The sequence below is a fragment of the Bradyrhizobium oligotrophicum genome (genome assembly GCF_051168495.1).
In the GTDB taxonomy this organism is placed as follows: domain Bacteria; phylum Pseudomonadota; class Alphaproteobacteria; order Rhizobiales; family Xanthobacteraceae; genus Bradyrhizobium; species Bradyrhizobium oligotrophicum_A.
On the sequence record NZ_JBNPVB010000017.1, the window covers coordinates 1 to 57,671 of the forward strand.

48 protein-coding genes and 1 tRNA gene (1 of these 49 running past the window's edge) are annotated in these 57,671 nt (G+C 64.4%); 15 read left to right on the forward strand and 34 right to left on the reverse strand.

Features of this window, described 5'->3' with window-relative positions:
- The first annotated feature begins 153 nt into the window (after nucleotides 1-153).
- Nucleotides 154-2,034, forward strand: a complete 1,881-nt coding sequence (locus ACQR1B_RS26995) for a S8 family peptidase (protein ID WP_434835420.1) — start codon at nucleotides 154-156, stop codon at nucleotides 2,032-2,034.
- Nucleotides 2,035-2,080: 46 nt separating this feature from the next.
- Nucleotides 2,081-2,602 (forward strand): hypothetical protein, encoded by a 522-nt coding sequence (locus tag ACQR1B_RS27000; RefSeq protein ID WP_434835421.1) that lies wholly within the window; start codon nucleotides 2,081-2,083, stop codon nucleotides 2,600-2,602.
- A gap of 251 nt (nucleotides 2,603-2,853) precedes the next feature.
- On the opposite strand, the gene ACQR1B_RS27005 is transcribed toward ACQR1B_RS27000, so the two are convergent.
- The 17 genes from ACQR1B_RS27005 to ACQR1B_RS27085 form a co-directional block, all read right to left on the reverse strand.
- Nucleotides 2,854-4,311: a hypothetical protein gene (locus ACQR1B_RS27005; RefSeq protein ID WP_434835422.1), complete on the reverse strand. Its 1,458-nt coding sequence runs from the start codon at nucleotides 4,309-4,311 to the stop codon at nucleotides 2,854-2,856.
- Between the two features lie 190 nt (nucleotides 4,312-4,501).
- Nucleotides 4,502-5,005, reverse strand: coding sequence for a hypothetical protein (locus ACQR1B_RS27010; protein ID WP_434835423.1), 504 nt, complete (start codon nucleotides 5,003-5,005; stop codon nucleotides 4,502-4,504).
- A 238-nt stretch (nucleotides 5,006-5,243) separates the two neighbouring features.
- Nucleotides 5,244-6,350, reverse strand: a complete 1,107-nt coding sequence (locus tag ACQR1B_RS27015; RefSeq protein ID WP_434835424.1) for a hypothetical protein — start codon at nucleotides 6,348-6,350, stop codon at nucleotides 5,244-5,246.
- Between the two features lie 74 nt (nucleotides 6,351-6,424).
- Nucleotides 6,425-6,793 carry a hypothetical protein gene (locus ACQR1B_RS27020; protein WP_434835425.1) on the reverse strand — a complete coding sequence of 123 codons (369 nt, stop codon included), beginning with the start codon at nucleotides 6,791-6,793 and terminating at the stop codon, nucleotides 6,425-6,427.
- Nucleotides 6,790-7,092 (reverse strand): hypothetical protein, encoded by a 303-nt coding sequence (locus tag ACQR1B_RS27025; RefSeq protein WP_434835426.1) that lies wholly within the window; start codon nucleotides 7,090-7,092, stop codon nucleotides 6,790-6,792. Before ACQR1B_RS27025 ends, ACQR1B_RS27020 begins: the two co-directional genes overlap by 4 nt.
- A gap of 110 nt (nucleotides 7,093-7,202) precedes the next feature.
- Nucleotides 7,203-7,655 (reverse strand): hypothetical protein, encoded by a 453-nt coding sequence (locus tag ACQR1B_RS27030; protein WP_434835427.1) that lies wholly within the window; start codon nucleotides 7,653-7,655, stop codon nucleotides 7,203-7,205.
- Nucleotides 7,652-7,909, reverse strand: a complete 258-nt coding sequence (locus ACQR1B_RS27035; protein WP_434835428.1) for a DUF6074 family protein — start codon at nucleotides 7,907-7,909, stop codon at nucleotides 7,652-7,654. Before ACQR1B_RS27035 ends, ACQR1B_RS27030 begins: the two co-directional genes overlap by 4 nt.
- Nucleotides 7,906-8,538 (reverse strand): hypothetical protein, encoded by a 633-nt coding sequence (locus ACQR1B_RS27040; protein ID WP_434835429.1) that lies wholly within the window; start codon nucleotides 8,536-8,538, stop codon nucleotides 7,906-7,908. Before ACQR1B_RS27040 ends, ACQR1B_RS27035 begins: the two co-directional genes overlap by 4 nt.
- A gap of 51 nt (nucleotides 8,539-8,589) precedes the next feature.
- Nucleotides 8,590-8,811 carry a helix-turn-helix transcriptional regulator gene (locus tag ACQR1B_RS27045; protein WP_434835430.1) on the reverse strand — a complete coding sequence of 74 codons (222 nt, stop codon included), beginning with the start codon at nucleotides 8,809-8,811 and terminating at the stop codon, nucleotides 8,590-8,592.
- Nucleotides 8,812-8,906: 95 nt separating this feature from the next.
- Nucleotides 8,907-9,662, reverse strand: a complete 756-nt coding sequence (locus tag ACQR1B_RS27050; RefSeq protein WP_434835431.1) for a hypothetical protein — start codon at nucleotides 9,660-9,662, stop codon at nucleotides 8,907-8,909.
- Nucleotides 9,659-10,894: a tyrosine-type recombinase/integrase gene (locus ACQR1B_RS27055; protein ID WP_434835432.1), complete on the reverse strand. Its 1,236-nt coding sequence runs from the start codon at nucleotides 10,892-10,894 to the stop codon at nucleotides 9,659-9,661. The genes ACQR1B_RS27050 and ACQR1B_RS27055 overlap by 4 nt, the downstream gene beginning before the upstream one ends.
- 234 nt (nucleotides 10,895-11,128) lie before the next feature.
- Entirely contained in the window at nucleotides 11,129-11,302 is a 174-nt protein-coding gene (locus ACQR1B_RS27060) for a hypothetical protein (RefSeq protein WP_434835433.1), read from the reverse strand.
- Between the two features lie 50 nt (nucleotides 11,303-11,352).
- Nucleotides 11,353-12,096: a tRNA-uridine aminocarboxypropyltransferase gene (locus tag ACQR1B_RS27065; protein WP_434835434.1), complete on the reverse strand. Its 744-nt coding sequence runs from the start codon at nucleotides 12,094-12,096 to the stop codon at nucleotides 11,353-11,355.
- 39 nt (nucleotides 12,097-12,135) lie between these two features.
- Complete coding sequence (locus ACQR1B_RS27070; protein WP_434835435.1) at nucleotides 12,136-15,240, reverse strand: efflux RND transporter permease subunit; 3,105 nt, start codon at nucleotides 15,238-15,240, stop codon at nucleotides 12,136-12,138.
- Entirely contained in the window at nucleotides 15,240-18,368 is a 3,129-nt protein-coding gene (locus ACQR1B_RS27075; RefSeq protein ID WP_434835436.1) for an efflux RND transporter permease subunit, read from the reverse strand. The genes ACQR1B_RS27070 and ACQR1B_RS27075 overlap by 1 nt, the downstream gene beginning before the upstream one ends.
- A gap of 30 nt (nucleotides 18,369-18,398) precedes the next feature.
- On the reverse strand, nucleotides 18,399-19,829 hold the full coding sequence (locus ACQR1B_RS27080; RefSeq protein ID WP_434835437.1) for an efflux RND transporter periplasmic adaptor subunit: 1,431 nt from the start codon (nucleotides 19,827-19,829) through the stop codon (nucleotides 18,399-18,401).
- Nucleotides 19,819-21,342, reverse strand: coding sequence for an efflux transporter outer membrane subunit (locus ACQR1B_RS27085; protein WP_434835438.1), 1,524 nt, complete (start codon nucleotides 21,340-21,342; stop codon nucleotides 19,819-19,821). The genes ACQR1B_RS27080 and ACQR1B_RS27085 overlap by 11 nt, the downstream gene beginning before the upstream one ends.
- Nucleotides 21,343-21,638: 296 nt before the next feature.
- Between ACQR1B_RS27085 and ACQR1B_RS27090 the strand changes: the two genes are divergently transcribed.
- The 4 genes from ACQR1B_RS27090 to ACQR1B_RS27105 all read left to right on the forward strand — a co-directional run bounded on the left by ACQR1B_RS27090 (nucleotide 21,639) and on the right by ACQR1B_RS27105 (nucleotide 26,281).
- On the forward strand, nucleotides 21,639-22,952 hold the full coding sequence (locus ACQR1B_RS27090) for an NAD(P)/FAD-dependent oxidoreductase (protein WP_434835439.1): 1,314 nt from the start codon (nucleotides 21,639-21,641) through the stop codon (nucleotides 22,950-22,952).
- Nucleotides 22,953-22,959: 7 nt separating this feature from the next.
- A complete protein-coding gene (locus ACQR1B_RS27095) occupies nucleotides 22,960-23,805 on the forward strand; it encodes a DUF1365 domain-containing protein (RefSeq protein WP_434835440.1) in 846 nt (281 codons plus the stop codon).
- A 110-nt stretch (nucleotides 23,806-23,915) separates the two neighbouring features.
- Nucleotides 23,916-25,148, forward strand: a complete 1,233-nt coding sequence (locus ACQR1B_RS27100; RefSeq protein WP_434835441.1) for a class I SAM-dependent methyltransferase — start codon at nucleotides 23,916-23,918, stop codon at nucleotides 25,146-25,148.
- Between the two features lie 98 nt (nucleotides 25,149-25,246).
- Nucleotides 25,247-26,281 carry a cysteine synthase A gene (locus tag ACQR1B_RS27105; protein WP_434835442.1) on the forward strand — a complete coding sequence of 345 codons (1,035 nt, stop codon included), beginning with the start codon at nucleotides 25,247-25,249 and terminating at the stop codon, nucleotides 26,279-26,281.
- 90 nt (nucleotides 26,282-26,371) lie between these two features.
- Here ACQR1B_RS27105 and ACQR1B_RS27110 read toward each other — a convergent pair whose 3' ends face one another.
- From ACQR1B_RS27110 to ACQR1B_RS27125, 4 genes are read right to left on the reverse strand one after another with little or no spacing between them, the layout of a single operon-like run.
- Entirely contained in the window at nucleotides 26,372-27,115 is a 744-nt protein-coding gene (locus tag ACQR1B_RS27110; protein ID WP_434835443.1) for an amino acid ABC transporter ATP-binding protein, read from the reverse strand.
- 22 nt (nucleotides 27,116-27,137) lie between these two features.
- Nucleotides 27,138-28,658, reverse strand: a complete 1,521-nt coding sequence (locus ACQR1B_RS27115; protein WP_434835444.1) for an amino acid ABC transporter permease — start codon at nucleotides 28,656-28,658, stop codon at nucleotides 27,138-27,140.
- Entirely contained in the window at nucleotides 28,655-29,860 is a 1,206-nt protein-coding gene (locus ACQR1B_RS27120) for an amino acid ABC transporter permease (RefSeq protein WP_434835445.1), read from the reverse strand. Before ACQR1B_RS27120 ends, ACQR1B_RS27115 begins: the two co-directional genes overlap by 4 nt.
- Nucleotides 29,861-29,887: 27 nt before the next feature.
- Nucleotides 29,888-30,904, reverse strand: coding sequence for an amino acid ABC transporter substrate-binding protein (locus ACQR1B_RS27125; RefSeq protein ID WP_434835446.1), 1,017 nt, complete (start codon nucleotides 30,902-30,904; stop codon nucleotides 29,888-29,890).
- Between the two features lie 313 nt (nucleotides 30,905-31,217).
- Here ACQR1B_RS27125 and metC point away from each other — a divergent pair, with 313 nt between their 5' ends.
- Together metC and ACQR1B_RS27135 are read left to right on the forward strand one after the other, a co-directional pair.
- The gene (gene metC, locus ACQR1B_RS27130) at nucleotides 31,218-32,411 is read left to right on the forward strand and encodes a cystathionine beta-lyase (protein ID WP_434835447.1); all 1,194 of its coding nucleotides are present in this window, start codon (nucleotides 31,218-31,220) and stop codon (nucleotides 32,409-32,411) included.
- A 123-nt stretch (nucleotides 32,412-32,534) separates the two neighbouring features.
- Nucleotides 32,535-34,226, forward strand: a complete 1,692-nt coding sequence (locus ACQR1B_RS27135; RefSeq protein WP_434835448.1) for a Na/Pi cotransporter family protein — start codon at nucleotides 32,535-32,537, stop codon at nucleotides 34,224-34,226.
- Nucleotides 34,227-34,241: 15 nt separating this feature from the next.
- On the opposite strand, the gene ACQR1B_RS27140 is transcribed toward ACQR1B_RS27135, so the two are convergent.
- From ACQR1B_RS27140 to ACQR1B_RS27165, 6 genes are all read right to left on the reverse strand, one after another.
- Nucleotides 34,242-34,580: a lipid-A-disaccharide synthase N-terminal domain-containing protein gene (locus ACQR1B_RS27140; RefSeq protein ID WP_434835449.1), complete on the reverse strand. Its 339-nt coding sequence runs from the start codon at nucleotides 34,578-34,580 to the stop codon at nucleotides 34,242-34,244.
- Nucleotides 34,580-35,317, reverse strand: coding sequence for a glycosyltransferase family 2 protein (locus tag ACQR1B_RS27145; protein WP_434835450.1), 738 nt, complete (start codon nucleotides 35,315-35,317; stop codon nucleotides 34,580-34,582). The genes ACQR1B_RS27140 and ACQR1B_RS27145 overlap by 1 nt, the downstream gene beginning before the upstream one ends.
- 94 nt (nucleotides 35,318-35,411) lie before the next feature.
- Nucleotides 35,412-36,203 carry a phosphatase PAP2 family protein gene (locus ACQR1B_RS27150; RefSeq protein ID WP_434835451.1) on the reverse strand — a complete coding sequence of 264 codons (792 nt, stop codon included), beginning with the start codon at nucleotides 36,201-36,203 and terminating at the stop codon, nucleotides 35,412-35,414.
- A complete protein-coding gene (locus tag ACQR1B_RS27155) occupies nucleotides 36,204-37,946 on the reverse strand; it encodes an ArnT family glycosyltransferase (protein WP_434835452.1) in 1,743 nt (580 codons plus the stop codon).
- A gap of 51 nt (nucleotides 37,947-37,997) precedes the next feature.
- Entirely contained in the window at nucleotides 37,998-40,259 is a 2,262-nt protein-coding gene (pbpC, locus tag ACQR1B_RS27160; protein WP_434835453.1) for a penicillin-binding protein 1C, read from the reverse strand.
- A complete protein-coding gene (locus ACQR1B_RS27165) occupies nucleotides 40,256-45,487 on the reverse strand; it encodes an alpha-2-macroglobulin family protein (RefSeq protein ID WP_434835454.1) in 5,232 nt (1,743 codons plus the stop codon). The genes pbpC and ACQR1B_RS27165 overlap by 4 nt, the downstream gene beginning before the upstream one ends.
- Before the next feature lie 459 nt (nucleotides 45,488-45,946).
- On the opposite strand from ACQR1B_RS27165, the gene ACQR1B_RS27170 reads away from it, so the two are divergent.
- Nucleotides 45,947-46,023, forward strand: a tRNA-Arg gene (locus tag ACQR1B_RS27170).
- Between the two features lie 164 nt (nucleotides 46,024-46,187).
- Nucleotides 46,188-46,925 (forward strand): FkbM family methyltransferase, encoded by a 738-nt coding sequence (locus ACQR1B_RS27175; RefSeq protein ID WP_434835455.1) that lies wholly within the window; start codon nucleotides 46,188-46,190, stop codon nucleotides 46,923-46,925.
- 38 nt (nucleotides 46,926-46,963) lie between these two features.
- Here the strand turns inward: ACQR1B_RS27175 and ACQR1B_RS27180 are convergent, their stop codons facing one another.
- The 4 genes from ACQR1B_RS27180 to ACQR1B_RS27195 all read right to left on the reverse strand — a co-directional run bounded on the left by ACQR1B_RS27180 (nucleotide 46,964) and on the right by ACQR1B_RS27195 (nucleotide 48,719).
- Nucleotides 46,964-47,377, reverse strand: a complete 414-nt coding sequence (locus tag ACQR1B_RS27180) for a hypothetical protein (protein WP_434835456.1) — start codon at nucleotides 47,375-47,377, stop codon at nucleotides 46,964-46,966.
- Between the two features lie 142 nt (nucleotides 47,378-47,519).
- Nucleotides 47,520-47,657: a hypothetical protein gene (locus tag ACQR1B_RS27185; protein ID WP_434835457.1), complete on the reverse strand. Its 138-nt coding sequence runs from the start codon at nucleotides 47,655-47,657 to the stop codon at nucleotides 47,520-47,522.
- A 189-nt stretch (nucleotides 47,658-47,846) separates the two neighbouring features.
- Nucleotides 47,847-48,059, reverse strand: a complete 213-nt coding sequence (locus tag ACQR1B_RS27190) for a hypothetical protein (RefSeq protein ID WP_434835458.1) — start codon at nucleotides 48,057-48,059, stop codon at nucleotides 47,847-47,849.
- Between the two features lie 186 nt (nucleotides 48,060-48,245).
- Nucleotides 48,246-48,719 (reverse strand): hypothetical protein, encoded by a 474-nt coding sequence (locus ACQR1B_RS27195; protein ID WP_434835459.1) that lies wholly within the window; start codon nucleotides 48,717-48,719, stop codon nucleotides 48,246-48,248.
- Between the two features lie 333 nt (nucleotides 48,720-49,052).
- Between ACQR1B_RS27195 and ACQR1B_RS27200 the strand changes: the two genes are divergently transcribed.
- The 3 genes from ACQR1B_RS27200 (at nucleotide 49,053) to ACQR1B_RS27210 (ending at nucleotide 50,357) form a co-directional block, all read left to right on the forward strand.
- Complete coding sequence (locus tag ACQR1B_RS27200) at nucleotides 49,053-49,223, forward strand: hypothetical protein (protein ID WP_434835460.1); 171 nt, start codon at nucleotides 49,053-49,055, stop codon at nucleotides 49,221-49,223.
- A 408-nt stretch (nucleotides 49,224-49,631) separates the two neighbouring features.
- The gene (locus ACQR1B_RS27205) at nucleotides 49,632-49,787 is read left to right on the forward strand and encodes a hypothetical protein (protein WP_434835461.1); all 156 of its coding nucleotides are present in this window, start codon (nucleotides 49,632-49,634) and stop codon (nucleotides 49,785-49,787) included.
- Nucleotides 49,788-50,081: 294 nt separating this feature from the next.
- On the forward strand, nucleotides 50,082-50,357 hold the full coding sequence (locus tag ACQR1B_RS27210; RefSeq protein WP_434835462.1) for a hypothetical protein: 276 nt from the start codon (nucleotides 50,082-50,084) through the stop codon (nucleotides 50,355-50,357).
- 67 nt (nucleotides 50,358-50,424) lie between these two features.
- Here the strand turns inward: ACQR1B_RS27210 and ACQR1B_RS27215 are convergent, their stop codons facing one another.
- Nucleotides 50,425-50,787, reverse strand: a complete 363-nt coding sequence (locus ACQR1B_RS27215) for a PRC-barrel domain-containing protein (protein ID WP_434835463.1) — start codon at nucleotides 50,785-50,787, stop codon at nucleotides 50,425-50,427.
- 437 nt (nucleotides 50,788-51,224) lie between these two features.
- On the opposite strand from ACQR1B_RS27215, the gene ACQR1B_RS27220 reads away from it, so the two are divergent.
- Nucleotides 51,225-52,238, forward strand: coding sequence for an SDR family oxidoreductase (locus ACQR1B_RS27220; RefSeq protein ID WP_434835559.1), 1,014 nt, complete (start codon nucleotides 51,225-51,227; stop codon nucleotides 52,236-52,238).
- Nucleotides 52,239-52,251: 13 nt separating this feature from the next.
- Here ACQR1B_RS27220 and ACQR1B_RS27225 read toward each other — a convergent pair whose 3' ends face one another.
- Together ACQR1B_RS27225 and ACQR1B_RS27230 are read right to left on the reverse strand one after the other, a co-directional pair.
- The gene (locus ACQR1B_RS27225; RefSeq protein ID WP_434835464.1) at nucleotides 52,252-52,383 is read right to left on the reverse strand and encodes a hypothetical protein; all 132 of its coding nucleotides are present in this window, start codon (nucleotides 52,381-52,383) and stop codon (nucleotides 52,252-52,254) included.
- A 33-nt stretch (nucleotides 52,384-52,416) separates the two neighbouring features.
- Nucleotides 52,417-52,599 carry a hypothetical protein gene (locus ACQR1B_RS27230; RefSeq protein WP_434835560.1) on the reverse strand — a complete coding sequence of 61 codons (183 nt, stop codon included), beginning with the start codon at nucleotides 52,597-52,599 and terminating at the stop codon, nucleotides 52,417-52,419.
- 539 nt (nucleotides 52,600-53,138) lie between these two features.
- Between ACQR1B_RS27230 and ACQR1B_RS27235 the strand changes: the two genes are divergently transcribed.
- Nucleotides 53,139-57,671, forward strand: partial view of a HAMP domain-containing protein gene (locus tag ACQR1B_RS27235; RefSeq protein WP_434835465.1) — the 5' portion only. It continues 1,689 nt past the right edge of the window; only the first 4,533 of its 6,222 coding nucleotides appear in the window; the start codon lies at nucleotides 53,139-53,141; its stop codon lies beyond the right edge, outside the window.

Consider the following 57,671-nt stretch of genomic DNA (forward strand, 5'->3'; position numbering starts at 1 on the left):
CAGCTCGCTTCGACTCAGCCGCCGAACACTCGCTCATCACCCCGCCGTCTTGAAGGTGGGGTCTAACGGTCGCTTACACTCGAACTCGTATTTCGATCATCTGACGAACATGCCGCTGCGGCCGAACTCCTGGTTACTGAAGAAATCGCGGCGTTGGGCGGCGAATTGGTTTCCAGAAGTCGAATTGCAGACATCGCGTATCATGCGCTGTTAGCTCGATTGCCGGTACCTGCGGTCCGACAGATCGTGGAACGTTCCGATCAAGGTATCAGCGGCTTGGATGCCGTTATGCACATTCGACCTCAGAGCGTCGCTCCTCCGGAAACATCCCAAGATGCAGTGAAGCCGCCGGTCGAACAAGAGGTCCCGCCCGCCAATGGCGAGCCGATCTTGGCCATACTCGATGGCGTGCCGGTATCTCAGCATCCCCTCCTACGCGATCGATTGAACGTCGACGACCTCTTCGGGCTGGAGCCCACGGCGCTTGTGGCGGAAAGAATTCACGGCACCGCCATGGCATCACTGATCTCGCACGGAGACCGGAACGCTCCCGAGCTGCCATTGCCCCGCCGCATCCACTTTGTGCCTGTGCTCGGTGCAGATGATCAATTCCCTAGAGATCGACTAGTTGTCGACTTAATCTATCAAGCCGTTGTGAGTATGCGTCGCGACAACGATCCGACCGCCGCATCGGTCCTGATTATCAATCTTTCACTCGGTAACGTCAGGAAGACGTTCCAAGGTAGGCTATCGGCTTGGGCCCGCCTCATTGACCGGCTCGCTCATAAGTATGGGATCCTGTTCTGTGTCAGCGCGGGCAATCACGCCGAGCGATTTGATGTGCCGCCCTATTCAAGAATGATACAGTACGAGGCAACCGTTCAGCCGGAGCGTAGGACGCAGACGCTCGCCGCACTTTCGCAATTAATAGGATATCGCCGTCTCCTTTCTCCATCCGAAACAGTCAACGGGATCACAGTTGGTTCAGCAAATCTTGACGCTGTCAGCGATGCCGAGCGGCGCGGCGCCGTCGGCCGAGTTGATCCGTTTCAATTAACCGTGACCGCCAATCCTTCCAGCGCCCTGGGGCCCGGCTTCGCGAACAGCGTGAAACCCGACATCTTGATGCCGGGTGCTCGCGAGCACCTGATGATGGTCGCCAGTGGGGCAGTGCTCGCTGTGCGGCCGACTGGAGGGGCCCGGCCGCATGGCTTGAAAGTTGCGGCACCACCGCGGGACGGAACGAGCAATTGGGAACACTATACTTGCGGCACCAGCGCAGCAACAGCTCTGGCTTCGCGAACGGCCCATAGAATTCACGACGCGTTGGAGGTCGCTTACGGCGAAACGTTTATCTCGTTGCCGCACGGTCAGCGCGCCGTCATTCTAAAGGCGCTATTGGTCCACACCGCATCGTGGCCTCTGGAAAGCGCAGAACTCATAAAGAGCGTATTGGGTCCTGACGACCCAAAGCAGCATGTACGGCAGAAGGACAATATACGACGCTTTCTAGGGTATGGGATTGTCGACGCCGAAGATGCGGTCTATTGCGCCGCTGATCGGGCAACCTTCTGGTCTGTGGGTACTTTAGAAGGTGAACAAAGACGGTCGATCTCCGTGCCGCTTCCCGCCTGCATGAGCGGCAAGGCTCTTCCTCACACTGTTCGAGCAACACTTGCGTGGTTCTCGCCCGTTCTTCCAGGTAGACAGTCTTATCGCTCGGTCAAGCTCTCGCTTCTAGCGCCTGATGAACTGGGAGGCTTTCGCGTTGTGCCAAACAAGAGCCAGCCAGATATCAATCAAGCGAGTAAGGGAACGGTCTTTTCTCGGCATTGGGACGGCGGTAGAGCGCCGGCCTTGGCTGCAAATTCAGCTATTGAGTTCGTCGTTCAACGAGAGCCTGATCGTGGAACGAAGATAGATGAACAAATACCATTCGGACTGGCCGTAACGATCGCGATGCCCGGTGTTGTCGAGCTCTATGATCAAGCAAGATCTCGGATTGCACCGGTTGTGGCGGTGCGGTCACGATAAAATGAAAATGTACTTTTCCAGTACCCGAACGTGACGGGAGAGAAGCGTGCAACCGACCAGCGATGATTACTTCAACGCACTTGGAAAATTGGCTTTCGCAGCAAGCCATCTCGAAGAGGCGATGGTGGTTTTTACTGCGGCCCTGACGGAAACCACAAATCCGGAAGAGTTGGATGCTGAGTTGCGTAGTGATACTTGGGCCAAGAACACGAAGAAGCTCCGAAATCTGTTAAGCGAACGCGTTGGTGACTATTACCGGCCGAGGCTCGTTGCACTGCTGGACCAATCCGACACACTCAGGAGGCTGAGGAACGAGAATGTTCATGCACTTTGGCAGGTGATGGAGAACGCAGACACCGGCGAGTTTTCTCATGTTCTGCGCGCGCGTGTAACGGTCGATCGAAGGAGCAGAACCACATCGACTGAAGTTGGCCCAGCCGATCTATCAGAGATCGAAAATCTGGCACGGAATATGGCAGATCTTTCACGTAAGCTGCAAACAGAGTTCAAGCACGTTTGGGATATGGATGAGACGCTCCGCACATGGCGAGAAACTCAAGGTCTTTGATTGCCAACTTCCGCTCGCAAGGGTCAACGTGGCCGCGCAGCCCGCTTGATCCCGGCCTCACCGCGTAAGATATGCGCCCCGCACAATCATCCGTCCTCGGCGCGCGGCGCTCCGATATTGTGGCGGCGGCGCTAGAGGCATCTTCTCAGCGAGCGCCACGAATGTGCGAGTATGTGAGCGTCGCGGTCTAGCACCCGTGCAATCCTACCAGCACGTCCATCTCTCAAGAATAGGTGCGATGGCCCAGCTTGTTACTGCGACAAATCGACGAGCGGCTTACACGCTAGCCAGGCCGCCGCGATCAGGTCCAGCGAGTTGACGCTTCTTAATTCGGAACAGCGGTCATAGCGGAACACCACACCCATCTGCATCTGATAATTGGACCCTTCCTTATGCACGAATGAACTGTAGGCGGCCGAGAGCCATCGAGGTTGCACTTTCGGTAAGCCGCTTTCGGGAACAGCCGTCCGCAGGTCGAATTCAATTCGCGCATCGACAAAGGGAACCGCACGCTGGGACGGATAGCGTCGCTGTATACCTCGACACCAAGGAGTGGCACCCGGATAACTGCGCAGCAGCGGCTTCAAATTTTCCAGAACCCGAAGTGCTAGTTGCTGAAAGCCGTCCTCGCCCAGCCCGATGAGCTTGCGGCGCATGGTGCTGTTCACAGCGTTAGGAACCGTCACCAGTGCCTCCACTGCCTGAGCAATCACACCGAGCGTGAGATGCGGGTACTTTGTGAAATTCTCAATCTCACCCGCCGGAGCGAGCGACAAGAAATCCCATACCGCGTCCCCCTGACGTCCCGTTATTGCAGGGCGGCCTGGTGCTTTGGGGTTCATCGCGAGTTGTTTGCACAGATCGCGGCGCCCTCTTAGCTCTCCCAGCGCCAGCGCAAGCACGCGCTTGCCTTCCAGGTATGTGAAGGGATGGTCGTGGCCGAACGGGAACCCGGAAAACGTCGTCAATGTGCCCTCTACAAACTTCTCATCCTCGACCAGCTTTGCTTCCGCGATCTCAAGGTATTGCGCTGCGCGCAATGCCCACGCGCTGGTAGCGGCGTGTCGGCACAGCCATGCATATACATTCCGCCATTCGATAACCGCAGTTTCAGACGGCCGAATTGCAGGCGCGTTGGCAATAATAGCCACTGCGGTGATCTCGTTAAAGCCACGCCGCTCCGCAGTACGGCGATGCCTCCTGATCTGGTCCGCCTCGAACTTTGAAAGGACCTTACTTTCGATGAAGACACACCACCCTTCATTGTCAAAGATCCATCCATCAGGAATACCGCGGCGCTCCGCCTCTTCTTCGCTCGGTTGCTCCTCTCCTGGATACTGCTGTTCGAGCACGTTGAGCTTATTCGGCTCGCATGGCGGCTTAATGCCGATAATCTCGCGCAAGAACAGCCCGAGTAGCTTGCGATCTTCTTGAAGCGCGCTCATCAGAGCGTGCGTGATGCGGTTTTCTGGCTGCGAGTACTGATCAAAGATATTGCGCAAAATCAGCTCTTCCGGACGGTAGACTGACGCGTTAAGCGCTGTGCGTTCATTGAGAAGCCGGCCGCGCGCACATCGGCGGCAGTCATATACGGTTTCTTCGACCTGTAGCAGCGCGCAGGCGCCCTGACCATGGACAACTGTCATCGGCGGCGCGGTTTGAAGCCTTCCCGCGGCACGACTTCGGTGCCCTTCAGAACCCTCCTTCACTCAGCGTGTCCACGGGCCCGGCGAAGATGCGAAGCCGCCCAAACACCACCTCGTTAGCCAGCTCTAGGATGCAGCAGTTTCGGCTCCCAAAGCGCTGCTGCATCCGGATGTATGGCCCACCAGGGCAGGATGCTCCGACAATGCCCTTCGGGTGACGGCGGCGAATGCTTCAATCTGCCTGATGGTCTTTTCAGCCATCATCATCTTTACCCTCATCTGCTTCAGCTCCGCTGCTCCCATGTTCGCGTTTGTGCTCGCGCGTCTTCTCGGCGGCTTTCTGAGCGATCTCCTGACGGATTTCGGTGATTCCCGCCTCGATTGCGCGGCGCGTGCCCACATCACGCGTGCAGCGAGCCGGGAGGCTGCTGAGGCCGGTTAGCATGATGCCGACGATCTCGTCGACGCCGGCGATGTGATCGTCGACTTCCATTAGCCGACCTTCTAGGCGAGCGTTCTCAAGCTCAAGGCGCCGTGCCTTAGCCTGTTGATACTTGGCATGCGCCTCCGTTGCCGGGGAGCTTCTACGCATCTCGCGGAGCTTGCGGATGTAACGAAGCCGAGTTTCGTCAAGGGAGAACTTGCCACTCTCGTCCTTCGCGATCGTGCCATCGGCGACAAGGCGGTCTAGATAAGGGCGCGACAAGCCAAGGTGTGCCGCCATCACGGTCGCCGAGACCTTTTTGGGTGCCTTCATTGCAACTGCAACCTTGAAATTGAAACCTCAGAATATGCGGAGGGGAAGCGGTCGCGCGTCCCCCTCATCGGTTCCGGCCTCCAAAGGACCCGTAAAGGCCCGAGGGGGCCTCCTACAGGCCCGTTCTCCTCTGCCCCTCCATCCCTGCCTGGGACGGCCATCGCGCCACGGGCTGCCGTATCCAATCCTGTGTCATGTCTGACGAAGAAGGCTCTGGACCAGGCTGGCCGCCGAGCCGTCAACGCGTCTCGATGACTTGCACCGCCTTGGCGGCCATGCCGAGCGGCTTGCTGCCTTCCGGTTTTGCGATGACCTGCAGCTCGACGCCGAGCACGGCGCGCGGGTCGGCGTCGGTGCGGTGCTCGACCGGCAGGCCGTCACGTTGCAGGGACCAGACCAATGAAGCTTCGGAGCGCTCGATCGCCAGCTTGTCTTGCGCGATCTCGGAGAGCTTTCGTTCGCGATCCTGCGGCGACAGCGCGGCAACGTCATCGGTGATGGCATCAATCTCCCGTTCGAGGCGTGCGACCAAGGCGTCTCGATGCAGCCAAACGAACAGCGCCGCCGTATCGATGACCTCGCCCATAGCGTTGCCAACAATCTGATCCCCGGTTTTCCCCACGATGGCGGCCAGCCCCAACCGCTGCATGGTCAGCGGCCAGCCGATGGCGTGTCCTGCTTCGACCAGCGCGGAAACGTCCGGCGTACCGCGCTCGGCCAGTTGCTCGATAGCCGCGCGCGCCTGAGCCTTGGCGTATGCGGCCGGTATGGGCGCGGATTTGACGCGGTGCTCGTCGGCGTCCAGCTCGCGGAGGCGACGACGAATGCGATCGAGCGCCGCCGCGACAGTCTCGCCCTTCTTCAGAACCGAGGCGACGTCGATATCGTCGGCAGGGACGATCGCGGTGCCGCCCGGCCGGCCTGTCCGAAGCCAGCCTTCCAAATTTGTCACCGATGCTCCGGCATTGCGCGAGCGGGCCTGCCTGGTCTCGAGCAGTTCGTTCAGCCGGGTCATCTCGGCATCGACGGCGGCGAGCTTGCGCGCGGCGTCGATCACACTGACGTCGTCGTCATCCAGACCCGGACCGCCCTGGCCGCGCGGTGTCTTCAGGTGGGCGATCCGCGCGTTGAGCCGGTGCTTGTCAGCGCGTGCCTCGCCAAGCTGGTCAAACAGCGGCCGTTGCAGGTTCATCGCATCTTCGGCGCGTTGGCGCAGCGAAAGCAGAAGCGGTTGCCGCGACGCCGGCAGCAGTTCGACGACGTCGAGCGGCGGCGGGAAGCCGGGTGAGAAGCCTGGAACGATGTTTGTAGCGTCCCACGGTGCCTGTTCAAACGATCTTGCCATGGCTGTCCTCCTACTTGTTGACCACCACCATGGCGGCAGGCGTTGGCCACGAATAGCCCGCGTGTGCGCTTTTATTAGTCGCCATTGCCGCCGAGTGCGCGGCGGATCGTGCGTGCTGCAATCGGCGCATCGCGCGTCTGTAGGATGCACCAGCAGACCTCGCGCAACGAGCCGCGATGACGCTGCGGACATGACGTCTCAGTACAATCCCGTCGCCATGCCGTGCCCCGATAGTCTGCCAAGGCGCGCGCCAGCTTCGTCGCAGCGCCGTTCACGGACAAGCCTTCACAAAATCGCGTCGCGGCCTCGCGCAACAGCCGGTCGCGCTCGCGAAGCGCCCGCACTGTCGCAGGGAGCCGATGCCCTGGCCCGCGCGGCATCATGACGGCATCGTCGTTGATCAGCTCGGCGCTCGCGACCTCGATCGCGCGCAATGGCTTCATGGCAGCACCGCGCGCGGATCGAGAAAGCATCCGCCTGGCACAACCTGCTGGAGCACGCGTGCTGCGGCTTCATCAATCGCGGTCGGGTCGTCGCCCCTCCAACAATCGCAGCAGAGGCCTGCAACAGCCGCCTGCTTCGGCGCTTCGCCGGACCAAGCGAACAGATGCGCGGCGGGATGCAGCGATACGGCATCGCAGAGGAAGCAGGTCGCCGATGAACCGCTCATTCGCCAATGCGTGGCCGCGCGACATAGAAGGTCGCCGCGCGGGTGCAAGCTGATCTCTTCTACGGCCAGCAACGCAGTTTCCAACGTTCGGCGACCGCGTGCGAAGCGAGACACGCGAGAACGCCGAGCACGACGCTGCGCACGGTTGCCCGCATCATCCGTGCGCTGTTCTGGCGTTGCCGTCATGACGCGGCTTCCCACGGCATCCTCGGGTACACGCTGCGCCGAATGCCTTCCGGCAGGCGAGCCGTGATCTCGTTCACTGCCGGGATCACCGTCGGAGCCGCGGCGGCAGGACGTCGGCGTGCTGGCCGCTGTGCTGCCGCTTTGCCCTCCGCGAGCCGGCGCCCAGCCTCGGCTCTGTCGACGATTGTGGTCCAGCCGTCCGACGATGCGAACTCCCTGGTCGCGGTCCCCTTGCCAGTGACCTTGACGAAACCCAACGCGGCTAAGTCGGGAACACCGCTCGTTACAGCGGTGGAAGACAGCCCCGCCTGGAGAAGAAAAAGCGTACTCAACTGCGCAGCCCCACCGGGAGCGTCGATCTCCTCCAAAATCACACGCAGCACAGACCTCGCGGACCCGCCCAACGCGGCATAAGCCGGTGATCGCAACATTTCATCCGACGGCTTCATCGCGCAGCACCTCCAAACAGAACCAACTTCCAGAGTTCAGCGCGGATCGCGGCTTCGAGTGCGTGGACCTCGCGAACAACTAACGCCTCGGAGACACCGCGTCGTCGTAATGCGTCGGCGCGTATGATTAGTTGGCGCTTGATGTAGGCCTCGCCGGATCGCGGGTTATAGGACGCCGCGACTTCTGCCTGCCGTCTGGCGAAGCCGTGACGCCTCGTGATCGGAAAGGGAAGCACAACGCCGCCGCCGCTCATGTCGCCCTCCTGCTTCGCTTCGTAGCCGGCACAACCTCGGACGCCGCCGCGTCGGTGCTTGTGGGAAGAAGCTGTGCCCGCCCCCTCCCCGAAATATCGATAGTAGTCGGGGAAAACCGACTATGCCCTGTAGTCGGGGTTTCCCCGACTGGGGATTTCTGTTTTCGATCGGGGTTTCCCCGACCGAATTTTGCGGTTTCCCCCGACTGGAGTTTTGAATTTCGTGCGCCCTTGGCGATCGCGAGCGCCTCGTCAACGCTGGCGATTTTTCGCCATTCGTTGGTGCCGTGACCGGGGAGGCCTTTGGCCGGTTTATAGGTCAACCGGAATTTGTTAGGTGTCCTGAATTCAGCGTTGCCGGCCCTGCCGCGCTCCGTGACCTCGACGAAGCCGAGCGCGACCAACTCGCGGATCGCAGGTGCGATAGCATCGCGATCTATTCCGAAGCGACGAAAGTCGTCAAAAGTGACTGGAAGCCTGCCGTTGTCAGTGCCGCCATGGTGAGCCAGCTCAATTTCGATGCGGTCCAGCGCGCGCCTTGCAGACAAGCTCATGACGCGATTTGCCGGGCTTTCCAGCATTTCGATCAACCGTGCAGCGAATTGCCCGCCAATCTGTGTACGCCTCATCTCGACCCCAGACGTTGGTCACGCTCACTTCCGCCAGAGAGCCGGCTTCTTTCAGGATGATTGCGCGGCTGTGGCGTTCGCGCGGACAGGCTCACGCCGCTGCGCGCCGAGCCAGGCTTCGATGTCGGCTTTGCGGTAGAACACGCGCTTGCCGACCTTCACGAAGATCGGGCCTTTGCCGAGCGTCCGCCAGGCGGTCAATGTCTGTGGCCGCAGGTTAAGCGCTTCGGCAACCTTCTCAGGGTTGATCAACTCGTCGGTTGAAATCTGCATCGGTGCGGCTCTCCATCAAAGGTGATGGCGCATCATGCTGTGAGAGCGTTTCGCCGGCCATAGGGTCGTAGGACAATGGCCCGTTGTATCGGAAATCAACGTCGCCGCGCGGAAAGACGGCGAAAGCGTCTGCCGTCGCCCTTGAACAAGTCCGTGCCGAACGTCCTATCGATCTCGCGGCCCAGCTCAAATAATCTTCCATCCAGCTTTCCAAGACGACTGATAACGCGCCCACCCTTATGGCCGGTAATGGCGGAATACGCATCGCAAACCGCATCTAGCGCGTCATCCTCGTCACTATCACCGCATCGCTCCTTAGATTTCGGTGCCGCCTTCATGGCAGAGAGTTCGGCCTCCAGCATCGGTAGCACGATCTCCGGCTTCGGCGAGATCATGGAGTATCCTGGAGCATCAAACCCGAGGCTCACCGTTCTTCTGTCTATCGAACGGCACTTGTGGAGAACGTGAGTGCAGTCCGGGTCAATCCCGAGGTACTCAAAAAATGCTGGCATCCAGATGGCTTTGATGCGGGCCGGCTGCGCGCCCCAGATCGTGGCCCATTCTTCAGGGCCGATCTTTCCGTGACGCGCCCTACGAGCCTTCGGCAACAACTCTTCCAGTTCTCGTCTGAGGCCGAGCGGCTTTGTTACCCGCGGCCGCGCAAACGGCTTGCCACTATCGCTACCAATATCGTAGCCGCGCGCTTGTTTCGATGCCAGCAGGCTTAGAAACTTTCCCGTGATGTTGAGTGCGTGCCGCTCGATCAGCGCTAGATCGGCATCATGGCAAAGCGCCCTCAGCGCAACTAACACATTCTCAAGCCGCGGCGGGTGAGGCGCAGCATCTGTCATGTCTGTGACGTGCTTTGCTTGCGCGTCTTTTTGAATTTGATGACGTTGTCCGCTTCGTGCGCCGGTTTCTTTGCAAGTGCGGCTTGCATCGCGGCGCCGAGATCATCGTTGACGGAAGCAACGATGTCCCGCGCCAGATGTGCGTATCGCTTTGTTGACGCGATTGCGCGATGGCCTAACAACGCGCCGATGGTTTGCAGTGACACGCCCCGACCAGCGGCAAGCGAGGCGTAGCTGTGGCGGAGATCGTGCAAGCGCACGTCATCGAGCCCGCCGTAGGCGCGAGCAATGATCCAGGCCCGAGAAAGATTTTTATAAGGCTCACCCGCGTTCGCACCGGCAATGATGTAGGGCTCGATGCGCGGAATGCCCCGCAAGACTTCGATTGCGGCGTCGCTCAGATGAATGGTACGCGCTTCGTTGTTCTTGCTATCAGGCAATCTAATGACCCGTCGCGACCATACGACGTGGCTCCATTGGGCGGCGGTGATCTCGCCACTCCGCGCGCCGGTGAAGAGAGCGAGACGCAATCCGGCCGCGGCGTGTGGGCCGATCACGCCTTTGCCTTCTGCCGTCTCGATAGCGGAGCCGGCCTTTGCAATTTCCGCTTCACTGAGGAAGCGCTCTCGCTGCCGCTCTCGATAAAACTCGATCCCCTTACAGGGGTTCGAGTGCGGCGGTCTGATCTTCATCAGTTCGGCGTAGTTGAGCAGAGCGCGCAAGGTGCTCACGCTATAGTTCGCGCGCCGCGGTGTCCGCGCCATCTTGGCATGAAGGGCTTCCACGTCTGCGAACGCTAGCGCCTGCACGGGCAGATGGCCGACCGCCGGATTGATGTGCTGCTCGAACAACTTTTGATAATCGTCGAGCGTGCGCGGCTTGAGTTTGCTGCGGCGGTTCTCGATCCACTGAGCGGCCAGCTCCTCGACGGTGATTGCGCCATCCGCAATCGCCTTCTGCCGAGCCGCCTTTTCTAGCGCTGGATCGCGACCTTGCCGGAGAGCGTCGAGCGCAGGGCGAGCCTCGCGCTGTGCCGCCGACAGGCTCATCTGCGGGAAGGTGCCCAGCGTCGCCCTATGGAGCTTGCCGTTGACCCGGGCCTCGACCCGGAAGAGCTTCGTGCCGGCCGGCGTCACCCGAAGGACCAGCCCGGCGACCTTGGTGTCGCTGAAGGTCTGATCCTTGCCGTTCGCAGCAATCGCCTCGATAAAATCCGCCGTGAGTTTTGGCATAGACAGTCTACGTGAAAAGTCTCCCTGGGGAGACTTTTTCCATAAACTTACGTCAATGTAAACGGACTTCCATGAATGATTGTTGCGCTATTTCAATGGGCCTAGTCTCCCCGCAACCCGCGCCTACACCACCCGACGAGCCTGCAAAACCGTTTACACCAGTTCAATTCTGGTCGTGGCCTCCACTCAATCAAATCAAGCGGTTGGACCACCCCGTTGCGCCGGAGACCGGCGCTAGACGGGCAGGTCGTCGATGCCGCCGGGATAGCTGACCCGCGCGCGCGGCCAAGTCAGGACGGCGCCCCGTTCACCGGCCGAAACACTGGCCCGTTCGGAAACCGCTTTGCCGGCCAGCCGGGGCGCATAGTCCCGGAACTGCACCACGTTCGACTTCTCTGCTTCGGGCATGGCTCTGATCCTCGTTCCATGCTGCAATGCAAGAAGCGTACCCTCGTTCCTTAAAACCGGCGTATTCGGGCCCGCCGATCCGGCTTGGCACGGGGCCTGGGACGCGGTGTCAGTTCGGGCTGGGCCTTTTCCACCTCCCGATACCGCGCCAACATCCGCTCGAAGCTGGCATCGAGGGCCTCTGCGATCTCGGGCCGGCGTTCCAGCGCCGCCATCAGCAGGCCCGCAGCCTCGATGGTCGATAGCCCGTCGCGGCGCGGCTCCCGCCGCAGCCGGCCGTAGCGCGACGGCTGGCGCGGTCCGAGGATGACCCGCTGGCACTTGAGCATCCAGGGATTGCGCCACCACAGCGCCTTGGCCTGGCTCCAGGTGCCGTCGAGAAGGACCACGCCCTCGATCGCTTTGAGGATAGCGCGCTGATTCTCGGCCACCTCGCCCTTGCGGGTCAGCGCCAAGACCTCGCTTTCGGGATCGAGATCGGCCGCCTTGGCGGAGCCGAGATAGAGGATCGCCCAGCGCGCGGGATCGGCGACCGGCCGTCCCAGCGCCTTGGCGAGGCTCGGCCAGGACAGCCCGACCTTGACCACCGCGGTCTTGAAATGCTGCGCGGCGAGCCGCGCGGTGCCGAGCGCGCGGTCCTGCTCCTGCGGATGTTGCAGGATCAGCAGCGACAGCCGGCTGGCGATCGGCGTGACGCTGTCGCAGATGCACAGCGGCAGCGGCTTCTGGCAACGCGGGCAGTCGGGCGGCGCCTCGGTCGAGAGCGGCGGGTGGTCATGTGACGGGTCGGACATGGCGCGGCTATACGCGCAGCGGCGACCTGCGACAACGCTTCATTCGGCCGGCGCTGCCAGCGGCTCCGGCGCGGGCCGGCGGCGCAGCCGATCGACCAGCAGATAGATCACCGGCGTCGTGTACAGCGTCAGGATCTGCGACACCAGGAGGCCGCCGATGATGGTGATGCCGAGCGGCCGGCGCAGCTCGGTGCCGGGCCCGGTCGCGATCACCAGCGGCAGCCCGGCGAACAGCGCGGCGAGCGTCGTCATCAGGATCGGACGAAAGCGCACCCGGCAGGCCTCGAAGATCGCATCGGCCGACGACATGCCACGCTGGCGCTCGGCTTCCAGCGCGAAGTCCACCAGCATGATGCCGTTCTTCTTGACGATGCCGATCAGCAGGATGATGCCGACGAAGGCGATCACGGTCAGCGGCGTGTTGGTCACCTGCAACGCGAGCAGCGCCCCGAGCCCGGCCGACGGCAGGGTCGAGATGATGGTCAGCGGATGGGCGAGACTCTCATAGAGCACGCCGAGCACGATATACATCGCCACCAGCGCGAACAGGATCAGCAGCGGCTGGCGGCCGCTGCTCTTGTTGAAGTCGCCCGCATTGCCGTCGAAGCCGCCGCGGATGCCCTCGGGCATGTGCAGCTCGTCGACGGCGCGCTGGATGTTGGCGGTGGCGGCCTGCAGCGGCACGTCGGGCAGCAGGTTGAAGGAGACGGTGGTCGAGGGAAACGACTGCGAATGGAAGACGGCGAGCGGCGACAGGCCGCGTTCGGCCTTCACCAGCGCCGACAGCGGGATCTGCGCATCCCCTGCCCCCGCCACATAGATGCGCTCGAGGTTCGACGGATCGGTCTGGAATTTCGGATCGATTTCCAGCACCACCATGTACTGGTTGCGCTGGCTGTAAACGATCGAGATCTGCCGCTGCGCGAACGCGTTGTTGAGCGCGTTGTCGATGTCCTGCACGCGTACGCCGAGGCTCGCCGCCTTCTGCCGGTCAATCCTGAGCGCGAGTTGCAATCCGCCGGGATCGCGGTCGCTCGACACGTCGGTGATGCCCTCGACTGTCTCCAGACGCTTGGCGACGATCGGCGCCCATTGCTGCAGAAGGTCGAGATCGGGGCTGCTCAGCGTGTATTGATAGTCGGAATCGCTCTGGCGGCCGCCGGCGCGGACATCCTGCGCGGCGAACATGAAGAGGCGGATGCCCGGCACCATGGCGAGGTTGCGCCGGAGACGGTCGATCACGGCCTGGGTCGAGACGCCCTCGCGCTCCGCCGGCGGCTTCAGATTGATGAACATGGTGCCGCGGTTCGACGTCGCCCCGCCCGGTCCGCCGCCACCGCCGATGGTCGAGCCGATGCCGGCCACGGCGGGATCAGCCATCACGATGTCGGCGAGCCGCTGCTGCAGGCCCAGCATCGCCTGGAACGAGATGTCGGCGGAAGCGCGCGTCGCACCGATGACGAAGCCGGAATCGTCGGTCGGGAAATAGCCCTTGGGGACCTTGATGTAGAGCGTGACGGTGAGCGCGATGGTGGCGAAGAACACGATCAAGGTCAGGACCGGATAGACGAGCACGCCCCGCAGCGTCCAGGCGTAGAAGCGGACCATGCCCGACAGCGTGCCCTCGACGATCCGGTCGAACCAGGTGGCACGCTCGGAGAGCGTCTCCTTGATGTAGTGCGCGCAGATCATCGGCGTCACCGTCAGCGACACCACGGTCGACACCACGATCGCAAAGGTCAGCGTCAGCGAGAACTCGCGCAGCAGCCGTCCAACGACGCCGTCCATGAAGATCAGCGGCACGAAGGCCGCGATCAAGGACAGGCTGATCGACAGCACGGTGAAGCCGATCTGGCGCGCGCCGTCGAGCGCGGCCCGCATTGGCGAAAGCCCGTGTTCGAGATTGCGGTACATGTTCTCGATCATCACGATGGCGTCGTCGACGACGAAGCCGACGGAGATCGCGAGCGCCATCAGCGACAGATTGTCGATCGAGAAGCCGGCGAGCCACATCGCAGCACAGGTGCCGGCCAGCGCCAGCGGCACCGAGACGCCGGCCGCGACGGTCGGGACCAGCCGGCGCAGGAAAAGGAATACGACCACCATCACCAGCACGGCGGTTGCGAGCAAGGTCCACTGCATGTCCTCGACCGAGGCACGGATGGTCCCGGTCCGATCGACCAGCGTCGAGATCTCGATGCCCGCCGGCATCCACTGCTTGAGCTCCGGGATCAGCGCCTTCACACGGTCCACGGTCTCGATCACGTTGGCGTCGCCCTGCTTGGCGATCTGCAGGATCACGGCCGGCTGCTTGTTGAACCATGCGATCGAGCGCACGTTGCGCACGGAATCTTCGACGTCGGCGACATCCGACAACCTGACGAAGCTGCCATTGCTGCTCTTGATCAGGATGTCGCGGAATTCGGCTGCGGTCCGCATCTGCCGGTTGATGGCGATGGTCTCGCTCTGCCGCCCGCCCTCGAAGATGCCGACCGGGCCGATCGGATTGGCGTTGACGATCGCGGTCCTGACATCGTCGGTCGCGATCCCGGCATTCGCGAGCGAAACGGGATTGAGCGCAATCCGCACCGCGGGCTGATCGGCGCCGCTGACGGTGACGTTGCCGACGCCTGGGACCTGGAACAGGCGTTGCGCCAGCACCGTGTCGGCGACGTCGTACATCGCGCTCGGCGTCATCGTTTTCGAGGTCAGCGCCAGCACGAACACCGGAGCGGCCGCCGTGTTGGCCTTGCGGAAGCGCGGCAGCGACGGCAGGTCGCTCGGCAGATCGGACAGCGAGGCGTTGATGGCGGCCTGGACGTCGCGTGCGGCCTTGTCGATGTCACGGCCGATCGCGAACTGAATCTGGATGTTGGTGGTGCCGAGCGAACTGGTCGAGGTGATCTGGTCGACGCCGGCAATTTCACCAAGCCGCCGCTCCAGCGGCGCGGCCACCGTGCCCGCCATCACCGAGGGATCGGCGCCGGGCCGCGACGCAGAAACGAAGATCGACGGGAAATCGACGTTCGGCACCGGCGCCACGGGGAGGAAGACGTAGGCGACGATCCCGAGCAGGAACAGGCCGATCGAGAGCAGCGTGGTGCCGACCGGCCTGCGAATGAACGGCTCGGAGATCGAGGCCATCACTGGATGCCTTCGGTGGCACCCGCGATCGGCGGCGACGGCAAATCGGGCGCCGGCGGCAGCGCGCGCTCCATGCGGCGGTTGATGCGATCGAGCGCGAGATAGATCACCGGCGTCGTGTACAGCGTCAGGAGCTGGCTGAGCAGCAGGCCGCCGATGATGGAGATGCCGAGCGGGAAACGCAGCTCCGAGCCGGTGCCACTCTCGATCGCCAGCGGCAGCGCGCCGAACAGCGCGGCCAAAGTGGTCATCATGATCGGACGGAAACGCAGGAGACACGCCTGCACGATCGCATCATAGGGCGTGCGGTTCTCGTGCCGCTCGGCTTCGAGCGCGAAGTCGATCATCATGATCGCGTTCTTCTTGACGATGCCCATCAGGAGGATGATGCCGATCAGCCCGATCACGGACAGATCCTCGCCGAACAGCATCAGCGCCAGAATGGCGCCGACACCGGCCGACGGCAGCGTGGAGAGAATCGTGATCGGATGGATGTAGCTCTCATAGAGCACCCCGAGCACGATGTAGATCGTGACGATGGCCGCCAGGATCAGCCAGGGCTGGCCGGCCAGCGACTTGGCGAACTCGGCGGCGTCGCCGGAATAGACCCCGAGGATGCTGCCCGGCATGCCGATGCGATTTTCGGTGGCGCGCAGCGCGTCGACCGCCTCGCTCAACGCGGCACCCGGCGCCAGGTTGAAGCTCAGCGAGATCGCCGGGAATTGCGCCTGATGCGAGATCGAAAGCGGCGTCGTGATGCGCTTCAGCGTCGCCACCGCCGACAGCGGCACCTGCCCGCCGGCGCCCGGCAGATAGAGCTTCGACAGGATCGAGGGATCGCGCTGATACATCGGCAGCGCCTCCAGCACCACGCGGTACTGGTTGGCCTGACCGTAGATCGTCGAGATCTGCCGCTGGGCGAAGGCGTCGTTCAGCGTATCGGTGACGCCCTGCAGGCTGACACCGAGTTGGCCGGCGCGCTGGCGGTCGATGGTCAGTTCGGCGCGCAGACCGCCCTCCTGCGCCTCCGAGGAGACGTCGCGAAACAGCGGATCGCGCCGCATCTCATCGACCAGCTGGCGCGCCCATTTCGAGACTTCGCCGGCATCGGCGCCGGTCAGCGTGTACTGATATTGCGAGCGGCTCGCCTGGGTCGAGATCTGAACGTCCTGGACCGGCTGGAAGTAGACGGTCATGCCGGGCACGCCCGACACCTTCTGCTTCATGCGGTCGATGACCTCGGCGACGCCGGTCTTGCGTTCGCCGAGCGGCTTCAGGGTCAGAACGAGCCGGCCGACATTAGTGGTAGGATTGACCGATCCGGCGCCGATCACAGAGACCACGCCGACGACGTCGGGATCGGCCTGAATGGCGGCGGCGACCTCGGCTTGGCGTTTCTTCATTTCGGCGAACGACACATCCGGGCCAGCCTCGGTCACCGCCGTGATCGAGCCGGTGTCCTGCAGCGGCAGAAATCCCTTCGGGGCGACGACGTAGAGCGCCAAGGTCGCCGCCAGGGTCGCGAAGGTCACGACCAGCGTTTCGGTCTGGCGGTCCAGCACCCAGAGCAGGCTGCGGTGATAGACGGCCACCGTGCGGTCGATGAAGCGGCTGATCGCGTTCAGCCCCGGCAGCACCCATTCCTCGCTGGCATGCTTCAGGAGCCGCGAGCACATCATCGGCGTCAAGGTCAGCGACACCACGGCCGACGTCACCACCGCGATCGTCAGCGTCAGCGCAAACTCGCGGAACATGCGGCCGACCAACCCGGACATGAACAGCAGCGGAATGAACACCGCGATCAGCGATACCGTCAGCGAGATCACGGTGAAACCGATCTCGCGCGCGCCGCGCAGCGAGGCATTCATCGCGCTGTCGCCGTTCTCCATGTGGCGCACGATGTTCTCGATCATGACGATGGCGTCGTCGACGACGAAGCCGGTGCCGATCGTCAGCGCCATCAGCGACAGATTGTCGAGGCTGAAGCCGGCGAAATACATCACGCCGAAGCTCGTGATCAACGACAGCGGCAACGCCACGCCCGCAATGATCGTGGCGCGCAGCGAACGAAGGAAGATGAGCACGACGAGCGTCACCAGCACCACGCTCAGAACCAGCGTGAACTGGACGTCATGGACCGAAGCGCGGATCGTGACGGTGCGATCGCTGACGATGTCGAGCTTGACGCCAGCGGGAATCGTGCGCTGCAGCTTCGGGATCTCGGCGCGGATCTGCTGCACGACATCGATGACGTTGGCGCCCGGCTGGCGCTGGATGTCGAGGATGACGGCGGGCACGCCCTGGTACCAGCCGCCGGTGCGCTCGTTCTCCAGCCCGTCGATGATGGTGGCCACGTCGCCGATCGTCACCGGCGAGCCGTTGCGATAGGCGATGATGATCGGCTTGTAGGCGTCGGCGGCCGCGATCTGGTCGTTGGCCGTGATCAGATAGGCCTGCTGCGCGCCGTCCAGCGAGCCTTTCGGACCGGAGACGTTGGCGCCGGCAATGGCGGCGCGCAGGTCCTCGATCGAGATGCCGTAGGCCGCCAGCCGCGCCAGATCGGCCTGCACCCGCACCGCGGGCTTGAGCCCGCCGAGCACCGTCACCCGCCCGACGCCGGAGACCTGGCTCAGCCGTTGCGCCAGGACCGTGTCGGCCATGTCGCTCATCGCGCGCAACGATACCGTGTCCGAGGTCAGCGCAACCGTCATCACGGGGGCATCCGCCGGGTTGACCTTCGCGTATGTCGGCGGATAGGGCAGCGATTTCGGCAGCACGCCGGCGGCGGCGTTGATGGCAGCCTGCACGTCCTGCGTGGCGCCGTCGATGTCGCGTCCGAGATCGAACTGCAGCGAGATCTGGCTGACGCCGAAGGAGCTCGTCGAGTTCATCGACGCGAGCGAGGGAATCTGGCCAAGCTGGCGCTCCAGCGGCGCCGTGATCAGCGAGGCGATCACGTCGGGGCTGCCGCCGGGCAATTGGGTCGTCACCTGCACCGTCGGGAAGTCGACCTGTGGCAGGGCCGATACCGGCAGCGCGATATAACCGAGCAGACCGCCGATCAGCAGCGCAACGCCGAGCAGCGACGTTGCGATGGGCCGGCGGATGAAGGGTTCGGAGACGCTCATCGCCACGTGCTCTTCAATCTGACTTACGCGTCATGGCTGCGGCCTCGCGCCGCGGCCCTGTTCGCCACCTCCCTGGGACGGCGCACCGCTCGCATCCGTCTGCCCCTCGGCTTGCGGCCTTCGGCGCCGCTCGCCGTCCTTGGGTGCGCCCTCGGGCGAACCACCGCCCTCCTTCACCTGTTCCTTCGCCTGGTCCTTGCCTTGATCCTTCGCCTGATCCTTCCCTTGCGGATTGCGACCGCGCTTGCGCGGCGCGAGATCGGCCTGGGGCGTCTGCTCGGCGCGACCGACCACGACCTTGACGCCATCGGCGAGATTGGCGAAGCCGGTCGTCACCACCCGGTCGGAGGTGCCCAGCCCGCTGGCGATCACCGCCTCGCTCTCGTTCTGCTGCACGACCGTCACCGGGTGCGCCGAGGCGATCTCGCCTTCGCCGATCACATAGCTGAACGTGCCGGCAGGCCCGCGCTGCACGGCCGAGGTCGGCACCGTGATTGCCTGCGACAATGTCTCGACCTTGAGACGGACGTTGACGAACTGGCCGGGCCAGAGCTGAAATTTGGCGTTGGGGAATTCCGCCTTCAGCTTCAGCGTGCCGGTCGTCTGATCGACCTGGTTGTCGATGCCCCGGAGCGTGCCGGTGTCGATGACGGTCACGCCGTCATTGCCGAACACGTCGACGGCGAGCGATCCCTTGGCCGCCGCGGCATTGACGCGCATGATCTGCTGCTGCGGCAGGCTGAACTGCACCGCGATCGGCTGCAATTGGGTGATCACGACGAGGCCGGTGGCATCGGAGGCGTGAATGATGTTGCCCTGATCGACCTGGCGCAGGCCGGCGCGGCCGGAGATCGGCGCCACCACCTTGGTGTAGCTCAGGGTCGCCGCCGCGTTGTCGATGGCGGCCTGGTCGGCCTTGATCAGCGCCTGCTGCTGCGCGACGACCGCGCGCTGCGTATCGGCCTGCTGCTTGGAGCCGGCATTGCTGGCGGCGAGTTGCTCGTAACGCGCAAGGTCGAGCTTCTGGTTGGCGAGTTGCGCCTCGTCCTGCGCCTTCTTGGCGACCGCCTGATCGTACTGCGCCTGGTAGATCGCGGGATCGATCTCGGCGAGCACATCGCCCTTCTTGACGTCCTGCCCTTCGACGAAATTGACCGCGACCAGCTTGCCGTCGACCTGCGAGCGCACCGTCACCGTGTTGAGCGCGCGCACCGCGCCGACACCATCGAGATAGACCGGCACGTCCTTGACGACCGGCGTGGCGGCGAGCACCGGCACGGGCAGATCGGGCCGCGCAAAACGGTTGCCCTGCTGCTGCTTCTGCTGCATGGCCGTCCAGCCGATATAGCCGAGGCCGCCCAGGATCAGCAGCGTGATCGTGATCGACACCAGCCGGCGCGCCACGCTCGATCGCGCACGCTTCACGGTCCCGACTCCCTTGTCGTCCGGTTTAAAGAGCATCGGCCGACTTCTCCATGCGCGGCTCCCAGCCGCCGCCAAGGGCCTGGTACAGGCTCACGAACGCCTGCAGGCGCGCCAGCTGCGCCTGCCATAGCGCGTCCTCGGCCTGGAACAGCGTCAATTGCGTATTCAAGACGGTCACGATGTCGGCAGTTCCTGCGCGCAGCTGCTGCTCGGAGAGCTGGAAGGCACGGCGTGAGGCGGCGACGACCTCCCGCTGCAATTGCAACCGGATCGTGGTCTGCTTGATCGAGAACAGCGCATTGTTGACGTCGGTGAACGACTGGATGACGGTCTTGCGGTAGGTCTGCAGCAGCTCGTCCTGCCGCGCCTTGGCATTCTCGAAGTTGCCCAGAATCCTGCCGCCGTCGAAGATCGGCTGGGTCAGGCTGCCGGCGAGGCTGAAGAACGCCGCGTGCGGCTGAAACAGCGACACCAGTGCGGCGCTCTGGTAGCCCCCATTGCCGGTGAGCTGGATGCTGGGGAAGAACTGAGCCCGCGCACTGCCGACATTGGCCGTGGCCGATGCCAACTGTGCCTCCTGGCGGCGGATGTCCGGCCGCTGCGTCAATAGCTCCGACGGCAGCCCGGGCGTAACCCGCGGCGTCCTGATCTGATCGAGCGAGCCGCCGGCGATGCGGATGCCCTCAGGGCTCCGCGAGACCAGAACGGCCAGCGCGTTGACGTTCTGGTCCAGCGTCTGGCGCAGCGGCGGCACCGCCGCCTTCTGGTTGGCCAACACGCTCTCCTGCTGGGCGACGTCGAGATCGTTGCCGGTGCCGGCCTTCTGGCGCTCGCGGATGGCATCGAGCACGCGCGTGGCGCTGGCGATGTTGCGCTCGGCGGTACGAATGCGATCCTGCGCAGCCAGAACCTGGAAATAGGCATTGGCGACGGTGGCGAGCGTCGTCAGTTGCGTGACGTCGCGGTCGAAGCGGTTGGCGACCGCCGTCTCCTCGGCAGCCTGCAGCGCGTCGCGGTTCTGGCCGAAGAAGTCGAGCTGATAGCTGGCCGACAGGGAAGCCTGATAGTTGACGACTTCACGGCCGCCATTGGTCAGTCCGCTCGAGCTCGAGCCGGACGTGCGCGAATAGGTCTCCTGCCCGGTCGCGGACAGGCTCGGCAGCAGCGCTGCGCCGGCCTGTCGGGCCAGCGCGTCGGCCTGCCTGAACCTGGCCACGGCTGCGGCGATATCGAGGTTGACGACCTGCGCCTCTTCCATCAACTGGGTCAGCTCGCGCGAGCCGAAGCCCCGCCACCAGTCCAGCGTCGGCGGCGCGGCCATGTCGCCGCCGGAAGCGGCCTTGTAGCGCCTGGGCATATCGAAGGCGGGATCGGGAATATCCTGCGTCAACAGGCAGCCGGCCGAACTGGCCGCAAGCCCAATGGCCGTCATCCAACGGGCGAAGCGCCGCAGGCCGGCCGGCGCGCGGCTCTGCCGTCTTCCGGCGACGGTCCGCGTGTCAGCGGACGTGCGGCAAGGCTCGTCGACGGCGATTCCCACTGGTGACACTGGCTTGATGCTTCCCTGTAGTCTTGGGAATCATTCTAACCGCAGCCTGGGGCGCCGGACAGCCCCGAAGCTGTCCCGTCCCCGGTTCGCAATGGAGCCGGTCGCGACCGTCGAATCGACGAATCTCCCGTAATTCAGCGGATTTTTTGCGCGGAACGGCTACGAAACAGCGGCAGGAGCCTTACCAAGATTTCATCTGCTGAACGCCAATTTGGACGGAGTGTGACGTGGTAAGCGCGCTCTGAAACCCTTTGGCGCGGGCGCCGTAACTTGCACGTGAACTTGAGGGGGCATTCATGCGAGTTGCGGTGGTCGGAACGGGTATTGCGGGGAACGCCGCGGCCTGGTCCCTGGCGAAACGTTATCCGATCACGGTCTATGAGCGCGATCTCCGTCCAGGCGGCCACAGCCACACCGTGACGATCGATTATGATGGCGCCCCGGTTTCGGTCGATATCGGCTTCATCGTCTACAACGAGCTGAATTATCCCGAATTGACGGCGCTGTTCGATCATCTCGGGGTCGAGACCGTCGAGAGCAGCATGAGCTTCGCCGTGACGGCGGATGCCGGCCGCTTCGAATGGAAGGGCGGCGGCGACACCTGGCTCGACACCGCAAGGGGGCTCTTCGCCCAGCCGAGCAACCTGCTGTCGACATCCTACCTATGGATGCTGCGAGACATTCTCACCTTCAATGACAAGAGCATCGCTGATTTCAAGGCCGGTCGTCTGGAGGGCCTTACGCTCGGTGACTACTTCCGGCGTAACCACTTCGCACCGCGGCTCCTCACCGACTATCTGGCTCCGATGGGCGCCGCCATCTGGTCGGCTCCGGCGTCGGAGATGATGGATTTTCCGGCCGAGAACTTCGTCGCCTTCTTCAGCAATCACCGCTTGCTGCAATATGACCGCCCGGTCTGGCGCACGGTCAAGGGCGGCAGCCGCCGCTACGTCGAGAAACTGACCTCCGGCTTCCGCAGCCAGGTCAGGCTCGGCAGCGCCGTCGCCCGCATCGAACGCACGGCCCATGGTGTCGTCGTCCAGGACGGCAGCGGCCACCGCGACACCTATGATCATGTGGTGATTGCCGCACATAGTGACCAGGCCCTCGCCATGCTCGGCGATGCGGACGAGCGCGAGCGCGATGTGCTCGGCGCGATCAAGTACTCGCCCAATACGATCTATCTGCATCGCGACATCCGGCTGATGCCGAAGCGCCGCCGCGCCTGGGCGTCGTGGAATTTCCTGCGCTGGCAGCGCGAGGGCCTTCCCATGAACGACGTCGCGGTGACCTATTGGATGAACAATCTGCAGGGCATCGCCCACGACAAGCCGCTGTTCGTCAGTCTCAACCCACCCTTTGCTCCGGATCCGGAGCTGACCTTCAGCAAATATGTCTGTGAGCATCCGCAATACACGGCTGCCGCCTTTGCGGCGCAGAAGCGTCTGGCAGCGATTCAGGGGCAGCGCCATACCTGGTTCTGCGGGGCCTGGACCGGCTATGGTTTTCACGAGGACGGGCTGCGCTCGGGCCTCGCCGTGGCGGAGGCGCTCGGAGCGAGCGTGCCATGGCGCGCGCTTCCCGCCGAACTCGCCGAGGCGGCAGAATAGACGAGAGATGAACCCGGACCAACGAGCCCAGCACGAGCGAGACGCGGCGGCCGCACTCTATGTCGGTGACGTCATGCATGCCCGCATGCGGCCGACGACGCACCGCTTCCAGTACCGGGTGATGAGCCTGCTGATCGATCTCGGCCGGCTCGCAGATGCCGACCGGCAGTCCGCCCTGTTCGGGGTCAACCGGCGCGCGCTCTACAGCTTCCACGAGCGCGACCATGGCCCGCGTGACGGCTCCTCGCTGCAGGCCTATGCGCAGAGCTGCGCGTCGGATCACGGCATCGATCTGACCGGTGGACGCGTGCTGCTGCTGTGCTATCCGCGGCTGCTCGGCTACGTCTTCAATCCGCTCTCGGTCTATTTCTGCCATCGCAGCGATGGGACGCTGGCGCTGATGATCTACGAGGTCCGCAACACCTTCGGCGAGATCAAGCCGTACGTGCTGCCGGTCGGCCCGGGTGAACTGACCACGGCCGGCTTGCGCCAGGCGCAGGACAAGACGTTCTACGTCTCGCCCTTCATCGACATGGCGATGCGCTATCATTTCCGGGTCACCCCGCCCGCCAGCAATGTGAAGTTGCGGATTCTCGAGACCGGGACCGACGGCCCCGTGCTCGCCGCCACCTTCTCCGGTCGCCGCCGCGCCCTGACCTCACGCTCCCTGCTCGCGGCCTTCGTCGCCCTGCCCCTGGTCACGCTGAAGGTCTTCGGCGCCATTCATTGGGAGGCACTGCGGCTATGGACCAAGGGCGTTCGCCTCGTCCCGCGCGGTGAAATCGCCGCAAGCGCCGGAACCAATACCGGCTTGGCGGGAAACGACAGCCACGCTTATATATCTCGGCACTGACCACAAACGGGCCAGTGCGCTCCCGTCCAATCGAGCGGGCCGGACCCGGCGGTCCATCGCCAGCCGTCCGGGAGACTGGACGCAGCGTCGTTTGCGTGAATGGAACTGCCATGCCGGACGTCATCCCCGTTACTCCAGACAACATCGACAAGGTACTCTCCGACCTGCCCCGCCTGCCCCGTCTCGCGCTCGGCTTTGGCTCGCGCTTGCGAAAAGGCACCCTCGACGTGACCTTGCCGGATGGCCGCATCATCAGGCTCGGCGGCGTCGAACCGGGTCCAGCGGCCGCAATGATCCTGGCCAATTACGCTTTCGCCTCGCGCCTCATCAATGGCGGCGACATCGGCATCGCCGAAGCCTATTTGAACGGCGATTGGGACACCCCCGACCTCACGCAGTTTCTCTATCTGTTCTGCGTGAACCAGCATCTCCTGCAGTCGATGCTGGAGGACAAGCCGCTGATCCGTTTCGCCCAGCTGGTACGGCACTGGTTCAACCGCAACACCAGGCGCCAGGCGAAACGCAACATCTACGCCCACTACGATATCGGCAATGCGTTCTACTCGACCTGGCTCGACCCCAGCATGACCTATTCCTCGGCGCTGTTCGAGGAGCATACGACCGACCTCACCGCCGCGCAGACCAACAAGTACAAGCGGCTCGCCGAGGCGATCGATCTCAAGCCCGGCCAGAAACTGCTCGAAATCGGCTGCGGCTGGGGCGGCTTCGCCGAATATGTCGCCAAGACGTTCGGCGCCAAGGTCGTGGGGCTGACGATCAGCGAGCAGCAGCGCGACTTCGCGCAGCGCCGCATCCATGAGGCCGGGCTCGCCGAGAAGGTCGAGATCCGGCTGCAGGACTACCGCGACGAGCGCGACCGTTACGATCGCATTGCTTCGATCGAGATGATCGAAGCCGTCGGCGAGCAATTCTGGCCGAAATATTTCTCGCAGTTGCGAGATCGTCTCCTGCCCGGTGGCCTCGCGGGCGTTCAGGCGATCACCATCCAGGACAACCTCTTTCAGCACTATCGGCGCGAGGTCGACTTCATCCAGCGCTACGTCTTCCCGGGCGGCATGCTGCCAACCCCGCAGATCCTCAAGTCGTTCGGCGAGCGGTTTGGCATGCCCGTCATTCGCGAACGCATCTTCGGGGAAGATTATGCCAAGACGCTCGCGATCTGGCGAAGCAATTTCCGCGCGGCCTGGCCGAACCTCACGCCGTCGGGCTTCGACGAACGCTTTCGGCGGCTGTGGGAATATTATCTGTCCTACTGCGAAGCGGGTTTCCTGTCGGGCAACATCGACGTCAGGCAAGTCGTTTTCGCCAAGTCAGGGTCGTGACGTCCAGGATCGTGACGTCAGCGCCTTACGCCGCACTGGAGACTGGGCTAGGGTCTCCCTAGATGTGGTTGAGGACATCTTCCCAAGGTAATTGCGACATGGCCATTAGAAACGACGTCGTCGAGGCGATCGGCAACACGCCCCTGATCAAGCTCAAGCGCGCCTCGGAAGCGACGGGCTGCACCATTCTCGGCAAGGCCGAGTTCATGAATCCGGGCCAGTCGGTGAAGGATCGCGCCGGCAAGTGGATGATTCTCGAGGCTGAGAAGCGCGGCGACCTCAAGCCCGGCGGCCTGGTGGTGGAAGCCACTGCGGGCAATACCGGCATCGGCCTTGCCGTGGTCGCCGCCGCGCGCGGCTATCGCGTGCTGATCGTGATCCCGGAGACTCAGAGCCAGGAAAAGAAGGACATGCTGCGGCTGTGCGGCGCCGATCTGGTCGAGGTGCCGGCCCTGCCCTTCAACAATCCCAACAACTATGCGCATGTCGGGCGCCGCCTCGCCGACGAGTTGCGCAAGACTGAACCGAACGGCGTCTTGTTCGCCGATCAGTGGAACAACCTCGACAACGCCAAGGCGCACTACGAATCGACCGGCCCGGAGATCTGGGAGCAGACGAACGGCAAAGTCGACGCTTTCATCTGCGCGGTCGGCACCGGCGGGACATTGGCAGGCACCAGCCGCTATCTGAAGGAAAAGAACAAGGACATCGTGATCGCCTGCGCCGATCCGCACGGCTTTGCGATGTACGAATGGTTCAAGAACGGCGTGGTCAAATCGACGCCGGGCGATTCCATCACCGAAGGCATCGGCATCGGCCGCGTCACCCCGGTCATCGAGACCGCCAAGGTCGACACGGCTTTCCTGGTCTCGGACGAGGACGCCGTCAACACCATCTACGACCTGCTGCAGCACGAGGGCCTATGCCTCGGCGGCTCGACCGGCGTCAACGTCGCTGGCGCAGTGCAACTGGCGAAGCAGCTCGGCCCCGGCCATACGATCGTGACCATCCTGTGCGACTCCGGCAACCGCTATCAGTCGAAGCTGTACAATCCCGACTTCATGCGCTCGAAGAACCTGCCGGTGCCGGCCTGGCTCGAGCGGCGCAGCGGAATCAAGCCGCCGTTCGTGTGAGGCGAGTAGCGAGTAGCGAGTAGCGAGTAGCGAGTAGGATCTTTCGTCTATTCGCGATTCGCTACTCCCTATTGCCATTTGCCCCTTACATTAATGCCGCAGGATCTGGCTCAGGAACAGCTTGCTGCGCGCATGCTGCGGGTTGGCGAAGAACTCCTGTGGCGTGTTGGACTCGATGATCTGGCCGGCGTCCATGAACACGACGCGGTTGGCGACCTCACGGGCAAAGCCCATTTCGTGGGTCACGACGAGCATGGTCATGCCCTCCTGGGCAAGATCGACCATGGTGTCGAGCACCTCCTTGACCATCTCCGGATCGAGCGCCGAGGTCGGCTCGTCGAACAGCATGACCTTCGGATTCATCGTCAGCGCGCGGGCGATCGCGACGCGCTGCTGCTGACCACCGGACATCTGCCCCGGATATTTCTGCGCCTGGTGCGGGATCTTGACCCGCTCCAGGAATTTCATCGCCGTCGCCTCGGCTTCCTTCTGCGGAATGTTGCGCACCCAGATCGGCGCCAGCGTGCAGTTCTCCAGCACGGTGAGATGCGGGAACAGGTTGAAGCTCTGGAACACCATGCCGACCTCGCGGCGGACCTCGTCGACCCGCTTCAGGTTCGGGCCGAGATCGATGCCGTCGACATTGATCTCGCCCTCCTGAAACTCCTCCAGCGCGTTGATGCAGCGGATCAGCGTCGACTTGCCGGAGCCCGAGGGCCCGCAGATCACGATGCGCTCCCCCTTCGCGACCGACAGGTTGATGTCGCGCAACACGTGGAATTCGCCGTACCATTTGTTGAGGGCGGCAATGCTGACGATCGAATGTGCAGTCATGGATCTCTCGATGATCTCTGGCTCAATTGCGCCGGTGCGCGTTCAAACGGCGCTCGACCAGCATGGAGTAGCGTGACATGCCGAAGCAGAAGGCGAAGTAGATCATGCCGGTGAAGGCAAAGCCGGTGAAGGCCGTGGTCGGCGTCGCCCACACCGGATCGGCGAACGAGGCCTTGAGGCTGCCGAGCAGGTCGAACAATGCCACGATCGACACCAGCGAGGTGTCCTTGAACAGCGAGATGAAGCTGTTGACGATGCCGGGAATGACGTGGCGCAGCGCCTGCGGCAGCACAATGAAGCTCGTCGTCTTCCACCAGGACAGGCCGAGCGCGCTCGCCGCCTCCGCCTGGCCGCGCGGAATGGCCTGCAGGCCGCCGCGAATGACCTCGGCCATGTAGGCGCCCGAGAACAGCGCGACGCCGATCAGCGCCCGGACGAGGCCGTCGACCCTGACATTGCCGGGCAGGAACAGCGGCAGCATGTAGGTGGCGAAGAACAGCACGGTGATCAGCGGCACGCCGCGCACCAGTTCGATGAAGGCGATCGAGAAGATGCGGATCAGCGGAATCGTCGAGCGGCGGCCGAGCGCCAATGCGATGCCGATCGGCATCGATGCAACGATGCCGATCACCGAGACGACCAGCGTCACCAGCATGCCGCCCCACAGCCGGGTGTCGACGATGGGAAGGCCGCCGTGATCGAGGCCCATGATCGCAATCACGAGCGCGATGCCGACGAAGGTCGCAGCCGTCGCGATCACGCTGCGCAGCGCCCTGCTCCCGCCGCCAATGACGAACACCAGCGCCGTGACGACGATCGCCGTGATCACGAGATCATTCCACACCGGCTGGTGCGATTGCTGCAACTCATGGCGGATCCACACCAGCGGCCAGATCACCAGCGATGCGAGCGTTCCGATCAGCACGACGAGCTTGCCGAGCAGCCACAACAGCATGCCGACCACCGGCACGTTTGCGCCGGCGCGGACCAGCGCGTTGCCTGCCGTATCGATGCTTTCCACGAACAGCTGCAGCGCGCTCGTGGTCCAGCTCACGCCGAAGCCCGCCAGACCGCCGCCGTACAGAAGGAAGAACGCGACAACCGGAAGAGCAAAGAAGAAGATGCCGGCGTTCAGTCCCTTGGCCGGCAGCCGCGGGATCAGCAGCGGTACCAGCAGCACCACCGCCAGGATGTAGGTCAGATCGACCCGCCAGCGTTCGGCCTCGGGATAGAAGCCGTACATGAACTGGCTGAACTTCGCGGTGATGTAGGGCCAGCAGGCCCCGACGGGGTGACCCGCGTTCTGCGCCAGGCACGCGTCGCGATCCTTGCCGACCCAGACCGCGTCGACCAGCAGAAACTGCAGCGCCGGGATGACGGTGAACCAGATCAGCAGCGCGCTCAGCAGCGTGAGCAGAACGTTGGTCGGCGAATTCAGCAGCTGGGTGCGGACGAAGCCGACGAAGCCGGTGGTCTTGATCGGCGCGGGCCGCTCGCCCGCCAGATCCTGACGGATGAAGTTGGAAGCCGTGATGTCGGTCATGCGCCAAGCCTCTTGCCGAGCCGCCAACTGTAGAAGCTCATGATCGCGCTCGTGATCAGCGACAGCGCCAGATAGACGCCCATCGTGATCCCGATGATCTCGATGGCCTGGCCGGTCTGGCTCATCGTCGTTCCCGCGAACACCGAAACCAGATCAGGATAGCCAATGGCCACCGCGAGCGACGAGTTCTTGGTCAGGTTCAGATACTGATTGGTCAGCGGCGGCAGGATGACGCGCAGCGCCTGCGGCACCACGATGAGCCGCAGCACCGTCCCGCGGCTGAGGCCGAGCGACAGTCCCGCCTCCATCTGCCCCTTGTGGACCGAGAGAATGCCGCCGCGCACCACCTCGGCGATGAAGGAGGCCGTGTACATCGTCAGCGCCAGGGTCAGCGCGACGAATTCGGGAATGATGCGCGAGCCGCCGGCAAAGTTGAAGCCCTTCAGCACCGGGACCTCGAACTCCACCGGCGCCCCGAACACCAGCATCGTCAGCACCGGCAAACCGATCAGGAGGCCGAGCACATACGGCCAGATCCGCATCGCATGCCCGCGCAGGAACAGCTCGCGCCGCGCAAAATAGCGCAAGCCGATCGAGGCGACGATCGCAATGGCAAGCGCAATCAGGAACGGCATCAGGCCGGGCTCTTCGACCGGCCGCGGCACGATGAAGCCGCGATTATTGAGATAGAAGGTCGAGGCCACCGAGATGCTCTGCCGCGGACTCGGCAGAGCGGACAGCACCGCGAGATACCAGAACGTGATCTGGAACAGCAGCGGCAGGTTGCGGATGAGTTCGACATAGGCGCCGGCCACCCTGGACAACAGGCCGTTGGGAGACAGCCGCCCCAAGGCGATGAGCAGGCCGAGAATCGTCGCCAGCACGATGCCGATCACCGAGACCAGCAGCGTATTCAGGATGCCGACGATCAACACGCGCGTGTAGCTGTCGGAGCCGGAGTAGCTGATCAGGGTCTGGTTGACGTCGAACCCGGCCGTGTTGTTGAGGAAGCCGAAGCCCGACGTGATGCGCTGGGCTGCGAGGTTGCTGCGTGCGTTAGCTACGATTTCGTAGCCAACCCACGCCAGGACTGCGACGAACAGGATCTGCAGGATGATGCCGTTCCATCCTGCCTTGCCCCCGAGCATGCGCTTCAACCGAAGCCCATATTGCGGAGGCGGTAGCCTCGCTTCGATGCTCATCGCCGCAGCCCCGATATCGTGCAGTGGTCAGCGGATCGGCGGAGCGTATTGCAGACCACCCTTGTTCCAGAGCTGGTTCAGACCGCGCGCGATCTGCAGCTTGGAGCCGGCGCCGACATTGCGGTCATACATCTCGCCGTAATTGCCGACCGCCTTGACGATGCGGGAGAACCAGTCCTTGGTGAGACCGAGCTGCTCACCGAGATTGCCGTCGGTACCGAAGGCACGCTTGAACTCGGGCTTGTCGGACTTCGCCATCTCGTCGGCGTTCGCCTGCGTCACGCCGAGTTCTTCCGCGGTGACCAGTCCGAACAACGTCCACTTGACGATGTCGAACCACTGGTCGTCACCGTGACGGACCATCGGCCCCAGCGGCTCCTTGGAGATCACTTCGGGCAGCACGACGTGGTCGGCGGGATTGGCGAGCTTCAGCCGCTCGGCATAGAGGCCGGAGACGTCAGTCGTGAACACGTCGCAACGGCCCGATTCATACGCCTTGACGGTCTCGTCGGCGCCCGCGAACGCGATCACTTCGTACTTCATCTTGTTGGCCTTGAAGTAGTCGGCGAGGTTCTGCTCGGTCGTGGTGCCGGTCTGCACGCAGACGGAGGCGCTGTTGAGCTCGAGCGCCGAATTGACCTTCAGGGCCTTCTTCACCATGAAGCCCTGGCCGTCATAGTAGGTCACGCCGGCGAAATTGGCGCCGAGCGAGGTGTCACGCGACAATGTCCAGGTCGTGTTGCGCGACAGCACGTCGACTTCGCCAGACTGCAGCGCAGTAAAGCGGTCCTTGGCCGAGAGCGGAACGTACTTCACCTTGGTCGGATCGTTGAAAATGGCGGCGGCAATGGCACGGCAGACGTCGACGTCGAGCCCGGTCCAGTTGCCCTTGTCGTCGGGCGACGAGAAGCCGGGGAGGCCCTGGCTGACGCCGCAGGCGAGCATGCCGCGATCCTTGACGGTCTTGAGCGTTTCGGCCTGGGCGCCGACGCTCGCCAGCACCGGGGCGAGAGCAAGAGTGAGAGCCAGAGTGACGCGTTTCATAAATACAGCCTTTCGCGGTCGTCCTAGGGGAGCGATGAAATCTCAGCGCGTGGATGGGCTGACCTGAATCCGCCGTGCAAACGCCATACCAAGAATATGGCGCACACCATGCACAACCGGACGTGCATGCATGATCGAGCGGAAATCGCGGCAAGCCCCTCAACGTGCAGCGATCGAATAGCGTCGGCATCACAGAACGACTGGCGGTCCGGGTCAAGGGGTTGACGGCCCTGTTCTGCATTCTGTTATTAACGACCGCAATACCGCCTGATTTGAGCTGTCTCGGCAGGCTCTCACGAGAAAAGACACGCGAATGACATCATCGAACGACCCCGCTGCGGCGGTGCGACAAAACGTCGAGACACGGCTGATCACGGCGGGACGGGATCCACGGGCGCAGCACGGATTCGTGAATCCCCCGGTCGTTCATGGCTCGACCGTTCTGTATCCCACGGCGGAGGACCTGCACGCGCATCGCGGCGAATTCCAGTATGGCCGTCACGGCACCCCGACCACGAAGGCGCTGCAGCAGGCGCTGATGGCGCTCGAGGGACCGCAATGCGCCGGCGTGGGAATCGCACCCTCGGGGCTTGGGGCGATCTCGACCACCCTGCTGTCGGTGCTCAAGGCCGGCGACCATTTGCTGGTCTGCGACAGCATCTATCGGCCAACCCGCAATTTCTGCAACGGCATGCTGGCCCGCTACGGCGTCGAGACGACCTATTTCGACCCATTGATCGGCACAGGAATTGAGCAACTGCTCAAACCGAATACACGCGCGGTGGTTGTCGAGGCGCCGGGGTCGCAGTCCTTCGAGATGCCGGACATCCCGGCGATCGCAGCCGTCGCCCATGCCCATGATGCGCTCGTCATCGACGACAACACCTGGGCGACGCCGCTGTACCACCGCTCGCTCGACCAGGGCGTCGACATCAGCATGCAGGCGGCCACCAAATATATCGGCGGCCACTCCGACATCATGTTCGGCACGATTTCGGCCAACGCGAAGGCGTGGCCGCTAATCTCCGAGGGCATCCGTCTGCTCGGCGTCTGCGCCGGTCCGGATGATGTCTTCCTGGCTCTGCGGGGCGTGCGGACGCTCGGCGTGCGGCTGGCGCAGCATCACAAGTCGGGGCTGGAGATGGCGCGCTGGCTCGCCGCGCGTCCCGAGGTGAAAGAGGTGCTGCATCCGGCGCTGGAGAGCCATCCGGGGCACGCGATCTGGAAGCGCGATTTCACCGGAGCCTCCGGCCTTTTCAGCATCGTGCTGCAGCCGAAGCCGCAAGCCGCCGTCGACGCCATGCTCGACACACTGACGCTGTTCGGGATGGGCTATTCCTGGGGCGGCTTCGAAAGCCTGGCGATCCCGTTCGACTGCGCGAGCTACCGTACGGCCACCAGCTGGGCGCCCGGAGGCCCGACGCTGCGCCTGCACATCGGCCTCGAAAACGTCGAGGATCTCAAGGCCGATCTCGACCACGGCTTCGCGGCCTTCAACGCCGCCTGACCACATCGGCAGCGGCCGACGGAGCGCCCCGCAATCGGGCATGCGGGGCCGACAAAATAGCGTTGATCCGCTGCCGATTGGGCGTAGCCTCCGCATGAACGGAAGCGGACACGAACGGGTATCATGGTTCTGCTCGATCTGATGGGTGGCGTGGCGCTGCTGCTGTGGGGCCTTCACATGGTCCACAGCGGCATCCTGCGCGCCTTTGGCCCGGATCTGCGTCTGCTGCTGTCGCGGGCGCTGCGAAACCGGTTCAGCGCGCTCGCCGCCGGGCTCGGCCTCACCGCCCTGCTCCAGAGCAGCACCGCGACGGCGCTCATCACCACCTCCTTCGCGGCGGAAGGCCTCGTCGGCCTGATCCCGGCACTGGCGATCATGCTGGGCGCCAATATCGGCACCACCCTGATCGTGCAGGTGCTGTCGTTCAACGTGGCGGCGGTCGCGCCGATCCTGTTCGTGCTGGGGCTGGTGGCGTTCCGCAGCGGGCCACGATCGCGAATCAAGGACCTTGGCCGGGTATCGATCGGTCTCGGGCTGATGCTGCTCTCGCTGCACATCCTGATCGACACCTTGGCGCCGGCCGAAGAGGCGCCGGCCATGCGCGTATTCATGCAGGCCATCACGGCTGACGTCACGCTGTGCGTCATCTTCGGTGCCGTCATCACCTGGATCGTGCACTCGAGCGTCGCCAGCGTGCTGCTGGTGATGTCGCTGGCCTATGCGCATTTCGTTACGGCCGATGCGGCCATGGCGCTGGTGCTGGGGGCCAATCTCGGCAGCGCCGTCAATCCCGTGTTCGAGGGCGGCCGCCGCGACAACCCGGCGAGTTACCGGCTGCCCGTCGGCAACCTCCTCAACCGCATCATCGGCATCGCGCTGGTCGCGCCCTTCCTGCATCCGCTTGCAGCTCAGCTGCAGCAATGGCAGCCCGATCTGTCGAAGCTGACGGCGCAGTTCCACATGGTTTTCAACCTCGGCACGGCGGTGGTCTTCATCGGTCTGCTCGGCGGCATGGAGAAGCTGCTCACGCGGCTGTTCCCCGATCGCCCGGCCGAAATCGATCCGGCCAAGCCGCGCTATCTCGACGAGACCGCGCTGGAAACCCCGTCGCTGGCACTCGCTGACGCAGCGCGCGAGGCGCTGCGCATGGGCGATCTGGTCGAGACCATGCTGCGCAACGTCATGACCGCGATGATGACCAACGATCGCGGTCTCGTCGACCAAGTCTCGCGCGCCGACAATGTCGTCGACCGGCTCGACGAGGCCATCAAGCTCTACATCACCAAGCTGACGCGCGGCAGCCTTGATGAGCGCGAGGGCAAGCGCGCGATGGAGATCATCTCGTTCGCGATCAACCTCGAGCACATCGGCGACATCATCGACAAGAACCTGAGCGAGCTCGCGACCAAGAAGATCAAGCGTCGGTTCCAGTTCTCCGCCGAAGGCGCCGACGATCTGCAGGCGTTTCATCGCCAGATCATGGAATCGCTGCGCATCGCCTTCGGCATCTTCATGTCCGGCGATGCGCAGCAGGCGCATCGGCTGCTCGATCAGAAGGCGGAACTGCGCAACGCCGAACTCGGCGCCACCGAGCGGCATCTGGAACGTCTGCGCGAGGGCCGCTCCGAGACGCTCGAAACCACGTCGCTGCATTTGGACGTGCTGCGCGACCTCCGGCGGATCCATTCCCACATCTGCTCGGTGGCCTATCCGGTGCTCGATGCGGCCGGCGAGGTCGCAACCCGCCGCGAGACGGCAGATAGCACGGCCAGCGTCGCCCTGCCCGCCTCCTCGATCCAGCCGCTGCCGCGTTGAGGTCAGCGGCCTCGGTCAGTTGCTGAGCGTCTGCGACTCGCGCTGGCGGTTCTTGAAGATCAGCATGACGTTGCGGACGTAGATGATGTTCGACAGCAGCTGGCCGAAGATGATGACCGGCTCGCGTTTGACGAGGCCGTAGACCAGCGTCATCAGCCCACCGCCGATCGAAAAGAACCAGAACGCCAGCGGCACGACACTCTTGCCCGCCCGCTCGCTCGCGATCCACTGCACCAGGAAGCGCGCCGCGAAGGCAAGCTGTGCGGCGAGGCCGAACACCAGCCAGAAATCGAACTTGGCGATGAAGATGTCGTAGAGATAGTTGCTGAACGCCTGCCCGAATTGAATCAGCATTACGTCACCTCGATCGCGATCGGCGTCGGCTTCTTGCGGCGGATCAGCCACCACACGCCGGCGAGATCCATGATCCCGATCCAGAGCCGGTCGAAGAACCCGTAGTTCGAGACGCCCGAATGCCTGGGGCGGTCGATCACGTCGATATAGGCGATGTCGTAGCCCTCACGCCGCACCAAGGCCGGCAGGAAGCGGTGCAGACCATCGAAATACGGCATCATCAGGAACACGTCGCGGCGAACCGCCTTGAGGCCGCAGCCGGTGTCGCGAGTGCCGTCATGCAGCACCGCATTGCGGATCTTGTTGGCGAACCGCGATTGCAGCTTCTTGAAGCCGGTGTCCTTGCGGCCGACCCGCTGCCCGGCGACGAGACCCACGCGTGCCCCGCCCTTTTCGAGCGCGCCGATCAGGTCGGGGAGGAAGGCCGGATTGTTCTGTCCGTCGCCGTCGAGCGTCGCAACCATCGCACCATGGGCGGCGCGGATGCCGCTCCTGACCGCCGCCGACTGCCCCGACGATTTTTCATGGCGGAGGACCCGCAGGTTCGGGCGCCGCGCCATCTCCTCGGCGAGCCGCTGCGCGGTGTCGTCGGTCGAGCCGTCATTGACGTAGATGATCTCATACGGCCACAGACCATCGAGCGCGGCCGCGATCTCGGTGATCAGGGGCGTGATGTTGCCGGCCTCGTTGCGCACGGGAACGACGATGGAGACGGCAACGGGGGTTTCAGTCGACAAGAGCGAGACTCGTGAGGGCGTGATCGGGCCGGTTCCTGCCCCGGGCGCTCCGGCGGAGGCTTATTATGGGGCTTGGGGCCGGCTATCAACCCTTTTAGCGCGGTACGATTTGGCCGTCCTTCGCCAGGCGAAAGCCGAGCCGCCGCGCTGCGAACCAGTAGCGGACGAGCATGGCTCCCAGGAGGCCGACAACCGCCCCCGCGACCACGTCACTGGGATGGTGCGCGAGCAGCACCAGCCGGCTTCCGGCAATGGCCAAGGCATAGACGTACATGGGAACGCGCAGCCGTGGCCACACGGCGGCGACCGCAAACGCCAGCGCGAACGCCGTCACGGCATGCGCCGAGGGCATGCTAAAATAAGCCGGCGTGCCGTTGAATGGTTCGAAGTTGAAGGCGTCCGCCTTGCCACCCACGAACGGCCGACCGCGTCCGATGATGTATTTCAGCCCCTGCGCGGTCAGAAGCGAGACGACCAGCGCGAAGAAGACGTATTGAGCATGAGTCGCAAGATGAAGCAGACGGCTGCGCGAGGCCTGCGGCCACAATGGCGCGATCAGGATCGTCAGCACCACGGCGGCGCCGAGAACGCTCAGCACATATTCGTCCTTGCCGAGATCGGTGAGGATGCGGACCGGCCAAAGCCCCGGCGTCCCGCGCGCCGGCATCAGGCCGATCTCGACGGCATCGAAACCGACCATCAGAATCAGCACCGCCCCGAGACCGATGCCGCCTACCAGCAGAACCTGCCGCCGCAGGCTGATCCATGCCTCCGCCGCGGGCGGCTGTTGCGGCCGCCGCACGAGGCGAGTCAGCGACCATCCGCCGAGCAGCGCAAGCTGAGAGAAGTAGCCTGGCGATGGCGAGGGCGTGTCGGGCGCGGACATCTATTCGGTGCCTTCCGAACGATAGATCGCGATCGAGACCGGACGGCCCTGGGAGATGTTGTAGCCATCGATGCGCTTGGCGACGTTGTAGCGCAGCCCGATTGCCTCTGCGCGCTGCACGAAGGAACGTTCGGAGCGCTGCTCGATCAGGGCGAACCGGCAGGTTCCCTGGCTGAGGAAGTCGGCCGCGCCCGAGCCATCCGTCAGTTGCGTCGACGTTCCCGCCATGAACACCAGGCTCGGCTCGTGGAAACCTGCTGCGGCCGCCTTCGGCCCGACGCAGACGACGTTGCGCAGCGCGCGTGCGACTTCCGCGCTGGGAAACAGCGGGGTCAGCGCCGGCAGCACGACGCCGTAGACCACGAAGGCGAGGAACAGCGCCGCCACGCCGGCATTCAATAGCGAGCGCTCGGCGCGGCCGTCGTCATACAGCCACCACGCGAACAGCCCGAAGATCAGCGACGCCGCCACGAACGGCCAGGCCAGGAACACCGGCTGGTGCGTCACGATGATCGCGCCGATCACCGCGACCACCGAGGTGATGGCGGGAATCGCGAACCACCAGGCGGCGCCGCGGCGCAGCCAGGTGCGCGACAGCACGCGGCGTTCCAGCGCGCCGACCGTGAGGATCGCAATCGCCGGATAGAGCGGCAGCACATAATGCGGCAGCTTGGTCAGCACCGCCTCGAACACGATCCAGGACGGCACCAGCCACGCCAGCAGGAATTGCGCCCCGGGCTCGCGCCGTGCGCGCCAGACGGCCGGCGCGGCCATCGCGGCCAGCGGCGCGCCGGGCCAGAAGGTGATGAAGAACAGCAGCAGGTACAGGCCCGGCGGCGCGCCATGGGACTCCTGCGCGCCGATCTTGCTCAGCATGTCGCCGCCGACGGAGTCGGCAAAGAAGGTGTCGCCGGCGCGCAGGAAGATCAGCACGAACCAGGGCAGCACCAGCACCAGCATCCACATCAGGCCCCACAGGGGGCGGAGACGCCACAGCCACGACGCGCCGCGATCCATGATCGCGAGCGCAATGATGGTGAGGGCCGCGAACATCAGGATCAGCGGACCCTTGATCAGGATGCCGCCGGCCAGCGCCGTCCAGAAGATCGCAGGCGGCCCCCACGGCGGATGCTCCGGATCCTCGCCGCGCTGCCAGGACAGATAGACGCGAGCCAACGCGCCCATCGCAGCCACGACGGTAAACAGCAGCATCGCATCGGTCTTGGCGAGCCGCGCTTCGGCGCCGAGCAGCACCGAGCAGCACAACAACAGCGCCGCGAACACCGCGCCGCGCCGCGTGACGAAGGCAAGCGCGGTCCAGTAGGTCAGCAGCACCGCGCCGATGGCGCCGATCAGGGAGGGAATCCGATAGACCCAGATGCGCAACTGCGCGCGCGGCAGCCCGAGCGCAGACACCGTTTCGACCGTGGCCGATTGCAACCAGTAGATGCCGACCGGCTTCTTATAGCGCACGTCATCCTGGAAGCGAATGTCGACGTAATCGCCGCTCTCGACCATCTGCTTGGTCGCCTGCGCGAAGCGCGCCTCGTCGCGGTCGATGGCCGGAATCGTGAAGAAGCCCGGAAGAAACAGCAATAGCCCGCAGACCAGCAGGAACGCGACCGCCCTGGCGTGGCTCACGGTGACGGCATCGATCATCCGCACCAGCCGATTGCCCGGATTCACCAGGTTCTTCGGCTCGCGCGGCTCTCCAAAACGGGGGCGGGCATAGGTCTCGACCATGGGGTTCCGAATACGCTGAAACCGCCATGCCGACAACCGCTTAGCGAACGCTCACTGGATTCTGACCACAACTGTGTCCGCAGCGCCCGTGGCGTCGATCACGGTGAGGCGGGCAAAGCCGGGTCCGGGCGGATCGATCAGGCGCTGGCGCCGGCTGTCGATCTCGCCGACCGGCAGCCCATTCACCAGCATCGTCAGCGGCAGCACGCCGCCGGAGACCTTCACCGGCATGACCGCGGCTTCGGGTCCCGCGGAGCGGTCGACATCGATGCGTGATCCATTCAGCGGAAACTGAATGTGCGGCGCCTGCTCCGCGCCTGTGCGCACCAGCTCGCCGATCGGACGGAACCGGCGTAGCGGCAGCGGCAACTTTGAATTGCTGGCGACCAGTGCAGCCTTGGGCGGCTTCGGCAAGGCCGCCGGCAGCTTGCCTGAGCGCGCGAAAGCATCGAACAGGATGGGCGCCGCCGCGACACGCCCGATCAGGCCGGGCACCGGCGCGCCGTCCGGGCGGCCGACCCAGACGCCGACCGTGACGCGGCCGTCGAAGCCGACCGACCATGCGTCGCGATAGCCGTAGCTGGTGCCAGTCTTGAAAGCGATGCGGTTGCGCGCGGCATTTTCCGGCGGCGGCGTGCCCAGCAGCACGTTGCCGACCTGCCAGGCGGCCGCGGCATCCATCAGGCGCATCGGCTCGCGGGCATCGTCCTCGGCCATCATGATCTCGCGCAGCGGCCTGGTGGTGCCGAGCCGTGGGAAGCCAGCATAGAGCTGGGCAAGATCCTGCAGAGTCACGCCGACCCCGCCGAGGCCCATCGCGAGGCCCGGCGCCTCGTCCTTCGGCAGCACCAGATTGCCGCCGGCCTGCTTCAGCCGCGACGTCAGCCGGCTGGCGCCGACGCGGTCGAGCAGCACGATCGCCGGAACGTTCAAGGAGAGCTGCAGAGCCTTGCGCACCGGCACCGTGCCCTGGAACGTCATGTCGAAATTCTCCGGCGCGTAAGAGCCGAAGCGCACCGGACGGTCTTCGATCAGGCTCTCCGGATGCACGAAGCCGTCCTCGAAAGCGAGGCCATAGATGAACGGCTTCAGGGTCGAGCCGGGCGAGCGCACCGCGCGGGTCATGTCGACCTGCCCGGCCCGCTTGTCGTCGAAATAATCGGCCGAGCCGACATGGGCGAGCACGTCGCCGCTGTCATTGTCGACGACGATGATGCCGACGGAGATGTTCGGCCCAAGCGCTGTGGCGCGATCCTTCGCCAGCGGCTCCAGCACCTTCTGCAGCGACGCGTCGAGCGTCAGGCGGATGATCGACTGGTCCTTGACGAGCGCCGTGGCCTGGTCGGCCGCATGCGGCGCCAGGATCGGCAGCGGCTTGCGGAACGCCGGCACGGCTTGCGCCTTGGCCTGCGCGGCCTCCTCGGCCGAGATCACGTGCTCGGAGACCATACGGTCGAGCACGCGATCGCGGCCTCGGCGCGCCGCCTCCGGGTGCCGGTCCAGCCGTCGCGTCTCCGGTGACTGCGGCAAGGCCACCAGCAGCGCGGCTTCGGCCAGCGACAGCCGCTTCGGCTCCTTGCCGAAATAGGCGATCGAGGCCGAGCGGATGCCTTCGAGATTGCCGCCAAAGGGCGCGAGCGTCAGATAGAGGTCGAGAATCTCGTCCTTGCTCATCTGATGCTCGAGCTCGAGCGCGCGCACCATCTGCCGCAGCTTGGCTCGCAGCGAGCGTTGCCGCCGTGGCTCCAGCAGCCGCGCGAGCTGCATCGTGATGGTCGAGCCGCCGGAGACGATGTGGCCATGCGAGCCGAGCTGGATCGCGGCGCGCGCCAGCGCCCGCGGATCGACGCCGTGATGATCGAAGAAGCGCTGGTCCTCATAGGCCAGCAGCAGCTTCAGATAGGTGGGATCGACATCTTTCCTCGCACTGACCGGCAACCGCCACCGCCCATCGGCCATCGCATAGGCGCGCAGCAGCTTGCCATGACGATCGACGACGGTGGTCGACACCGCTTTGGCCTCGCGCAGCGGCAGCGGGCCGAGGGAGATGGTGTAGGCGGTCAAGGCGAGAACGATTGCAACCAACGAAAGCAGCGCGCACGCAAGCAGCCGTTTGACGCCCTGCCCTCTCCGCACGTCATGGCCGGGCTTGTCCCGGCCATCCACGTCGTTCGGAGCGTGCGGAGCGAGCGTGGATGCCCGGGCCTTCGCCGCGCCGAAGCGGCTTCGGCCGCGCAGGCGGGTCAAGCCCGGGCATGACGGAGTGTGTGGCTCCGCCGCGCGTCCATCACCGCTGGTCTCACCCTCGCTCATTTCGCCGCGCGGACCTCCACCGAGCCTGTGCCCGTCCGGCCATAGCGCGAGGGATTGTACATGTCCTCGACATAGGCCTGCGGCAGCACGTATTTGCCGGGCGACACCGCGCGCACGACGTAGGCGACCGTGAACACCGCCTTGGAATCCGCGGCACGATCCAGCGCGGCGGTGAAGCGGTCGTCGCGGAACTCGGTATTCACCGGCTCCTGGCCGTCCTCGATCCAGTCCAGCGTGCCGCTGTCGCCCGACGACACCAGGCGCGGATTGTCGATCTCCAGGCCGGCCGGCAGATAGTCCGACACCATGATGTGCCCGTACTCCGGCTTGGCCTCGGTAACCTTCAGCACGACGGCAAAACGGTCGTTCTGCTTGGCCGTCCTGATGTCGGCCGGCTTGCCATCGAGCGTGTAGTAGCCGCGCTCGATCTTGAAGCCGTTCGACGCCGCCGGCTCCGGCGTCAGCGGCGAGCCGGACACCGAGACCACCGCCTGCACCGGCGCTTCGCCGGTGTTGGTGATCTTCAGCGGCTGGCCGGACAACTCCGCCGCCTTGTAGCTGCGGTACAGCGCGGTCTTCACCGCCTGCCCGTTCACATCGATCGTCAGCGTCTCCTTGGCGAGCGCGCGGGCCGCCAGCACCATCCACGCATTCTCCTGCGTCGAGGTGTACGGCGTCAGCCCACGCGCGGCCTCGACGCGGGCCACGGCCTGCGTGAGCGTCGCGCGCGGCGCATTGCCCTCGCCCGCCAGCGACACCAGCGCCGCCGCATCGCGCAGGTCGGAGCCGTAGTCGGTGCGGCCGAACACCAGCACCGGCTTTGGCGCGAGGCTGTCGGCCGCCGCGCCATAGACCCGCTCGGCGCGGGCGCGGTCGCCGACCAGCGCGAGCGCCGCTGCGAGCTGCGCCTTGGCGATCGGCGTCGCGAGATTGCCGAGCTTGGTGTCGGCGAGATAGCGCAGATCGCCGATCGGAGCCGCGCCGTTGCGCGCGAGCACATAGAGGCCGTAGGCGAGATCGCGGCCGCCGCTCTTCTCCGGCTCCTCGGCATTGACGACCGAGTTCCTGACGCGGTCGAGCGCGCTCTTGAACAGCACGTCCGGCACCGCAAATCCCTTTTCACGGGCGCGGGTCAGGAAGTCCGTGACATAGGCATCGAGCCACGGATCCTCGCCGCCGGCCGACCACAGCCCGAACGAGCCATTCGAACCCTGCCGTGCCAGCAAGCGATCGATGGAGTCGCGGATGCGCTGGTCGACCTCGGTATCCATGGCGAGATGCGCGCCGGCCGCGAGCTCGTTGACATAGAGCAGCGGCATCGCACGGCTGGTGATCTGCTCCGAGCAGCCATGCGGATAGCGGTCGAGCGCCTTGAGGATGGTCGCAGCATCCAGCGCGGTCGACAGCCCCGCCGACAGCGACACCGTGCCGGTGCCCGCCACGAGATCCGAGAACATGTCCGACGTCAGCGTCAGGCTCTCGCCCTTCGCAAGCGTGCGGATCGAGCGCCGCGCCAGCACCTGGGTCGCCGGCTTGACGTCGAGCTGATAGTGCCGCGCCAGGCTGAGCCCATTTGGCCCCCTGATGTCGACGTCGATCTGCGCCTTGCCGGTGCCGCTGGCCTCCAGCGGCAGCGTCGATGAGGACCGCTGCTTGGCCGCCAGCTTCATCGTCACATTGGCATTGCCGGACACCTTGACCGGCCCGCTCGCCTTGACGCCGACGACATAGTCGCCGGGCGCGCCCTCGACATTGTCGAGATCGAACGACAGCGTGCCGCGATCGCCACTCAGCAGGAAGCGCGGCAGCGTCGTCGTTAGCACCACCGGATCACGCACGGTAACGTCGACCGTCGCGCGGCCGAGCTTGGTCGCGCTCCACGCCACCGCCATCACCCGCGCGGTGCCGGCGAACTCCGGAATGTCGAAACTGACCTCCGCCGTGCCGTCGGGTCCGACGGTGACGATGCCGGAATACAGCGCCAGCGGCTTCTGCGTCGGCGGCGAGCCCTGCAGCTCGGCGCCGCCACTGTCACCGCCGGAGCGGATCTGGCCGCGCGCGCCCTGCATGCCGTCGATCAGCTGGCCGTAGAGATCGCGGATCTCGGCCGAGAGCTGGCGCTGGCCGAGATAATAGTCGTCCGGCGCCGGCGGCTTGTAGTTGGTGAGGTTGAGAATGCCGACATCGACCGCGGCGATGACGATCTTGGCGTCCTCGCCGGGATTGAGCCCGCCGATCTTGACCGGGATCTTCAACGCCGAGCCGGGACGCACCAGCGCCGGCGGCGTGAGCGCCACATTGAGCGTGCGCGCCGACTTGTCGATGCCGAACCAGGCCAGCCCAAGAGCCCGGCCCGGCATGCGCTGCGCGGCCGCATCGAGCGGACGGCGGAGTGTCGTCACGACATAGGCGCCCGTGCCCCAGTCCTTGCCGACCGCGAGCTTGACCTGGCTGGTGCCTTCCTTGACCTCAATGGTCTGCGTCGTCAGCAGCCGGTCGCCGAGCACGTTCACCGTCAGCTTGCCGGCGGTGCGCGCATTGACCGTCACCACCATCGTGTCGCCCGACTGGTATTGCGGCTTGTCGAGCGAGGTCTCCAGCAGGTCCGGCGTGTCGGCGCTGCCGTCGGTGTACCAGCCGACGTCGAACTGCAGCGAGGTGGCCGGGCCATCCGCATCCGCCGACTTGACGTCGAGGCGATAGCGCCCCGCCTCCGGCTGGAAGCTCAGCCGCGTCGGCTTGCCGGCCGCGATCGCAACGTCGCCGTCGCCGACACGCTTCGTCGACTTCACCGGCTCATAGGCCCAATAGGAGTTCTGACGGTACCACTGGTAGCGCGACTCGATCTTGAGCAGCTCGTAGCGCAGGCCGCTGCGCGCCAGCGTCTTGCCCTCCGGCGAGACGAACACGATGTCGAACTCGGCCTTGTCGCCCTCGCCGACGCTCTTACCGGAGAACGACGGCTTGATGCCGATCTGCGCCGCCTTCGGCGCGACGGGGAGCACCAGCTTGCGCTCGACGGCGCGGCCGCCGGTCTCCGCCATCCGCACATAGATCTGCGCCTCCTGCGGCCGGCTGGAGGACGGCGGCTTGGGCAGGCTCACCGGGAAGGTCGCTGCGCCCTTGTCGTCGGTCTCGGGGAGCCCCTCGATCGGCGTGCGCTCGTTGGAGGCGCTCTCCTCGTCGGCGACGCCGAACTGATAGCCCGGAAAGCCAGGACGCTCCGAGGCGGTGGTGACCAGCAGGTCGCCTTCGAGCTGCAGGCCGGAGGCCGGCGCGCCATACAGGAAATGGCCGTCGACCTTCACCTCCACCGGAGTCTCAGCCTTGATCTGCTTGTCCTTGGAACTCAAATCGAATTCCAGCCGCTCGGGGACGTAGTCCTCGACCATGAAGGTGGTCTCGCCGACCGCCGTCCCCTTCGGATCGGTGAAGGCGCGCACGCGGTAGGTCCCGGTCGGCACGGCCGAATTCAGCGCCACGCTGAGCGAGCGCCCGCCAGCGCCCTGGTCCGGCAGAACGGCGCGGCGGAACTCGACGCCATCCGGACGCTCGACGACCAGCGTCAGCGGCGTGCCGGTCATGGCGTTGCCCTTGCCGTCGCGCAGCAGCGCGGTGAGGTAGACGGTTTCGCCGGAGCGGTAGACGCCGCGCTCCGAATAGACGAAGGCATCCGGACCGGCCGGCGCCTCGCGGCCGGAGACACCGCGGTCGGACAGGTCGAACGCCGTCGTCTTTAGGCTGAGGAAGGCATAATCGGCCTTCTCGCCGGAGACGGTCAGCATGGCCGGCGACAATCCGCCCTCGCCGCGCGCCAGGCCCGTCTCGAACAGCGCGTGCCCGGCCTCATCGGTCTTGCGCGTCGCCAGGATCTCGTTGTTGCGCGCCACCAGCCGCACCTCGGCGCGCGCCACCGGATCGGTCGAGGCCAGCGAATTGACGAACACGTGGATGCCGTCATTGCCGGAGAAGGCGGCAACGCCGAGATCGGAGACGATGAACCATTGCGTGGCGAGCTGGCCGCTGTCCTCGTCGCTGTTGCCGCTGGCCGGGCCCTTGGGCGCGGCGGTCATCACATAGACGCCGGGCTGCATGTCGCTGATGGCTTGGTCGACCGGGAAGGCGGTCGTGACGTCCTGGTTCAGCGTCATCGCGGTCGACAGCTCGCCGCTCCACACCTTCATGCCGCGCTGGTCGCCGAGCTCGCTGAGCTGGTAGCTCGACAGCGGCCGCTGGAAGTCGCTGTCGATGACCGTGTTGATCAGGTTGCGGTCGCCGACCCGGAACACGCTGATAGTGACCGCGGGCGTGTTGACGCTGACCAGCGGAATGCCCTTCTGGCCAGTGCGCGGCAGCACATAGGCCTTGCCGGTGAAGCGCACGAACGGCTTGCGGTCGCGGACATAGATATTGAACTCGGCCGATTTCGGCAGGGTCTCCTTGACGCCCGACGGCAGGCCGGCGCGCAGATTGATGTTGTAGCGCTCGCCGTGCTTGAGGCCTTCGACGCAGAGCTGCTTGTCCTCCGAGGTCAGCGCCGGCTTGTCGTTGCCGGCCTGGGCCACGAACGGCGAGAAGTCGGTGCGCTTGGCGAGATCCTCGGAGAATTGGAAGCAGGCGCGCGGGCTCGCCGAGTCCGAATCCACGGTATAGTCGAGCAGCTTGAAGCCGTGCTCGTCGCGCATCCGCTCGTACTGGCCTCTGACATCGGCGACCTCGCGCAGATCGAGCGACATCCTGAGCGTATCGAGCGCCGGCCGCCACAGCTTGCGCTCGGCCATGGTCTTGCCGAGCACGGCGAGCGCATCGGCCTCCTCGCCGGCGTTGCCGGCGCGCTGATAGGCGATGTAGGCGGCGGTCGAGGCCCGCTCCAGCAGGAAGGTCTGCTCCGAGGTGTTGATCGGCTTGATCTGGTTGAGCACGGTGCGCGCCAGCCGCAGCCAGTTGCCGGAATCCTCCGGCGCCGCGGTCGCGATCTGGCCGAGGATCTGCAAGCCCGTGCGCAAATCGTTGCGCCGCAGCGCTGCGTCGGCATCGGTGCGGAGCGTCGCGAGCGGCTTGTTCACGGCCCCCGCCTCGGTCTTGATCTGGGCCTCCAGCTTGATGGCGGCGTCCGCCAGATCGTCGCGCCTGAACGCCTTGTCGGCGGCATGCGCCGGACCGGCGACGGAGACCAGGCCGAGCGCCATGGTGGCGCAGAGGACGGCGGCGCGAACCAGACCGATCATGGGACAGCTCCTTGGGGGCTCTTCGTGCGGCTGTTCAGAGGTCAGCGGCAAGCCGCCCGTGTTTGGCCGATTCGTGGCAACAATGGACGCGAAATGGTGACGGACCGATGGCAACGGTTGTGAGAGCCAACATAGTGGCCCGTCGCCCATGGAGCCATCGGTAGGCGGGAGCGGACGAAAAAATCTGTTCATCAACGGCAATTCACAGCACATGGCATACCGGCAAAGGCCGCGGCCGGGGGTCCACCGGCGCCGCCGACGCGAAGGGGTGGCCCACCTCCGCCTCCGCTTGGTCGCGCCGACTCCGGATTCGGTTCGGCCGGACTTGGCGAAACGGAAGATTTTTCATATGACCCGTGCTAGGGGTGTCGCGCCGCCCCGGCCCGCCCGGCCTCGCGGCATTCATCCCGTGACGTTCATCTTCCGGTGTTGATCGGATGATGTACATCTCGCGACCACGGTCCCATAGCTCAACTGGATAGAGTAGCGGATTTCTACTCCGCGGGTTGCAGGTTCGAGTCCTGCTGGGATCGCCAGTCGCCATCGTCGCGCCATCCTGCCGCCGCGCCGCTCGTTCATTTCCAAACATGGCTGACAACGACGTGGCCTTGGACCGTGGGGCTCCCTTCCGGACGAAGGCTCCTCGTCATCGGTGCATCGTCATCGTTGCCGGACGAGCGGCTATGGTGGGGGGGCGTTGGTGGCAAAGCATGAGGGGGCGCGGTTTCTGGTGAGGGTGCTGCGGTCCCGCTTCCGCGACCACAGGACCGAGCTTTCCGAACTGCAGCGGACGATCCGACGTGGCGACATCGTCTGCGACATCGGGGCCAACAAAGGCAGCTTCCTCTACTGGCTGGCGCGGTGGTCCGCGCCGGGGCGCGTCATCGCCTTCGAGCCGCAGCCCGATCTGGCCGAAGGCCTGGCCCGGCTGTGCCGCCGGTTTTCCCTCGACAACGTGGTGGTCGAGCCGAGGGCCGTCTATTCCTGCACCAGCCGCAAGACGCTATTCGTGCCCGATGGGCACCAGCCCGGGGCATCGCTGCTGCAACCCGCCGAGCGGTCGCGAACGATCGCGGTGCAGACCGTCGCGCTGGACGATTACCTTCCCGCCACCGGACACGTGTCTGCGATCAAGATCGACGTCGAAGGCGCCGAGCTCGACGTCCTGCGCGGCGCCAGGCGCACGTTGCGGCGCTGCCGGCCGCTGATCGTCGTCGAATGCGACCGCCGCTTGGCGACGCTCGACCGGGTCAAGCAGACGTTCTCGCTGCTCCTCGGCCTCGGCTACCGCGGCGAGTTTCTGAACCGAGGCAGGCTGCTCCCCCTGTCGGCGTTCGATCCCGAGATTCACCAGCGCGCGGATGGCGAATGGTCCTGGAAGCGTAAGGACTATTGCAACAACTTCGTGTTCCGGAGCCTGGACCCGCGCGCATCGTAAGGCAATGAATCGGCAGGATGACGCGCTAACATCACGGCCTAGTCGCCGATGGATCCGGCAGCCATCAACATTCGCTCGACCAGGCCGTCGAACTCCTCCTTGGCGATGGGATCAGACGCCGCCATCTCGTCATAAGATTTTCGGAAGGGCTGCCACCAGTGATGCCGCTGTCCCGCGTCGAACAGGATCCGCGCGGCGGCCTCGATCTGCGGCAATGTCGGCCGCCTGCTCACGACGTCATTCCCCTCTCCTCCGGCGCTCGCATCCTCTCGGCCGGTAGCCACGGCCCCTCCTCGGACGGAGCGCTGCCGGCGCTCGGCACGATACATTCGGAACAGCCGGTCGAAACCATTTCCCCTCCCCGACGAAAACGTCCTGAAACACGGTGCCGGCATTGTGGCCCTATCACATTGACCATTGGGGTTGCCGATGTCCGCGCTGATGAGCTTCATTTACGAATCCTATTGCCTGAGCTGCCGAGCGATGTTTCCCGAGCTCTATGACAACCGTACGTCCCTGGCGGAATGATCTTCGCTGAGGCCGCCCATGGCCGTAAGAATGGCAGGGGCTGCCTCCCGCGTTAAGCTTTCCTCTTCAGCTTAACAGCGGCTTCCATTTGACGCCTGCACCTTCATCCGCCACGTCGTGGCGATGGAGCCTTTTGATATGTTCGAATTCGCTGTTTTGATCGCAATCTTTTTCATCGCCGCAGTCGCAGTCGTAACCGTCCATCAGCGGCGCAAGGACGTCCTTTACGGACCTTATATCGAACGGGGGTCATGGCCTTCGTCGCCGCATGACGACAGCGTCGGAGCCTCGTCGTCGTGACTCCTGGAGGAACCAACCGAGGCGCCAGAAATAGGCTGAGCCCGCCAGCAAACCATGGCTGATCGAGCGGCCTTGTGCGCCCGGCGCTTTGCGTCACGGCAGGCTGCGCCCGCCGGCCTCGCTGAGAAGCGCATCGAGCCGGTCCGGACTCATGCTCTGGCCCCCCGGCGTCTCGATGCTGACATAGGCGGCGCCGAGGCGCAGATAGGTGTTGGCCGTCAGCAGCGCATCCTGCGCGCTACGGCACCTGATGGTGGCGATCGCGCAGACACTTTCTGCCCGGACGGTGAACGACGCGGCAGCCATGAAGAACGAACTCGTTTGCAAGCGGCGGCTGGAATCAGGCCGCAGCTTAGGCAGCGAGACCCAACGGCATCATTGAGCTGGATCAAACGGTTCGATCGGCGCGCCTCCAGGGCTCCACAGGATCGGCCGCGGAAACCGCCTCTGCTTCGATGCGAGCGACTCACGCTCCGCCGATGCGTACCCTGCTCAGCTCCGGTTCAGCGACAGGCTGATGCGGGTGACGATGCCGTCCCAATCGCGCTCCCAGGCCCTGGGATAATTGATCAGAACGCAATGCGCGTAGCCGCCGGCGAAGTTGCAGCGGTTGTACCAGACATAGTCGCCTTTGTAGCTCGACACCGCAAAGAAGCGCGAGGTGACGCGCTTGTACTGGATGTTCGGCGGCGGGTTCTTCTTCGCGAGGAATCGTGACGGCGAATCCTGCGCGTCGTTAGGCGCCGACTGGACGGTCAGATTGGCGCGGCCGTCGGAAGTCTGGAAGCGCTGGCCATGGCCGTCGGGACGGCCTGCCGTGTCGCTGAAAATGGAAACGGGAATCTCGACCGAGGTGCCGGTCTCCGGAATCCGGTAGGTGGTCCAGCGCACCGGATCGGCCGACGCGGCCGCGCTCGAGCAGGCGGCGAACGCGAGCGCGGCAAGAGGCTTGATGATCGGATTCATGTCTGTCATTCCCAAACGGCATCCAGAAAGCGACAACGTTAGCCGACCTTCGCGGCTCCGCGAAGGCGAGTTCCGATTGTCCCCCGGAGAACGCCGATCACCAACCGAAGGTTCACGGCGCAGCGAACGTCGTGCAAGCGCTTGGCGACATGCGATCCGCATGGCCGTCCAGATCCAGGGGGAAAACGTTCGCAGGCCGGTTGACCGCACTGTCATACGCCCACCATCCTTTGGGCCCGCCGTGCCGCGAGCGCACCGGCAATGGTCTGCCAACGCTGCCATGGCCACGCCCCATCTGGGCTCACCGCGCGACACCGGCGGGATACGACCCTGATGATTGTGCGGCTGTTGTTTGATGAGCACACCCACAACGAGAATTCGACAACGGTCTTCCGCCGCCGCCGTTCACATGATACCAGTCATGCCAATGATACCGGCAACCTCGTGGCGAAATTGGCCACAAGGATTAACGCCCTGCCCCATATTGGCCGCGGCCGAATATGATCGCCGCTATATTTCGAGTTGCTTTTGCAACCGGCCCGATCGATCACCCCGGACAGTCCTCAGGCCGGCCGGGCTGGGCCGGTTACGATCGCTCAAGATGCTTTATAGCAAGAGCCAAGCTCAAAAACGTGCTGCTTCGCAATTCAACAACCAGGCAACTTCATTCAACAGCCACGACGTGCAGCAATACTTCTGCGCAACTAATTTAAACCTGAGATTTAATTCACCGAACATTTACTTTCCTCAACTTTGCCCCAAAAACTGCACGATGCTGGGCTCCTCTTTCACAATTAGAACTCGTCTGAGACCCTATAAAAATACCTCCCGAACAGCGGGTTCTAAACCTCGAGCATACTTTTCATATCATAACTCCGGCTCCGTCTTCGTTTCGCGTACAGAGGTCCAACCATGACAACCTTGATCAAGGCTCTCCCGACCCATCTCGAAGAGACCCGCATCGACGCCGAGAAACTGCGGACGATCTTGATGCTGTGTGGCGCCACGGCATTCGGCTTCATTCTCCACGCCACCTACGGCCTCGATCTCAGCTACGCCTTCTTCTGATTAGATCAGCCCGCCGCCGCGGCTGGTGGGCGCGCCTTTGCCGGACGCGATCGTCGTCCTTCCCGGCCCGCGGGGCTGTTGAGCAGCCCCGCGCGTCGCCTCTTTCGAAGCAACGCGCGTGACGCGAAAATTGTGGAAGATGCCGTCGATCGCACTTTTGCGCCGCCTGACCGCACCGTGCCCACAATTCCGCCGTGACGCCGCGAGACGCTGAAGGTGTCGAAGTCGCGTGAGGCTTGCGTTTGCTAGACTTGCGTTTGTTAGACTTGCGGTTGGTAGAGGACGAGTAGCGTGATGCGTTCGCCAGTATATGATCTCTATCAGATGAAGCAGGACCGTTTGCCGAAGGGAGCCCGTTCGGCATGGCTGAGAACGCGGCCGAACGAGCCGCCTGCCACGGTGGACGATTGGGTGTTCGTCGGCAAGGAACGGCACCCCAGCCGGTGGACCATCGCCGAGATGAACGAAAAGGGCACCTGCTATCGGGAGATTCCGATCTGGCTATCGAGCCGTCGAAACATGATGGCCGGATCAGCAGCCGACGCCGGTGCGCAGACGCCCGCCACCTAGGTCGCGGTCGTCAAACGCGTACTCGCTCGCAGGGCGCCCGGCACTCCACTGCCGCCGGCGACCGGTCCTATGCGAGTTGAACGCCGTAGTAGTCGTCGACCTTGGCTCCGCGATCCTTCCAATCCCATTCGCGCTCGTCGGAATATTTCGGCGCGCCGCGCAGCTGACTCTCGGTCACCCCGGTGACGTATCCGCCGAGACGGGTGTCGTACTTCAGGGATTGCCACGGCAGCGGGTAGTGGTCGTTGCCGAGTCCGAGAAAGCCACCAAAGCCGAGAACGGCGTAGGAAACCCGGCCGCTCAGCTTGTCGATCATCACGCGTTCGATGGAGCCGATCTTGGTGTCGTCGGCGCCATACACGGCGGTGCCTTCGACCTTGTCGCTCCCGATCAGATTGCCGTATTCTCGCTCATCGAGCATCGACGTCATGTGAGCCTCCGTTGCTAGAGGGTTGACAACGCTCGGCCGTCGCCAGCCGTTCCCTGAAGTCAGTCGGTAGCCGCCCGCTTGCCTTCCCGTTCGGGATGGCCAGTCGATTCGCGGGACGGCGCATTCGGCGCCGTCGTGTGATCCGCCTGCTGCGCACGATTCTTGTCGGCCGGCTGATCCTCACCGCGGCCGTTCTTGACGATCCCATTTTCCTGTTTGGACATCGAAGTTCCCTCGAGTTGCTGCCGGTGCGGATCGCGCTGCATTTCCTGCGATGCGACTGGAATGACGCGAGCAACACGCGTTCGTTCCTCCCACGCGCCACCACGCCGCAGAAGCGATCGAGCCGTTCGACACCGCGTGCTGCCTTTGGCGCCTCGCGAAAGCAACGTTGGTCGACGTCGGCTGTTGACCCTCACCTCAAAGGAGAAAACAACATGGCAGATGATCACACGACATCGATGTCCCGCCGCCAGATGGTTGGAGGCACTGCAACGCTTGCGGCTGCGTCGATGACATCGGCAACGGCGAAAGGACGCGAGACCATGACCTCGGAGTCCAATCCGACCGAACCGCTGGTCGATCCCAAGGATAAATACCCGAAGCCGCCATTCGAACGGCAATCGCAGCCCTGGCCCGGCCTGGCGAGCAGGATGTCGCCGCGGCCCGATCACGGCGAAACCAGCTACAAGGGTTCGGGCCGCCTCGCCGGCCGCAAGGCGTTGATCACCGGCGGCGACTCCGGCGTGGGACGCGCGGCGGCCATCGCCTATGCGCGGGAAGGAGCGGACGTCGCCATCAACTACCACCCGAGCGAGGAGCCGGACGCACGGGAGGTCATCGCACTGATCGAGGCCGAGGGGCGAAAGGCGATCGCCATTCCCGGCGATCTCCGGGACGAACGATTCTGCGAACAGCTGGTGCAGCGCGCCGTCGATTCGCTGGGCGGCCTGGACATCCTCGTCAACAACGCGGCGCGACAGCAGGCGCGTCAATCGATCCTCGAGGTCTCATCCGAGGATTTCGATGCGACCATGAAAACCAACATCTACGCGCCGTTCTGGATCATCAAGGCCGCCCTGCCCCACCTCAGGCCCGGCTCCGTCATCATCGGCACGTCGTCCGAGCAGGCCTACGACCCCTCGCCCGACCTCTACGACTACGCGCAAACCAAGGCTGCGACCATGAACTACGTGAAGTCGCTGGCCAAGCAGTTCGGTCCGAAGGGCATTCGCGTCAACGCCGTTGCGCCGGGGCCGATCTGGACGCCCCTCCAGGTGTCCGGAGGGGCGACGATGGAGAAACTGGAAAAGTTCGGCGGTCAGACGCCGTTGGGGCGTCCTGGCCAGCCCGCCGAGCTGGGATCCATCTACGTCCAGTTGGCGGCCGCGGATGCGAGCTATGCCAACGGGCAGGTTTATGGATCGTCCGGCGGATCCGGCCAGCCGTAAGGCCGCCGCAACTTCAGATGCGCGTCACGGGCTGCGGAAGCGAATACGCTTCCGTATGCACTTGGCGAATCGTCGTGACTGCGGCCACGGCCGAGGCCACGCTGAAGGCGGTCAGCAGCGCAATGAGAACGGTACGGGGTGTCATGAGACGCGCCTCCATTCGAATTTGCAGCACCCGCTACGCGACCTCTTTGCGCTCGACAGGTGGGATCTCGCCGTCGAGCCAATCCTGCTGGAGAGCGAGCGCCCTCCAGCCCTGGGCCATACGCATGTAGCGTCGGAAGGCCGGCTCCCCATCCGCCCGCTCGGCGAGGTGGAGACAATTGTCGGCGTTCTCTCGGAAATGATCTGCTTCCTTCATTTGGAATGATTTGGTGGCCACCTCTTTCCCGTGCAACTGCGTTACGTGATATTAATGATTGTAGTCCGGCGGCGAGGAGCGCCGCCGCAACGCCGTGCCGGTCCCATACCCCGCCCTCTCCCCGTGCACATCATCCTTCGAGGCGGTGGGGCATCTCACCGAATGGACCCGCGTGCCGCGGCGGCCGTCCGCTTCTGCCTCAAATCGCTTGGCCCGCCCGCTCATGGCAGGCTGAGTCTCCTTCGAGTTCCGGACCTCGTGGCCAACAGGACTCTTTCAAATATTGTAATGCAAGGGAACGTTCTCCCAGGTACGGAGTTGAGCCTCTCGTGCCAGCAGATGCCGGTTCCATCGGCTTCAGACGTCAACATCCGGCTTGATTTGAGTAGTTGTCGCGACTTCTATGCCGCGGGCTGATAGACTCGGTTTCTGGCTGGCAGGACAATCTGCTACGGGGGCACTTGATGAGCGAACTTGATTCTGCTGCTGATGCGAAGCCCGCGCGGCAAGGCTTCGGTCGCCAAGGCAACGGAACCGAGATGGCAGACGCCAGCCAGGATCTCCTGCGGGCCCTGCAGGCGATGCGCTCAGGCGATTTCTCGGTGCGCATGAGCGCCGACTATCTCGGCATCGACGGCAAGATCGCCGATACGTTCAACGAAATCATCGCAGCCAATGAACGGATGGCGCAGCAGCTCGAACGCGTCGGCCAGGTGGTCGGCCGCGAAGGCAAGACGCGGCAGCGCGTCAGGTTCGGCATCGCGAGCGGCTCCTGGGCCGACATGGAGAGTTCGGTCAACACGTTGATCGATGATCTGCTGTGGCCGACCCGCGAGGTGACGCGCGCCGTCGCCGCGGTGGCGCAAGGCGACCTGCTGCAGACGGTCAATCTCGATGTCGATGGCCGGCCGCTGGGCGGAGAGTTCCTGCAGTCTGCCACCATCGTCAACACGATGATCAAGCAGCTCAGCGTTTTCACGTCGGAAGTCACGCGCGTGGCGCGTGAGGTCGGCACCGAAGGCAAACTGGGTGGTCAGGCACAGGTTCCGGAGGTCACTGGCGTCTGGAAGGATCTCACCGAGAGCGTCAACTCGATGGCCAACAATCTCACTGGCCAGGTGCGCAACATCGCAGAGGTGACGATCGCGGTCGCCAATGGCGACCTCTCCAAGAAGATCACGGTCGATGTCCGCGGCGAAATCCTGCAGCTGAAAGAAGCCATCAACACGATGGTCGACCAGCTGCGCTCGTTTGCGTCGGAAGTAACGCGCGTCGCCCGCGAGGTCGGCACCGACGGCAAGCTCGGCGGCCAGGCCATCGTTCCCGGCGTGGCCGGCACCTGGAAGGACCTGACCGACTCGGTCAACGCGATGTGCGGCAACCTCACTGCTCAGGTCCGCAACATCGCCAATGTCACCACGGCGGTGGCGCGTGGCGACCTGTCGCGCAAGATCACGGTCGATGTGCGCGGCGAGATCTTGGAGCTGAAGGACACCATCAATACGATGGTCGATCAACTCAACGCTTTCGCGTCGGAAGTGACGCGTGTCGCGCGAGAGGTCGGCACCGAAGGCAAGCTCGGCGGCCAGGCGCAGGTGCCCGGTGTGGCCGGCACCTGGAAGGATCTCACCGACAACGTCAACTTCATGGCCTCCAACCTCACGGCGCAGGTCCGCAACATCGCCGACGTCGCCACCGCCATTGCGAGCGGCGACCTGTCCAAGAAGATCACGGTCAACGTGTCCGGCGAGATCCTTCAGCTGAAGGAGACGCTGAACACCATGGTCGACCAGCTCAACGCCTTTGCCGGCGAGGTCACGCGCGTGGCGCGCGAGGTCGGCACCGAGGGACGGCTCGGCGGCCAGGCCAACGTGCTCGGCGTCGCCGGCACCTGGAAGGACCTGACCGAGAGCGTCAACTCGATGGCCTCGAACCTCACGGCCCAGGTCCGCAACATCGCCGAGGTGACGACCGCCGTCGCCAATGGCGACCTGTCCAAGAAGATCACGGTCGACGTGCGCGGCGAAATTCTCGAGCTGAAGGACACCATCAACACGATGGTCGATCAGCTCAACGCCTTCGCCGGCGAGGTGACGCGCGTCGCACGTGAGGTCGGCACCGAGGGCAAGCTCGGCGGCCAGGCCATGGTGCGCGGCGTCGCCGGCACCTGGAAGGACCTCACCGACAGCGTCAACTCTATGGCGTCCAACCTGACCGGTCAGGTCCGCAACATCGCCGAGGTTGCGACCGCGGTCGCCAAGGGAGACCTGTCGAAGAAGATCACCGTCAACGTGTCGGGCGAAATCCTTCAGTTGAAGGAAACGCTCAACACGATGGTCGACCAGCTCAACGCCTTCGCCGGCGAAGTGACCCGCGTGGCGCGCGAGGTCGGCACCGACGGCAAGCTCGGCGGCCAGGCCGAGGTGCCCGGCGTCGCCGGCACCTGGAAGGACTTGACCGACAGCGTCAACTCGATGGCCGGCAACCTCACCGCCCAGGTCCGCAACATCGCCGAGGTCGCGACCGCGATTGCCGGCGGCGACCTGTCGCGCAAGATCACGGTCGACGTGCGCGGCGAAATCCTGAGCCTGAAGGAAACGCTGAACACGATGGTCGATCAGCTCAACCGCTTCGCGGGCGAGGTGACGCGCGTGGCGCGAGAGGTCGGCACCGAGGGACGGCTCGGCGGTCAGGCGAATGTGCCCGGTGTCGCGGGCACCTGGAAAGATCTGACAGACAGCGTCAACTCGATGGCCGGCAACCTGACGGCTCAGGTGCGTAACATCGCCGAGGTGACCACCGCCGTGGCGCGCGGCGATCTCTCGCGCAAGATCACCGTCGACGTGAAGGGCGAAATCCTCGAGCTGAAGAACACCATCAACACCATGGTCGACCAGCTCAACGCCTTCGCCTCGGAGGTGACGCGCGTGGCGCGCGAGGTCGGCACCGAGGGCAAGCTCGGCGGCCAGGCCGAAGTGCCGGAAGTCGCCGGCACCTGGAAGGACCTGACCGACAGCGTCAACTTCATGGCCTCCAACCTCACGGCCCAGGTCCGCAACATCGCCGAGGTCGCGACCGCGATTGCCGGCGGCGATCTGTCGAAGAAGATCACGGTCGACGTCCGCGGCGAGATCCTGCTGCTCAAGGACACCCTGAACACGATGGTGGAGCAGCTGCGCTCGTTTGCGGCCGAAGTGACGCGCGTGGCGCGCGAGGTCGGCACCGAGGGACGGCTCGGCGGCCAGGCCGTGGTACCCGGCGTCGGCGGCACCTGGAAGGACCTGACCGACAACGTCAACCTGCTCGCCGCCAACCTCACCACGCAGGTCCGAAACATTGCGGAAGTCACCACCGCCGTCGCGCGCGGCGATCTCTCACGCAAGATCACCGTCGACGTGAAGGGCGAGATCCTCGAACTGAAGAACACGATCAACACGATGGTCGATCAGCTCAACGCCTTCGCCGGCGAGGTGACGCGCGTCGCCCGCGAGGTCGGCACGGAAGGCAAGCTCGGCGGACAGGCCCAGGTGCCGGGCGTCGCCGGCACCTGGAAGGACCTGACCGACACCGTGAACTTCATGGCCGCCAACCTGACCGAGCAGGTGCGTGGCATCGTCAAGGTCGTGACCGCGGTGGCCAATGGCGATCTCAAGCAGAACCTCACCGTGAAGTCGAAGGGCGAAGTGGCCGCGCTTGCCGAAACCATCAACAACATGACGGAAACGCTCGCGACATTCGCCGATCAGGTCACCAGCGTCGCCCGCGAGGTCGGCGTCGAAGGCCGTCTCGGCGGCCAGGCCAACGTGCCCGGTGCCGCCGGCACCTGGAAGGACCTGACGGGCAACGTCAACCTGCTCGCGGCGAACCTGACATCCCAGGTCCGTGCCATCGCCGAAGTCGCGACCGCCGTCACCAAGGGCGATCTCACCCGCACAATTCAGGTCGATGCGCGCGGCGAGGTCTCCGAGCTCAAAGACAACATCAATACCATGATCACCAATCTGAGGCTGACGACCGACCTCAACACCGAGCAGGACTGGCTGAAGACGAACCTCGCCAAGTTCACCAACATGCTGCAGGGGCAGCGTGACCTGACGACGGTCGGACGGCTGCTGCTGACCGAGCTGACGCCGCTGGTCAATGCCCATCGCGGCGTGATCTACCAGGTCGAGAACGAGTATACGCCGCAGCTCCGCCTGCTCGCCTCCTATGCCGGTGACGGCGTCTACCCGCATCGTCAGCTCGTGCAGTTCGGCGAGGGACTGATCGGCCAATGCGCCATCGACAAGCGCCAGCGGCTGATCTCGGACATTCCTTCCGACGTCATACCGGTGGGCTCTGCCCTGCTCCGTGCCGTTCCGAAGAACCTCGTCGTGCTGCCGGTGCTGTTCGAGAGCCAGGTCAAGGCGGTGATCGAGCTGGCGTCCCTCAGCCCGTTCACGACGTCACAGATGACGTTCCTGGATCAGCTCACCGATTCCATCGGCATCGTGCTCAACTCGATCGAGGCCACGATGCAGACCGAGGGCCTGCTGAAGCAGTCGCAGCAGCTCGCCGCCGAGCTGCAGGCGCAGCAGCGGGAGCTGCAGCAGACCAACGAGCAGCTCGAGCAGAAGGCGCAGCAGCTCGCCGAGCGCAACGTCGAGGTCGAGCGCAAGAACCAGGAGATCGAGCAGGCCCGCCGCGCGCTCGAGGAGAAGGCCACCGAGCTCGCACTGACGTCCAAGTACAAGTCCGAGTTCCTGGCCAACATGTCGCACGAGCTGCGCACGCCGCTCAACAGCATCCTGATCCTGGGCCAGCAGCTCACCGAAAATCCGGACGGCAATCTCTCCGTCAAGCAGGTCGAGTTCGCCCGGACCATTCACGGCGCCGGCACCGATCTGCTCAACCTGATCAGCGACATTCTCGATCTCTCCAAGATCGAATCCGGCACCGTGACCGTCGATGCCGAAGAGATCCTCACCGCCAACCTGCTGGACACCGTCGGACGCCCGTTCCGGCACGAGGCCGAAAACCGCCTGCTGTCCTTCAACATCGACGTCGATCCGACCCTCGCGCGCAGCATCGTC

Bases quoted from the DNA above. Each gene is read 5' to 3' on its own strand.
- ACQR1B_RS27010 (WP_434835423.1), bottom strand. From the start codon at position 5,005: ATGAAGGCACCCAAAAAGGTCTCGGCGACCGTGATGGCGGCACACCTT.
- ACQR1B_RS27015 (WP_434835424.1), bottom strand. From the start codon at position 6,350: ATGGCAAGATCGTTTGAACAGGCACCGTGGGACGCTACAAACATCGTT.
- ACQR1B_RS27020 (WP_434835425.1), bottom strand. From the start codon at position 6,793: ATGAAGCCATTGCGCGCGATCGAGGTCGCGAGCGCCGAGCTGATCAAC.
- ACQR1B_RS27030 (WP_434835427.1), bottom strand. From the start codon at position 7,655: ATGAAGCCGTCGGATGAAATGTTGCGATCACCGGCTTATGCCGCGTTG.
- ACQR1B_RS27035 (WP_434835428.1), bottom strand. From the start codon at position 7,909: ATGAGCGGCGGCGGCGTTGTGCTTCCCTTTCCGATCACGAGGCGTCAC.
- ACQR1B_RS27040 (WP_434835429.1), bottom strand. From the start codon at position 8,538: ATGAGGCGTACACAGATTGGCGGGCAATTCGCTGCACGGTTGATCGAA.
- ACQR1B_RS27045 (WP_434835430.1), bottom strand. From the start codon at position 8,811: ATGCAGATTTCAACCGACGAGTTGATCAACCCTGAGAAGGTTGCCGAA.
- ACQR1B_RS27050 (WP_434835431.1), bottom strand. From the start codon at position 9,662: ATGACAGATGCTGCGCCTCACCCGCCGCGGCTTGAGAATGTGTTAGTT.
- ACQR1B_RS27055 (WP_434835432.1), bottom strand. From the start codon at position 10,894: ATGCCAAAACTCACGGCGGATTTTATCGAGGCGATTGCTGCGAACGGC.
- ACQR1B_RS27060 (WP_434835433.1), bottom strand. From the start codon at position 11,302: ATGCCCGAAGCAGAGAAGTCGAACGTGGTGCAGTTCCGGGACTATGCG.
- ACQR1B_RS27065 (WP_434835434.1), bottom strand. From the start codon at position 12,096: ATGTCCGACCCGTCACATGACCACCCGCCGCTCTCGACCGAGGCGCCG.
- ACQR1B_RS27070 (WP_434835435.1), bottom strand. From the start codon at position 15,240: ATGGCCTCGATCTCCGAGCCGTTCATTCGCAGGCCGGTCGGCACCACG.
- ACQR1B_RS27075 (WP_434835436.1), bottom strand. From the start codon at position 18,368: ATGAGCGTCTCCGAACCCTTCATCCGCCGGCCCATCGCAACGTCGCTG.
- ACQR1B_RS27080 (WP_434835437.1), bottom strand. From the start codon at position 19,829: ATGCTCTTTAAACCGGACGACAAGGGAGTCGGGACCGTGAAGCGTGCG.
- ACQR1B_RS27090 (WP_434835439.1), top strand. From the start codon at position 21,639: ATGCGAGTTGCGGTGGTCGGAACGGGTATTGCGGGGAACGCCGCGGCC.
- ACQR1B_RS27095 (WP_434835440.1), top strand. From the start codon at position 22,960: ATGAACCCGGACCAACGAGCCCAGCACGAGCGAGACGCGGCGGCCGCA.
- ACQR1B_RS27100 (WP_434835441.1), top strand. From the start codon at position 23,916: ATGCCGGACGTCATCCCCGTTACTCCAGACAACATCGACAAGGTACTC.
- ACQR1B_RS27105 (WP_434835442.1), top strand. From the start codon at position 25,247: ATGGCCATTAGAAACGACGTCGTCGAGGCGATCGGCAACACGCCCCTG.
- ACQR1B_RS27110 (WP_434835443.1), bottom strand. From the start codon at position 27,115: ATGACTGCACATTCGATCGTCAGCATTGCCGCCCTCAACAAATGGTAC.
- ACQR1B_RS27115 (WP_434835444.1), bottom strand. From the start codon at position 28,658: ATGACCGACATCACGGCTTCCAACTTCATCCGTCAGGATCTGGCGGGC.
- ACQR1B_RS27120 (WP_434835445.1), bottom strand. From the start codon at position 29,860: ATGAGCATCGAAGCGAGGCTACCGCCTCCGCAATATGGGCTTCGGTTG.
- ACQR1B_RS27125 (WP_434835446.1), bottom strand. From the start codon at position 30,904: ATGAAACGCGTCACTCTGGCTCTCACTCTTGCTCTCGCCCCGGTGCTG.
- metC (WP_434835447.1), top strand. From the start codon at position 31,218: ATGACATCATCGAACGACCCCGCTGCGGCGGTGCGACAAAACGTCGAG.
- ACQR1B_RS27135 (WP_434835448.1), top strand. From the start codon at position 32,535: ATGGTTCTGCTCGATCTGATGGGTGGCGTGGCGCTGCTGCTGTGGGGC.
- ACQR1B_RS27140 (WP_434835449.1), bottom strand. From the start codon at position 34,580: ATGCTGATTCAATTCGGGCAGGCGTTCAGCAACTATCTCTACGACATC.
- ACQR1B_RS27150 (WP_434835451.1), bottom strand. From the start codon at position 36,203: ATGTCCGCGCCCGACACGCCCTCGCCATCGCCAGGCTACTTCTCTCAG.
- ACQR1B_RS27155 (WP_434835452.1), bottom strand. From the start codon at position 37,946: ATGGTCGAGACCTATGCCCGCCCCCGTTTTGGAGAGCCGCGCGAGCCG.
- pbpC (WP_434835453.1), bottom strand. From the start codon at position 40,259: ATGAGCGAGGGTGAGACCAGCGGTGATGGACGCGCGGCGGAGCCACAC.
- ACQR1B_RS27165 (WP_434835454.1), bottom strand. From the start codon at position 45,487: ATGATCGGTCTGGTTCGCGCCGCCGTCCTCTGCGCCACCATGGCGCTC.
- ACQR1B_RS27180 (WP_434835456.1), bottom strand. From the start codon at position 47,377: ATGAAGCTCATCAGCGCGGACATCGGCAACCCCAATGGTCAATGTGAT.
- ACQR1B_RS27185 (WP_434835457.1), bottom strand. From the start codon at position 47,657: ATGGACGGTTACGACTGCGACTGCGGCGATGAAAAAGATTGCGATCAA.
- ACQR1B_RS27190 (WP_434835458.1), bottom strand. From the start codon at position 48,059: ATGGCTGCCGCGTCGTTCACCGTCCGGGCAGAAAGTGTCTGCGCGATC.
- ACQR1B_RS27195 (WP_434835459.1), bottom strand. From the start codon at position 48,719: ATGAATCCGATCATCAAGCCTCTTGCCGCGCTCGCGTTCGCCGCCTGC.
- ACQR1B_RS27200 (WP_434835460.1), top strand. From the start codon at position 49,053: ATGATTGTGCGGCTGTTGTTTGATGAGCACACCCACAACGAGAATTCG.
- ACQR1B_RS27205 (WP_434835461.1), top strand. From the start codon at position 49,632: ATGACAACCTTGATCAAGGCTCTCCCGACCCATCTCGAAGAGACCCGC.
- ACQR1B_RS27210 (WP_434835462.1), top strand. From the start codon at position 50,082: ATGCGTTCGCCAGTATATGATCTCTATCAGATGAAGCAGGACCGTTTG.
- ACQR1B_RS27215 (WP_434835463.1), bottom strand. From the start codon at position 50,787: ATGACGTCGATGCTCGATGAGCGAGAATACGGCAATCTGATCGGGAGC.
- ACQR1B_RS27220 (WP_434835559.1), top strand. From the start codon at position 51,225: ATGGCAGATGATCACACGACATCGATGTCCCGCCGCCAGATGGTTGGA.
- ACQR1B_RS27225 (WP_434835464.1), bottom strand. From the start codon at position 52,383: ATGACACCCCGTACCGTTCTCATTGCGCTGCTGACCGCCTTCAGCGTG.
- ACQR1B_RS27230 (WP_434835560.1), bottom strand. From the start codon at position 52,599: ATGAAGGAAGCAGATCATTTCCGAGAGAACGCCGACAATTGTCTCCAC.